Annotated in this window: 54 protein-coding genes and 1 pseudogene (1 of these 55 running past the window's edge); 46 read left to right on the top strand and 9 right to left on the bottom strand. The window is 38.9% G+C overall.

What is annotated here, in order from left to right; all coding sequences use genetic code 11:
* The 11 genes from GH808_RS02955 to GH808_RS02905 all read left to right on the top strand — a co-directional run.
* A protein-coding gene (locus GH808_RS02955; protein ID WP_186841324.1) for a methyltetrahydrofolate cobalamin methyltransferase crosses the window boundary here: on the top strand, positions 1-774 show its 3' portion. It extends 24 nt beyond the left edge of the window; only the last 774 of its 798 coding nucleotides appear in the window; the start codon falls outside the window, past its left edge; its stop codon occupies positions 772-774.
* Between the two features lie 110 nt (positions 775-884).
* The gene (locus tag GH808_RS02950) at positions 885-1,514 is read left to right on the top strand and encodes a corrinoid protein (RefSeq protein ID WP_186841323.1); all 630 of its coding nucleotides are present in this window, start codon (positions 885-887) and stop codon (positions 1,512-1,514) included.
* Positions 1,515-1,693: 179 nt separating this feature from the next.
* Positions 1,694-4,075 carry a methyl-accepting chemotaxis protein gene (locus GH808_RS02945; RefSeq protein ID WP_186841322.1) on the top strand — a complete coding sequence of 794 codons (2,382 nt, stop codon included), beginning with the start codon at positions 1,694-1,696 and terminating at the stop codon, positions 4,073-4,075.
* Positions 4,076-4,510: 435 nt separating this feature from the next.
* A complete protein-coding gene (locus GH808_RS15305; RefSeq protein WP_243166085.1) occupies positions 4,511-5,032 on the top strand; it encodes a DUF6431 domain-containing protein in 522 nt (173 codons plus the stop codon).
* Between the two features lie 63 nt (positions 5,033-5,095).
* Positions 5,096-6,343: an integrase core domain-containing protein gene (locus tag GH808_RS02935; protein WP_186841321.1), complete on the top strand. Its 1,248-nt coding sequence runs from the start codon at positions 5,096-5,098 to the stop codon at positions 6,341-6,343.
* Entirely contained in the window at positions 6,340-7,140 is an 801-nt protein-coding gene (locus tag GH808_RS02930; RefSeq protein ID WP_186841320.1) for an ExeA family protein, read from the top strand. Before GH808_RS02935 ends, GH808_RS02930 begins: the two co-directional genes overlap by 4 nt.
* Positions 7,141-7,150: 10 nt before the next feature.
* Positions 7,151-7,471, top strand: coding sequence for a DUF6618 family protein (locus GH808_RS02925; protein ID WP_186841319.1), 321 nt, complete (start codon positions 7,151-7,153; stop codon positions 7,469-7,471).
* 246 nt (positions 7,472-7,717) lie between these two features.
* A complete protein-coding gene (gene tnpA / locus GH808_RS02920; protein WP_186841318.1) occupies positions 7,718-8,032 on the top strand; it encodes an IS66 family insertion sequence element accessory protein TnpA in 315 nt (104 codons plus the stop codon).
* Positions 8,029-8,367, top strand: a complete 339-nt coding sequence (gene tnpB, locus GH808_RS02915) for an IS66 family insertion sequence element accessory protein TnpB (RefSeq protein ID WP_186841317.1) — start codon at positions 8,029-8,031, stop codon at positions 8,365-8,367. Before tnpA ends, tnpB begins: the two co-directional genes overlap by 4 nt.
* Before the next feature lie 117 nt (positions 8,368-8,484).
* Entirely contained in the window at positions 8,485-10,122 is a 1,638-nt protein-coding gene (gene tnpC, locus GH808_RS02910; protein ID WP_186841316.1) for an IS66 family transposase, read from the top strand.
* Positions 10,123-10,170: 48 nt separating this feature from the next.
* Positions 10,171-10,380: a hypothetical protein gene (locus GH808_RS02905; RefSeq protein WP_186841315.1), complete on the top strand. Its 210-nt coding sequence runs from the start codon at positions 10,171-10,173 to the stop codon at positions 10,378-10,380.
* A 288-nt stretch (positions 10,381-10,668) separates the two neighbouring features.
* Here the strand turns inward: GH808_RS02905 and GH808_RS02900 are convergent, their stop codons facing one another.
* Positions 10,669-12,156, bottom strand: coding sequence for a helix-turn-helix domain-containing protein (locus GH808_RS02900; RefSeq protein ID WP_186841314.1), 1,488 nt, complete (start codon positions 12,154-12,156; stop codon positions 10,669-10,671).
* Between the two features lie 292 nt (positions 12,157-12,448).
* On the opposite strand from GH808_RS02900, the gene GH808_RS02895 reads away from it, so the two are divergent.
* From GH808_RS02895 to GH808_RS02865, 7 genes are all read left to right on the top strand, one after another.
* Positions 12,449-13,888 carry an FAD-binding oxidoreductase gene (locus GH808_RS02895; protein ID WP_186841313.1) on the top strand — a complete coding sequence of 480 codons (1,440 nt, stop codon included), beginning with the start codon at positions 12,449-12,451 and terminating at the stop codon, positions 13,886-13,888.
* Positions 13,889-13,905: 17 nt separating this feature from the next.
* Positions 13,906-15,075: a (Fe-S)-binding protein gene (locus GH808_RS02890; protein WP_186841312.1), complete on the top strand. Its 1,170-nt coding sequence runs from the start codon at positions 13,906-13,908 to the stop codon at positions 15,073-15,075.
* Between the two features lie 18 nt (positions 15,076-15,093).
* Positions 15,094-15,501 carry a glycine cleavage system protein GcvH gene (gene gcvH, locus GH808_RS02885; protein WP_186841311.1) on the top strand — a complete coding sequence of 136 codons (408 nt, stop codon included), beginning with the start codon at positions 15,094-15,096 and terminating at the stop codon, positions 15,499-15,501.
* 207 nt (positions 15,502-15,708) lie between these two features.
* A complete protein-coding gene (locus GH808_RS02880) occupies positions 15,709-15,900 on the top strand; it encodes a hypothetical protein (protein WP_186841310.1) in 192 nt (63 codons plus the stop codon).
* Entirely contained in the window at positions 15,891-17,270 is a 1,380-nt protein-coding gene (gene lpdA, locus GH808_RS02875; protein WP_186841309.1) for a dihydrolipoyl dehydrogenase, read from the top strand. Before GH808_RS02880 ends, lpdA begins: the two co-directional genes overlap by 10 nt.
* Before the next feature lie 208 nt (positions 17,271-17,478).
* Entirely contained in the window at positions 17,479-19,698 is a 2,220-nt protein-coding gene (locus GH808_RS02870; protein WP_186841308.1) for a methyl-accepting chemotaxis protein, read from the top strand.
* 352 nt (positions 19,699-20,050) lie between these two features.
* Positions 20,051-21,169: an MFS transporter gene (locus GH808_RS02865; protein ID WP_243166084.1), complete on the top strand. Its 1,119-nt coding sequence runs from the start codon at positions 20,051-20,053 to the stop codon at positions 21,167-21,169.
* A gap of 469 nt (positions 21,170-21,638) precedes the next feature.
* Here GH808_RS02865 and GH808_RS02860 read toward each other — a convergent pair whose 3' ends face one another.
* Positions 21,639-22,313, bottom strand: a complete 675-nt coding sequence (locus GH808_RS02860) for a TetR/AcrR family transcriptional regulator (RefSeq protein WP_186841307.1) — start codon at positions 22,311-22,313, stop codon at positions 21,639-21,641.
* A 351-nt stretch (positions 22,314-22,664) separates the two neighbouring features.
* On the opposite strand from GH808_RS02860, the gene GH808_RS02855 reads away from it, so the two are divergent.
* The 9 genes and pseudogenes from GH808_RS02855 (at position 22,665) to GH808_RS02805 (ending at position 34,639) form a co-directional block, all read left to right on the top strand.
* Positions 22,665-23,723, top strand: a complete 1,059-nt coding sequence (locus tag GH808_RS02855) for a uroporphyrinogen decarboxylase family protein (protein ID WP_186841306.1) — start codon at positions 22,665-22,667, stop codon at positions 23,721-23,723.
* A gap of 180 nt (positions 23,724-23,903) precedes the next feature.
* Complete coding sequence (locus GH808_RS02850; RefSeq protein WP_186841305.1) at positions 23,904-24,947, top strand: uroporphyrinogen decarboxylase family protein; 1,044 nt, start codon at positions 23,904-23,906, stop codon at positions 24,945-24,947.
* Positions 24,948-25,025: 78 nt separating this feature from the next.
* Complete coding sequence (locus GH808_RS02845) at positions 25,026-25,823, top strand: methyltetrahydrofolate cobalamin methyltransferase (RefSeq protein WP_186841304.1); 798 nt, start codon at positions 25,026-25,028, stop codon at positions 25,821-25,823.
* Positions 25,824-26,025: 202 nt separating this feature from the next.
* The gene (locus GH808_RS02840; RefSeq protein WP_186841303.1) at positions 26,026-26,655 is read left to right on the top strand and encodes a corrinoid protein; all 630 of its coding nucleotides are present in this window, start codon (positions 26,026-26,028) and stop codon (positions 26,653-26,655) included.
* A 404-nt stretch (positions 26,656-27,059) separates the two neighbouring features.
* Positions 27,060-28,238 carry an MFS transporter gene (locus GH808_RS02835; protein WP_186841302.1) on the top strand — a complete coding sequence of 393 codons (1,179 nt, stop codon included), beginning with the start codon at positions 27,060-27,062 and terminating at the stop codon, positions 28,236-28,238.
* Positions 28,239-28,997: 759 nt separating this feature from the next.
* Positions 28,998-31,310: a methyl-accepting chemotaxis protein gene (locus GH808_RS02830; protein WP_186841301.1), complete on the top strand. Its 2,313-nt coding sequence runs from the start codon at positions 28,998-29,000 to the stop codon at positions 31,308-31,310.
* Positions 31,311-31,423: 113 nt separating this feature from the next.
* Positions 31,424-33,412, top strand: a complete 1,989-nt coding sequence (locus GH808_RS02825) for an HD domain-containing protein (RefSeq protein ID WP_186841300.1) — start codon at positions 31,424-31,426, stop codon at positions 33,410-33,412.
* 150 nt (positions 33,413-33,562) lie between these two features.
* Positions 33,563-34,533, top strand: a pseudogene (locus tag GH808_RS15745) (IS256 family transposase); the annotation flags it as partial.
* A complete protein-coding gene (locus GH808_RS02805; protein WP_186841296.1) occupies positions 34,436-34,639 on the top strand; it encodes a hypothetical protein in 204 nt (67 codons plus the stop codon). The pseudogene GH808_RS15745 and the gene GH808_RS02805, both read left to right, overlap by 98 nt.
* A gap of 24 nt (positions 34,640-34,663) precedes the next feature.
* Here the strand turns inward: GH808_RS02805 and GH808_RS02800 are convergent, their stop codons facing one another.
* The 3 genes from GH808_RS02800 to GH808_RS02790 are packed head-to-tail and all read right to left on the bottom strand — an operon-like array spanning position 34,664 to position 36,670.
* A complete protein-coding gene (locus GH808_RS02800; protein WP_186841295.1) occupies positions 34,664-35,338 on the bottom strand; it encodes a winged helix-turn-helix domain-containing protein in 675 nt (224 codons plus the stop codon).
* Positions 35,339-35,340: 2 nt separating this feature from the next.
* Positions 35,341-36,027, bottom strand: coding sequence for a GntR family transcriptional regulator (locus tag GH808_RS02795; RefSeq protein ID WP_186841294.1), 687 nt, complete (start codon positions 36,025-36,027; stop codon positions 35,341-35,343).
* Positions 36,017-36,670 (bottom strand): cobalamin B12-binding domain-containing protein, encoded by a 654-nt coding sequence (locus GH808_RS02790; protein ID WP_186841293.1) that lies wholly within the window; start codon positions 36,668-36,670, stop codon positions 36,017-36,019. The genes GH808_RS02795 and GH808_RS02790 overlap by 11 nt, the downstream gene beginning before the upstream one ends.
* A 195-nt stretch (positions 36,671-36,865) precedes the next feature.
* On the opposite strand from GH808_RS02790, the gene GH808_RS02785 reads away from it, so the two are divergent.
* From GH808_RS02785 to GH808_RS02700, 18 genes are all read left to right on the top strand, one after another.
* Positions 36,866-38,002, top strand: a complete 1,137-nt coding sequence (locus GH808_RS02785; RefSeq protein WP_186841292.1) for a uroporphyrinogen decarboxylase family protein — start codon at positions 36,866-36,868, stop codon at positions 38,000-38,002.
* 13 nt (positions 38,003-38,015) lie between these two features.
* Positions 38,016-38,168 (top strand): hypothetical protein, encoded by a 153-nt coding sequence (locus GH808_RS02780; protein WP_186841291.1) that lies wholly within the window; start codon positions 38,016-38,018, stop codon positions 38,166-38,168.
* A 90-nt stretch (positions 38,169-38,258) separates the two neighbouring features.
* Entirely contained in the window at positions 38,259-39,497 is a 1,239-nt protein-coding gene (locus GH808_RS02775; protein WP_186841290.1) for an MFS transporter, read from the top strand.
* A gap of 148 nt (positions 39,498-39,645) precedes the next feature.
* Positions 39,646-40,275 carry a cobalamin B12-binding domain-containing protein gene (locus GH808_RS02770; RefSeq protein WP_186841289.1) on the top strand — a complete coding sequence of 210 codons (630 nt, stop codon included), beginning with the start codon at positions 39,646-39,648 and terminating at the stop codon, positions 40,273-40,275.
* A 34-nt stretch (positions 40,276-40,309) separates the two neighbouring features.
* Complete coding sequence (locus tag GH808_RS02765) at positions 40,310-41,116, top strand: methyltetrahydrofolate cobalamin methyltransferase (RefSeq protein ID WP_186841288.1); 807 nt, start codon at positions 40,310-40,312, stop codon at positions 41,114-41,116.
* A gap of 724 nt (positions 41,117-41,840) precedes the next feature.
* Complete coding sequence (locus tag GH808_RS02760) at positions 41,841-42,194, top strand: hypothetical protein (protein WP_186841287.1); 354 nt, start codon at positions 41,841-41,843, stop codon at positions 42,192-42,194.
* A 143-nt stretch (positions 42,195-42,337) separates the two neighbouring features.
* A complete protein-coding gene (locus GH808_RS02755; RefSeq protein ID WP_186841286.1) occupies positions 42,338-42,907 on the top strand; it encodes a PD-(D/E)XK nuclease family protein in 570 nt (189 codons plus the stop codon).
* A 113-nt stretch (positions 42,908-43,020) separates the two neighbouring features.
* Positions 43,021-43,266 carry a hypothetical protein gene (locus GH808_RS02750; protein ID WP_186841285.1) on the top strand — a complete coding sequence of 82 codons (246 nt, stop codon included), beginning with the start codon at positions 43,021-43,023 and terminating at the stop codon, positions 43,264-43,266.
* Between the two features lie 240 nt (positions 43,267-43,506).
* Positions 43,507-43,638, top strand: a complete 132-nt coding sequence (locus GH808_RS15740) for an SHOCT domain-containing protein (RefSeq protein ID WP_186841284.1) — start codon at positions 43,507-43,509, stop codon at positions 43,636-43,638.
* Between the two features lie 626 nt (positions 43,639-44,264).
* Positions 44,265-44,798 carry a hypothetical protein gene (locus GH808_RS02740; RefSeq protein ID WP_186841283.1) on the top strand — a complete coding sequence of 178 codons (534 nt, stop codon included), beginning with the start codon at positions 44,265-44,267 and terminating at the stop codon, positions 44,796-44,798.
* Positions 44,799-45,094: 296 nt separating this feature from the next.
* A complete protein-coding gene (locus GH808_RS15610) occupies positions 45,095-45,211 on the top strand; it encodes an IS66 family transposase (RefSeq protein ID WP_186841282.1) in 117 nt (38 codons plus the stop codon).
* A gap of 830 nt (positions 45,212-46,041) precedes the next feature.
* Positions 46,042-46,638: a type IV toxin-antitoxin system AbiEi family antitoxin domain-containing protein gene (locus tag GH808_RS02725; protein ID WP_186841281.1), complete on the top strand. Its 597-nt coding sequence runs from the start codon at positions 46,042-46,044 to the stop codon at positions 46,636-46,638.
* Complete coding sequence (locus tag GH808_RS02720; protein ID WP_186841280.1) at positions 46,638-47,531, top strand: nucleotidyl transferase AbiEii/AbiGii toxin family protein; 894 nt, start codon at positions 46,638-46,640, stop codon at positions 47,529-47,531. Before GH808_RS02725 ends, GH808_RS02720 begins: the two co-directional genes overlap by 1 nt.
* A 26-nt stretch (positions 47,532-47,557) precedes the next feature.
* Positions 47,558-47,734: a Fic family protein gene (locus tag GH808_RS15735; RefSeq protein WP_420797517.1), complete on the top strand. Its 177-nt coding sequence runs from the start codon at positions 47,558-47,560 to the stop codon at positions 47,732-47,734.
* 176 nt (positions 47,735-47,910) lie between these two features.
* Complete coding sequence (locus tag GH808_RS02715) at positions 47,911-48,198, top strand: N-acetylmuramoyl-L-alanine amidase family protein (protein ID WP_186841279.1); 288 nt, start codon at positions 47,911-47,913, stop codon at positions 48,196-48,198.
* A gap of 455 nt (positions 48,199-48,653) precedes the next feature.
* Entirely contained in the window at positions 48,654-49,769 is a 1,116-nt protein-coding gene (locus GH808_RS02710) for an ATP-binding protein (protein ID WP_186841278.1), read from the top strand.
* Entirely contained in the window at positions 49,762-52,044 is a 2,283-nt protein-coding gene (locus tag GH808_RS02705; protein WP_186841277.1) for a S8 family peptidase, read from the top strand. Before GH808_RS02710 ends, GH808_RS02705 begins: the two co-directional genes overlap by 8 nt.
* A gap of 41 nt (positions 52,045-52,085) precedes the next feature.
* Positions 52,086-53,018 carry a bacteriophage abortive infection AbiH family protein gene (locus tag GH808_RS02700; RefSeq protein ID WP_186841276.1) on the top strand — a complete coding sequence of 311 codons (933 nt, stop codon included), beginning with the start codon at positions 52,086-52,088 and terminating at the stop codon, positions 53,016-53,018.
* A gap of 590 nt (positions 53,019-53,608) precedes the next feature.
* Here the strand turns inward: GH808_RS02700 and GH808_RS02695 are convergent.
* Both GH808_RS02695 and GH808_RS02690 read right to left on the bottom strand, forming a co-directional pair.
* Positions 53,609-54,994, bottom strand: coding sequence for a tyrosine-type recombinase/integrase (locus tag GH808_RS02695; RefSeq protein WP_186841275.1), 1,386 nt, complete (start codon positions 54,992-54,994; stop codon positions 53,609-53,611).
* A 29-nt stretch (positions 54,995-55,023) separates the two neighbouring features.
* Positions 55,024-55,851: a helix-turn-helix domain-containing protein gene (locus GH808_RS02690; protein ID WP_186841274.1), complete on the bottom strand. Its 828-nt coding sequence runs from the start codon at positions 55,849-55,851 to the stop codon at positions 55,024-55,026.
* A 756-nt stretch (positions 55,852-56,607) separates the two neighbouring features.
* On the opposite strand from GH808_RS02690, the gene GH808_RS15515 reads away from it, so the two are divergent.
* Entirely contained in the window at positions 56,608-56,730 is a 123-nt protein-coding gene (locus tag GH808_RS15515; protein WP_279289658.1) for a hypothetical protein, read from the top strand.
* Positions 56,731-56,873: 143 nt separating this feature from the next.
* On the opposite strand, the gene GH808_RS15730 is transcribed toward GH808_RS15515, so the two are convergent.
* Both GH808_RS15730 and GH808_RS02680 read right to left on the bottom strand, forming a co-directional pair.
* Positions 56,874-57,149, bottom strand: coding sequence for a Txe/YoeB family addiction module toxin (locus GH808_RS15730; protein WP_186841273.1), 276 nt, complete (start codon positions 57,147-57,149; stop codon positions 56,874-56,876).
* A complete protein-coding gene (locus GH808_RS02680) occupies positions 57,143-57,382 on the bottom strand; it encodes a type II toxin-antitoxin system Phd/YefM family antitoxin (RefSeq protein WP_186841272.1) in 240 nt (79 codons plus the stop codon). Before GH808_RS02680 ends, GH808_RS15730 begins: the two co-directional genes overlap by 7 nt.
* Between the last annotated feature and the right edge of the window lie 289 nt (positions 57,383-57,671).

Here is a 57,671-nt window from a genome sequence, read left to right as displayed (position 1 = left end):
AATGGAGCCATTCCTTCAACTGGAAAAGCCATTGCAGAAAAAGACGTTGAATTTATTCGGAATCTAGCCATCAAACAAACAGAAGCTGGAGCTGACTTTATCGATGTTTGTGCATCCGTTGATGATGACATTGAACTGGCAACCATGAAATGGCTGATTGACATTGTTCAGGAGGCTACGGAAGTCCCTATTGCGGTTGACAGTCCCAATATATATACCTGTTTGGAATCCATGAAGTTTTGCAATAAACCAGGTTTATTTAACTCAGTATCAATGGAAGGCAAAAAAATTGACGAAGCCTTTAAAGTGATTGCAGACACAAAATGGGAATGCGTTGCGCTGTTAAATAGTGACAAGGGGATTCCCAAAACTGCGAAAGACCGCCTGGAAGTTTTTGCAGATTTGATGAATAAATGTAAGGAATATAATATCGATCCGTCCAGAATGCACATTGATCCACTCATTGAAATGTTGTGCACCTCCGAGGATGGCATTAATATGGTCACGGAAGTCATTCGCGAAATTAAAAGAAGCTATCCAACCATCCATGTCACCGGTGCCGTGAGTAACATTTCCTTCAATCTGCCGGCCCGTCGGATTGCCAATCAGGCCTTTGCTGTGTTGGCCATGAATGCTGGAATGGACAGTTTCATCCTGGATCCGCTGAATAAGGATATGATGGGAATGCTTTTCGCAACGGAAGCGATGTCAGGTGAAGATGAATTCTGTATGGAATACATTGGCGCTTTCCGAGAAGGAAAATTTGTGAAATAAATGACCTCTGTTCGCATATATCACACAAATAAATCGAACAAGAGATGGACTGTTGACTACCGTTCTTCGGTCAAAAAAAAGAATTTAGAATAATTTACAAGGAGAAAAAAATGTCAAAAATTATAGAAGTAAAAGAAAAAGTAGAAGCTGGAAAAGCAAAGCTGGTACCGGGACTGGTACAGGAAGCTTTAAATGAAGGATGTTCAGCACCGGATATTCTTCAGGCGATGGTTGAAGCCATGGATGTAGTGGGCAACAAGTTTTCGAGCGGCGAAATATTTGTGCCTGAAATGCTGGTGTCGGCCCGAGCCATGTCAAAGGGTGTCGAAGTTCTAAAACCAATTTTAGCCTCGTCCGGCTCTGTTTCAAATGGTTTATGTATTATGGGAACAGTTGCTGGTGACCTGCACGATATTGGCAAGAATCTGGTAACCATCATGATCGAAAGTGCTGGATTTGATGTCATCGATCTGGGTGTTGATGTACCCATCACTAAATTTATTGAAACCATCAAAGAACATCCTGAGGTAAAAGTTCTGGCATTATCCGCCTTATTAACAACAACGATGCCATCACTTCGAGAAACAGTCAATGGCGTTCGAGAAAGCGGCTTAACTGGCTTTAAAATTCTTGTTGGTGGGGCGCCAATTACCCAGGCATTTGCTGATGAAATCGGTGCTGACGGTTATGCACCGGATGCTGGTAGCGCTGCTGTTAAAGCGAAAGAATTGATTGCATAAGAAAGAAATATAAGCATAAATTTAATAATAAAGACACTCTGATTATTTCAAAAGAGAGATTATTTTAACTACATCTGGCTATTATGATCGATCAACTGAACATTATGACAACACAGTATTTATTAAATGCTGTGTTGTCTTTTCGCGATTAAAGAGCATAATAGTTTTAAAAACAGAAAATGAAATTGACAGGTCATGATAAATACAATAGACGGGATCAGTTTCGAAAATTTTTGATAGGAATGGTTGATAATGTGAAAAAAAATATAAAAATTTTCTCAACGATGATGGTGACAATCTGCTTGCCAATTACTGTAATCTTCAGTATGTTCAGTGTTATCATGTTAACTCTGTCGAATGATAAAGGCAGCTTATTTTATGAAAATATATCCCTTCAGATCATCAGTGCTTTGCTAGGGTTGGCAGGAATCGTTTTCGTTTTTATCTTGACAGCACGTCGAATAAGTAAAAAAATAGAGATCATTGATGATCTGACAAGGGAAATGTTATTAAGAAATACAACGACATTTGCCTCTGACAGTAATATGCCTAAGCTTGATCAAATTATTGAGAATTGTACGAGACTAAAAGATCGTATCGACCTTTATCTTAATCAGGCGAGTTCATTAAGTGAAGGGCAAATTATATGTAATGAAAGTGATGAATTGAACCAGTTTGATCCGGAAAGTCCAATCATATCAATCGGTCTTTCACTTGCGTTGCTGCTCAACGAAATCAAACGAGTATCGGAAAGTATAGAAAAGGGGGATTATTCAGCAAAATGTTCAGAAGAACAACTGAGTCAAGATTTCAAAGAAATAATTATTAATATCAATCGTATTATTGATGCGCTCAAAGAAAAAATAGAATTTTATGAAGCAGTTTTTGATGTAATTCCATTCCCGATTCATGTGATGAATAATGACATGAAATGGTTATATATGAATAAAGGCCTTGAAGAAGCATTACATGAGGCTGGTTTCATCGCTGAGCGAGGGAAATACGTGGGGATGGATTGCTGCAACGCCAATAATCCGGTTTGTAATACTGATGAATGTGGAATACGCCAATCCGTTGAGAAAGGTATCAACGAAAGCACTTTTATGCTGGCGGGACAGTATGTAAAACTTCAAATATCTTATTTATTGGATAAATCTGGAAATCAAATCGGCTATGTCGAAGTATGTACCGATATTACTGACATTGTAAAGGTGAATGAGTACATCAGAGTAGAGGTTGATCGTTTTGAAAGAAACTTGCTACGTTTGGCGGAAGGTAACCTGGATTTTGATTTGAATATTGTTGAATCAGAAAAACATACGGAAAAAATTAATGGTCAATTTTTAAAGATCAAACAAAGCCTGATGCGAGTAAAAGAATCGATGGGCGGTCTTATTAGTGAAGTTTCAATGATAACATCATCGGCAATTGAAGGAAAACTGGAAGCTAGGGCAGATGAGACTAAATTCAATGGCGCATGGCAGGATTTGATTATCGGGATGAATAATATTCTCCGGGAAATCGAAATGCCGATCGTAGAAATTAAAAGAACAATAGATGAAATGTCACATGGGAATCTGAACGTCAGGGTTACCGGTATGTACAAAGGTGAGTTTGAACGCTTGAAAAATACTTTGAATTCGACATCCTGTTATTTGAACACCATCGTCAATGATATTTCAATGCGGCTCAAGCATTTAGCTGACGGAAATCTTGATATTGATCGAGCAGATGAATATCAGGGAGATTTTCTGGCAATATCTCATGCACTTAATACGATTGTTGAGTCCTTGAACAAGGTAATAATGGATATTCGAGATGGTGCAGAACAAGTCACTTCAGATTTGAGTCAGATATCAGACAGCACTCAATCCCAGGCACAAGGGGTCACCGAACAAGCAAGTTCAATCGAGGAGCTCACGGCATCCATTTCAGAAATTGCGGATCAAACCAAACAAACTGCATTAAATGCAAACAATGCTAAAGAGGTGACTAAAGTGGTGATGGATAATGCTGAAAAAGGAAATAGACAGATGATTCAAATGCAGAAATCGATGACCGCAATCAATCAGTCCTCTGCGGGCATCTCTAAAATAATAAAAGTTATTGATGACATCGCTTTTCAAACAAATATTTTAGCCTTAAATGCTGCAGTTGAAGCAGCTCGAGCAGGACAACATGGGAGAGGTTTTGCAGTTGTGGCTGAAGAAGTTCGAACACTGGCTGCCAGAAGCTCTGAAGCAGCTAAACAAACGACTGTTTTAATTGAAGGTTCCATTACAAAAGCACAAGAAGGAACGAAAATTGCTGATGATACTGCGGTAGCTTTAAATGATATTGTTGGTGGTATTGAGAAAGTCACTGTTTTGGTAAGTAATATAGCTAATGCAACTAATGAGCAGGCAACGGCTATTTCACAGTTCAATACGGGTATTGATCAGGTCGCTCAGGTTATTCAGCAGAATTCGGCAACAGCCGAGGAAAGTGCTGCAGCAATCCAGGAGTTATTTGGTCAGGCTGAACGTCTTAAGCAGAGTATTAGTCAGTTTGAATTAAGATAATAAATATTGAATTTATTAAAACAAAGCATGGATAACTAGAAACGGAAAAGATGACTATAGAAATGTATAAAAGTTCAGAAAGCTGGTGTTTATAGAAATGGTAATGGTTCAACTATATGTTACATCGATATCAAAGCTTTCTTTTGATAACTGGTTCAGACTGCCGTCTGAAGAGGTTGTCGTTCGAGGTGAGAATAACTTTAATGTTATTCAGCAAATTATTCGCTTTAAATTTCATCATTATCAGTCAAAATAAAAGAAGGTATCGGATAAAATATTCTGCAGCATAATGCGTCAGATTGTTTGATCCGGTACCTTCTTGTGTTATCATGAAAATATTACTATTGATTGAGTGGCAGAAACAACCCTAACAAAGTCAACTTTCTGCCACTCATGACATCACAGAGAGGTTGTAGCCTCGCTATAACAGTTTATATGATAACGATTTTTACGGATAATTGCAATCCCATTTCGCAAATTTTATATGATCATACGCTTAACGCTCTTCAGTTCCACCAGCTTACATGCAGCTGTGGCTGTTCAGGGGGTCTTTCTGTCCATGGCTACTACCGGCGCAACATCAAGGTTGGAGTTTGCCTGGTGCCACTGCGGATCTGTCGGGTGAAATGTGCCGTCTGCAAAAGAACCCATGCCCTGCTGCTGTCAGCGATTGTCCCTTATTCTCAGATTGGTCTTTCCGAGCAGATCCGAATCCTTTCCTGTTATGAATCTTCCGGTGACTTCGCTGCGATTATGAACGGACATCCCACGATTGATGAAAGCAATATCCGTCATGTGATTCGCCAGTATCGTTGCCACTGGCGCCAGCGGCGGCTTGCCATCGGGCTGACACTTTCGATGACCAGTCACTTCATCAGCCAGTGTTTTTCAGGCTTCAGCCGGCAGTTCATGCAGATTAAACCGACACCGAATGTTTTCTTTCCAAAACCCACATAAGCTGACACGATCCCTCCGACATTTTTTCATATAATGGATGAAAAAACGAAGGAGGATTCCACCATGAACCAGAATAAAGCTCAGGCAGTCGCGCTGATGCGCTATGCTGTCATCGCGCCCCTTATTTCAGGCCTTTCGGATGCTTATCCGTCCAACGAGGCTTTCTTTCGTGACGCTTCCCTTAAAGGGGTGCTGCTGGCCGACGGATCAACCCGGCACTTTGCACCACAAACGATCAAGTACTGGTACCGCAATTATCTGCATAAGGGCTTTGATGGCCTGCTCCCTTCGTCCCGGTCGGACAGCGGCCAGCCACGCAAGCTGGATGACGATCTTCAGGCCCAGATCCGGTATCTGAAAGTAAACTATCCGCGGATGTCGGCGGCGGCCATTTTCCGCCAGCTTCGCGAGAACGGCAGCGTTACAGCTGGTGAACTGTCTGAATCGACGGTCAACCGTTTTATCAAACAACTGGCGCTGGAGATGAAGACCACCACCAACCATGACATGCGACGCTATGAACGCCCGCATATCAATGAAGTCTGGTGCGGGGACAGCAGTGTCGGTCCCTATCTTAAAACGCCGGATGGAAAGAAGCATCGGGTTTTCATTGTCGCCCTGATTGATGACGCCAGCCGCCTGATTGTCGGGATTGATGTTTTTTTCAATGATAATTTCGTGAACCTGATGTCGGTCATGAAATCAGCGGTCGCCCGGTATGGTCGCCCACAAATCTACAACTTTGACAACGGCAGCTCCTTCAAGAACAAACAGATGGAGCTGTTGGCAGCCCGTACCGGTTCGGTCCTTCACTATAACCAACCTTATACGCCAATCCAGAAGGCCAAAATTGAACGGTGGTTTCGCACCATGAAAGATCAATGGCTGGCCAGTCTGGATATCCGCGATTTCACCTCGCTTTCGGGGCTGCGTGACCACCTGCGGGCTTATGTCCTGCGCTATAATCAGACCCCGCATTCATCGCTTAAAGGCCTGTCACCCCAGGACCGCTTCTTTTTGGAGCCCCAACACATGCGTCGTCTTTCTGATGAGGAAATCGAAAAGCATTTTCTTCTGGAGATTGAACGGCGGGTTTCCATCGATAGTGTCATCACCATCGATCAGGTGGAATACGAAGTGGACTGCCGTTTTGCCAGGCAGCGGGTATGTCTGCGTTATTCCCCGGACATGGAAAGAATCTTTATCGCTGAAGCGGATGGCACCCTGACGCCCATCCGTCTGCTCAACAAACACGAGAATGCCTTTGTCAAACGGGAAAAAATCCATTTATGTCGGGGTGATGCATCATGAACTATACCACGCGCTACGGGCTCGAATTCAACCCCTTTCTGAAGAATTCAAAAGAGATCCTGATCGATACCAGCGAATACCGGGAAACCTGTTTTCGTCTCGATTATCTGGTTAAAACCAAAGGCTTCGGTCTGCTCACCGGTAGCCCCGGACGGGGCAAGACCACGGCAATCCGTAACTGGGCCGCCGGTCTCAATCCTTCCTTATTCAAGGTCATCTACTCCAGTTTTTCCACCCTGACCCCCAATGACTTCTATCGCCATCTGGCGACCGAATTCGGGGCTCAGCCGTCTTATCGGAAACCCGATAATTTCCGGATTATTCAGGAGGAAATCTCCCGTCTTGCCCTTGAAAAGCGTAAAACGCCGGTCATCATCATTGATGAAGCCAACCATATCAACAGCGCCATCTTAAATGATCTGAAGATTCTTTTCAACTTCGAGATGGATTCAAGAGATCGGGCGGCCATCCTGCTTGCCGGTCTCCCTGCGCTTAACTCAACCCTGCGCCTGGGGATTCATGAACCACTCCGCCAGCGCCTTGTCATGAATTATGATCTGGGTAGCTTGACCGGTGAGGAAGGTCGAACCTATGTGATCGATAAACTAAAAGGTGCCGGCTGCCATCAGCCTGTTTTTGAAGAAAGTGCCCTTCAGGCCATTCTTAACGCAGCCGACGGAACCCCGCGGATGATCAACAAGTTTTGCAACGCCAGTCTGCTGATCGGCGAAAGCCATAAAGCGGCCACCATTGATGCCGATATCGTGATGCAGGCCATTAACGATACTGAGCTTTAGGGGGGCAGGCATGACTTTTGATTATTACTGCTCTGATGGGCAGTCCGACACTGCTTCCTGGCAGGGACAGGTTCGTCTGATCACAACCGTTAAACCCTATGAGCTGACCGTGACCGCCCGCAACAGCTCTTTTCATATCATTTGCGGTACCTATACCTACGGCAACTTTTTATGCATCCCGGATCTGGGGGTATCAACCCCACTTGCCGCTTTAAATGATAGCTTCTGGAATCTGGAACAGCTTACCATCAACAATCCGGATTTATCAGAAACCGATGCCATCAGCATCATCTGTGCTTTAAAAGCACTCAAATCCTATCTACCTATCTGATGAAAAGCAGGGAAACCTGCTTTTTTTAGATCTTTTAATTTGCTTCGTTAATATCGCTGTTTATTTAACCTGCCGAATCAGGTGTTAATAATGTGCCTTGTTAACCTCGTTTCCCGTTATTTTGGTTAAAATAAAATGCCGGATGGTGGTGCTTATAATGTTAATGTCAAATAGACTACACATATTTCACACTAAAGATTCATGCAATAATACCTTCATCAGATTAATAAATGGAGGTATTTTTTAATGTCCAAAGATGAACTGCACGCATTTCGACGCCAGCAGATTGAGGATTATCGCAATTCCAGCCAATCTGCAGAAACCTGGTGCTATGCGAATGCAATGAAGTTATCCACGCTACGTTACTGGCTGCGACGAATCAAAGACGCCGATCAGCCAGAGCCGGAACAGGCCTGGGCTACCATGAAACTGATTGATAAAGCAACGAGCGCTGATTCAACCCCAATAATTATCCGGGTTAATGCCTTTGAGATCAGTCTGTATCGGGGTTTTGAGCCAGCCGTTTTAGCCGCTGTGATCAAAACGCTTCAGGGGATATGATTGATACTGCGCTGATTGATGAGGTTTTTGTTGCCTGTTTTCCTTGTGATATGCGAAAATCGATCAATGGACTTTCTGCACTCGTGCAGCTGACTTTCGATATGGATCCCTTTGCCAATCATCTCTATGTCTTTTTTAATAGAAAGGGGGATAAGGCAAAAATCCTCCGCTGGTCAAACAATGGCTGGTGGCTTTACTATCGTAAGCTCAGCCGTGGCACATTTAAATGGGTATTTAATGAGACCCAGACGGTTAAAGGCATTTCCGAAAGGCAGCTGCGCTGGCTTCTGGATGGCCTTTCACTGGAAACAACCGCAGGCTCACCGGGCCGTTAGCAAGCGCTTGATAATATGATTTTTTCAATGTTTGAAACTTCTAAAAAACAGCACTGTTATGCGGTTTTGACGATTTTTAAACTGTTCTTTTTAGTGGTTTTGTGGTATAATAAACTCATGAAAAATCAATCGGAACCACCTAAAATTCACTCCTTAACGACACAATCGCTACCCTATGATGAGCTGCTCAAAACCTGTAAGGAACTGCAGGTTCAATTGATCCAGACGCAAACCCAGCTGACCTGGGCAATGGAACAGATCCGACTCCTGACCCACCAGAAATTCGGATCAGGCTCTGATAAAGTTGCTTATCCCGATGGCAGTGATCAGCTCTGCTTTTTCAACGAACCCGAAGCGACTGCAGATTTTTCTGTTGCTGAGCCGGATCTTGACGATGTTCTGACGGATGCTCGTAAACCCCGTAATAAAAAAAGCATGGGTAAACGGGAAAAGGATTTTTCCAATCTGCCGACCATTGTTTTTGAACATGAACTGCCAGAGTCGGAACGCATTTGTCCCAATTGCAGTCATCCCCTTCACGATATGAAAGTGGAAATCACCCGCCTGCTTAAATTTATTCCCGCCCGGTTTGAAGTGGAGGAACATCGTCGGCATGTCTATACCTGCCGCGAATGCGCCAAACATGACGATGGGATTGATTTAAGAATTCCCTTTATTCGTGCGGCTATGCCAAACACCCTTATTCCCGGCAGCTTTACAACGCCGGAGCTGGTCGCTGCCATTATCAATGCCAAGTACGTCTGTGCCATGCCGCTGGCCAGACAACAGCAGGAGTTTGAACGCTACAGTGTGGCACTCTCCCGGCAGACCATGTCAAACTGGTTGCTGCGCTGTGCCGAAGACTACTTTTTACTGCTCTATCAGCGGATGCGGGAAATCATGCTTACCCGGGATATTTTGCATGGCGATGAGACCACCGTTTCAGTTGCCAATGAAACCGATCGCCCGGCAACCAGCCAAAGTTATATGTGGGTCTACTGTACCGGAGTTCATGATGAAACTCCGATGGTCTACTATGACTATCATCCCACCCGAAGCAAGGAAGCGGCGCTCAGCTTTCTGGGAACCTATAAAGGTTTTCTTCATGCTGATGGTTATGAGGTTTATCATCGGCTGACTCCGGATATCACGGTGGTCGGCTGTCTGGCACATGTCAGGCGGGGCTTTTCCAACGCCATTAAATCCTTATCAAAAGAAGAACAGAAACGGACGGCTTCGTATGAAGGGGTTCAATTTTGTGATACCATTTTTCATATCGATAAGAAGCTTGCCGACTGTACCCCAGCCGAACGACAACAAAAGCGGCTGACCTTGCTGAAACCGGTGATGGCGGCGTTCCACGACTGGCTCGTCAGAATGAAGGCCAATGCCCTGCCAAAATCCTATCTGTCCGATGCCGTGAATTATACCCTGAATCAATGGACTTACCTGGAGAACATCCTTAAAGACGGTCGCCTGGAATTAACAAACAACCGTGCGGAACGCAGTATCCGCCCCTTTACAATCGGACGTAAAAACTGGGTCATGCATAATACCCCTGAAGGTGCAACAGCCAGTGCCATGATTTATAGTCTCACCGAGTCAGCTAAAAGCAATCAGCTTAAACCCTACAACTACCTGGTATACATTCTCAAAGAGATGGCCAACACTGATCTGGTGAACTACCCTGAATTAATTGATCAATTTCTTCCCTGCTCAAAAACACTTTCGCCGGATTGCTACAAAACCAGTTGATAAACATCAAACTACGAGTCCCGCTCCTCCAGGAGTTGGGCTTTTTTTATGGATACGTGCCTACAGTTTGACATTTACCTTGTCATGTTTATCTGGTACTCTGGCAACGTGGCAGCGGCTGATCGACTTGACATAAAAGTTGATATGTTGTATACATGGATCGGCAAAGCTAAAAGAGGCAAGGTTGGTTTTTGCGAAGAACCTGGGGATAGTACGACCAGTGATACAAATAAATTAAAAGACTTGAAAAAGAACTAAGGGAAGCCAGAGAAGAAATTGAGATTTTACAGGATACAGGATGCGCTTGTTTTTTTGTCAAGCGCCGAAAGAAATAGCAAAAAAATAACAGGTGACTTTCATTTCAAGCAGATGCAGCAAATGGCCCGTCGCCCAACTTTGTCAGGTAATTGAAGGGTTCTTCCTTAAATTTGAGTAAATAAATTGAAATCATTCATATGGTATTGATAGTTTCAGTGTTTTAAAAGAGGAGAATTATGTTTTGGCGCTGATGTGTACTAATGATTATACTCAAAAAATTGCAGGAAACTATCTGCGGATTTGCGGTGGAATATCAGCGTTTTTCATCATTCGGTATGAAAGCATAATATGTGCCCGGACTTCTTCGTTAGTTAAATCTACATCTACTAACTCATTAATACGGTGCAGCCGATAAAGCAATGTATTTCGATGAACAAAAAGTTTGTCTGCGGACAGAGAAAGACTGCGTTCGTTTGATAAATAGACGTACAGCGTCAGTAAGAGCTGCGCGTTTTTTTTACGATCATAGTTGGCAAGGGTAATAACAGCAGGGTGAAAAAGCTGTGAAATATTAACCATATCCTCCAGTTGATCAAATAAGTATTCCCAAATATGATCGATACACAAACTAATACGGCTATTTTGATCACAGTATCGAATTGAAGTTTCAGTTTGCTTGAATTGAACAGAAAGCATATCCCAACGGGAAAAAGGCATTGAAACACCGCAAATAAAGGAAAGTTCATTGACTAATTGTTCGATTTGCACCTTTACTTCGGCAAAGTCGGATTCGCAGATCAGCATGAGGGGTCGTTCGTTCCAGATAAACATTTGCCCCCGTACTAATGAAGTTTTAAGCTCTCCGCAAAGTACCTCTGCTGTAAGTGAGCCCTCGCTATTCCAAAAGCTCAAGAGCAGAAAATGATCGCATTTTTCCCAGCCCAGTGTAACCAGTACCCAGTTCAGCTTTTCTGGATCGACTGTTTTTTTGTCGAGCAGATCACAGAACAATTCAGAAAGTGAGGTTGCCTCTTGAGGCGGGTTTATGCTTTCCAAGGCAGAAAGAAGCGTAGTAGCCAGAACACAGGTTGTATCGGTGACTGGTGTTTTACATTGCATGATCTGCAGATATAAATGGTAATCCAGCGGGCTATCCACCTTGCCAATGATGCACTTGAAGTCATTATCGGGAAATTCAAATATGGCAGTGGTATTTTTATGGGTAACGGTATAATAATTGGGTGAATTGCGCAAGGTCTGAACTGAAGACAATGGGAGCCTTCGTTTTTTTACAATATGGCTCCAGGCAGAACGAAAATAATCGTTTGCATAAGCTTTTGTAAAGGCAAAAACTTCGCCATGCCAGTTTGCAATAAAGGCAGGATTTTTAAAATAAGGTTCGGTAAGATCAAGCAGTTCCTGCATGTCGGCACCCCTATAAACCGCATTCATGAGCTGATTTTCATAGTTGCGATAATAGTCAAAGGCAGCTATGGCCAGATTGAGAATTTTAGGAAGGCATAATTCGTCGAGAATCAGAAACATATCGTCGGCAACACACATCACCAGCTTATTTTCTTCCGGCAAGGGTTGAAACGCTGCACCCAGCGATCCGGCCAATTCGCCACAGCGGCCGATAGTAAGGTAATTTGGCAAACATGCACCATCGAACAATCGAACACCGGCAAGCGGCGTATATTTTTTACCAGATTCCCGCAGTACGGCACAGCTTTGCGAAATAAACCGTTCCTTGATCATATCAACTGAAATATCCATCGTGGTATCCTTTACATTACTTGTGCGATGCGCACAATTTATCGAGATGCGGAGTGCGAATTGTTATTCACTCCGTACATTGTTATCGTTTTAACACTATGTATAATATAACTAGATGCATAGCAAAGTCAACAGCAATGTACAAATGTTTGGGTAGTTTAAAGTTATGTGAATAGGCGAATCGGTCCAGAAAGCCAGTGGGCAGAGTGTACAAAATTTCTGAATGGCCTGTTTTAACATAGAAGTACAACCGACATTTTCCAAAGAGTTGGCAGAATAGAGAGGAGATCTAATGAAACAAGAAACGAAAAGTGGTCATGAATTGAAAAACGCAATTGCGGCGATTGTCGGACCAAAATATGTGATTGATGATTATTTTGCACTGATTCCATATGCAAGAGATATTAGCGCATTTCCTGGCGTAATGCCTGGTATCGTCGTACGGCCGAAGTCTTCTGAAGAATTGGCGGAGATTGTGAAGCTGGCGAATCGTACCGGCTATCCGATTACAGTAAAAGGCGGCGGTCAGGCAGGCGGCGGTGTCACCAAAGGCGAGGCAACCCGGAATATCATGGTTGATATGGGTCGCATGGATGAGATCGAGGTTGATATTGAAAATTCAAGGGTAGTTGCCGGGGCTGGATCCCGTTTAAGTACCATCGATGATGCGCTGAGACCCTATGGTCATTTTATCAATACCGTCATTGGGCCTTATTACACAGCAACGGCTGGTGGGCTTACAAGTGGCATCGCTGGCGCCGGATTTGGTAAAAATGTGTCAACTTTGGGATGTAATTGGACCTTTGTACTGGGCTTAAAAGTCGTCCTTCCGAATGGCGATATTATTACAACAGGCGCCGGTCCGGATTCAAATGTAAATCGCGAAGACATCTATTTCAGAGAAGTAACCGGTCCTGATCTGACCGATTTGTTTGTTGGAAGTGGCGGCGCATTTGGATTGATCACTGAGGTGGTATATCGAACCCTGCCGATACCGAAGCATATGAAGGCGATCAGCTATGTAACGCCTTCCATGGAGGTTACCTGGGCGATTCAACTGGAGCTGAGTGCCAAAGAGCGCGTCCCCTACACCAACACCATTATGTTTGAAATGACAAACTACATGGTTAAGGCAATCGCTGATGGAATTGAAGGCTATGGAGCTATTTTTTATGCAGTGGAAGGCGATGATGAAGCTGATATCGACAGCAGAATCAAAGAGATTTCAGCAGTCTGTGAAAAGCATGGGGCCATTCATGGAAATGAAAAAATGGATCATTTTGCGATGACCGGCACAACCGGAACATTGGAAATGGTTCGGGATGTTCCGTCGAATTCCTGTCCGTTTATGACCTGGGAATCAATGTTCCCCCGTTCAAAATCGCTTGAATTCACAAAGGGCTTACAGGATGCGTTCAAAAGTGTTGAAGGCCATCGGGAAAATGCCACGGCGGCAGGTCTTTACCTGGTACCGATGGGACATATCTTCTTGACTGGCATAACCATCAGAAGTGGGTTTTCCACACCTGAAGCGGAAGAACATTTGCGAAAGACATGGCGTGTAGGAGAGGAATATATGCGAAAGGTTGGAACCTGTTCGACCTATTCACAAGGAACAAACTCAAACTTTATTGCTGAATCCTGGTCACCAAACCACTCTAAGATGATGAATTCAATCAAAAAAGTACTTGATCCGAAAAATATCATGTGTCCAGGGCTTTGGAATTTCTAAAAGAGGAGATATAAATCATGTTGGATAAATATAAAAAAATGGCATTTGGATGCAGTCGCTGCGGCATGTGCATTGTCGGAGAAGCGGGTTACATCTGTCCGATTCAGCAACATACTGGTGGATTTGATCAGTACGCAGCGCGGGGACGTAATCAAATTGCAAAAGCAATCCTGAATGGCGAATTGGAATACAGCGAAGAACTGATGGAAAGCACTTTCACCTGTCTTGGCTGCAACAGTTGTCATGAACAGTGTACACGAATGGATCCCTTAACCGGAGAAAAAAATATTATTGATGAAACCAAACTCACGAATGCATTAAGAGTCGACCTGGTGAAAGCCGGTTTTGGCCCGCCAGAAGCGCTAAAAAGTGTCGATGCCGGGGTGCAATCAAAACATAATGTATTTGGTGAACCCGTCGAAAAACGCACCAAATGGGCCGAAGGACTTGACTTACCAAAGCAAGGGGACACGGTTTATTTTGCGGGTTGCTATGCTTCTTACCGAAACACGAAAATTCCTAAAGCGACCGTCGCGGTGCTCAAAGCTGGTGGGGTTGATGTGGCGTACCTCGGTGAAGATGAATGGTGTTGCGGGGTTCCCCAATTAGCAGATGGTAATATCGGGCTGGCCGAAGAATTAATTCAGCATAATGTGGAAGCACTCAAAGCTGCTGGTGTTAAAAAAGTTATCACATCCTGTGCCGGTTGTTTCCATGCATTAAAAACAGAATACCCAGAAATTATTGGCAAACTTCCCTTTGAAATCGTTCATAGCAGTGAAGTGATTGCGGAACTGATTGATAATGGGAAAATTAGTCTTGATACCGAAATTGAAAAGACCTTTACCTATCATGATCCCTGCCATCTTGGGCGTCATGAAAATGTTTATGAACAACCACGAAAAGTGCTGAACGCAGTTAAAGGGGCAACCTTTGTTGAAATGCCAAGAAACAAAGCAAACGCCTGGTGTTGTGGTGGCGGTTCGGTGGTTTCAACAGCGTTCCCGGAAATATCAAATGAGATTGCCGCCGGCCGTGTCGCCGAAGCGAAAGGGACATCTGCAGAAACGATTGTTTCGACTTGTCCTTCCTGTGAAAATGGCCTGAATGCAGCAGCAAGAAAATCAAAAATTGAAGTAATCGATCTGTCTGTTCTGGTGGCCAATGCCATGGGTATACAGATTTAAGAAAGAGGTGTTGAAAATATGGCTGAAGAATATGAAGTAAGAGGAATACCTTCCTATACGAAAGAAGATACCTGGGCAAAAGTTATCGGCGACGGGGCGGTGAAGGTTGGTATTACTGATTACGCGCAGAAGATGCTCAGTGAAATTACTTATGTGGATCTTCCGGAAGTTGGGAGTGCGGTTGTGCAATTGGAGTCTTTTGGATCGGCTGAATCGTCCAAATCGGTTGCCGACATCTATTCCCCAATCAGCGGCATCGTTGTAGCAGTAAATCAAGATCTTGCTGATGATCCTGAGATGATTAACCGGGATCCCTATGACGCCGGCTGGATTATTGAGATCACACCATCAAACCTGGACGAAGAGCTTAAGAATTTGCTCAGCGCTGATGAATATAAAGCGCTGATCAAAGAAAAAACGAGTTAATTGGCGGTCAATTAAAGTCGGGGAAATAATCCGGATCTTTGTGAAGGAGATCCGGATAAATAAGTAAGTTTGATGACTTAAACCAGAAATTTAAAGACGAGGTTCGATAAATTAGAGAACTCAGTCTTTTTCTGGTTTGAGTCATTGTGCTGTATATGCCGATGTCCGGTTTTAGTCAGAAACCATTTAACAAACCAGGGCAGGTAAATGACGGGCATCAAAGCAATTGAACTAAGAATAACAGACAAAGAAAGGCGAAAGAGAATAATGAAAAATTCATTACTCAAAAAATTAGAAATAGGCCGATTTGCTGCAACGGCAGCCAAAGGCGCAGAAGAAAACGCACCAAAAAGCATCGGTATGGCCAGAGTACAACGGTTGGTGACGATATGCGGATAACAGTTATTGGAGCAGGCCCAGGCGGATATGAAGCGGCCATTATGGCGGCAAAACTTGGTGCTGAAGTGACGATTATTGAAAAAAATTCGCCCGGTGGAACGTGTTTAAATCGCGGTTGTATCCCGACAAAAGCGCTTTTGGCTACTTCCGACGCATTGGAAACCATTCATAATGCCAAAGCCTTCGGCATTAATGTGGAAGGCACGGTAGCCCCGGATTTTAAAGCGGTGATGGAGCGTAAGGCCAAGGTGGTCAGTGGTCTGGTTAAGGGAATTGAATACCTTTTTAACGCAAATAATGTGACCATGATCAAGGGAACGGGTAAGCTGGTTGACAAAAATACCGTCACCGTAACAAAAGATGATGGATCAACGGAAACCATTGCAACGGATAAGATTATTCTGGCGACTGGATCCGTGCCAATAGTTCCCGCCATGTTCCAGTTTGATGGAAAAAAAGTCATCAGCAGTGATGAGGTTCTGGACCTTCAGGAATTGCCAAAATCCATGATCATCGTGGGTGGCGGGGTTATCGGCTGTGAAATTGGTCAGTTCCTCAGTCGCATGGGAACACAGATTACCATTGTCGAAATGGTTGATCAGATTCTTCCGTTAGAAGATGCTGAAACGGCCAAACAACTGGCGCGACAATTTAAAAAAGATAAGGTAAAAGTGATGACGGGTAGCGGCATTGCTGGGGTTGAAGTGACTGAAACGGGAGTCAAAGCAAATCTTGCCGATGGCAAATCGGTCGAAGCTGAGTTAATGCTGGTTGCCATTGGACGTCGCAGTTACCTTGATCAATTGAATGCACAGGGAGCAGGCGTCGAGCTTGACGAACGTGGACGGATTAAAGTTAACGATAAAATGGAAACAAATATCCCAGGCATTTATGCCATTGGTGACATCGTTGCGACACCATTGCTGGCACATGTTGCCGCTAAAGAAGGGATCGTCGCAGCTTACAATGCCGTAAAAGATGCCGGAAAAACAGTAGCATATCAAGCTGTACCCCGCTGTGTCTACACTGAACCGGAAGTGGCAGGGGTCGGTTTGACCGAACTGGAATGCGTAGCCCAGGGGATTGCCTATAAAGTCGGACAATTTGATTTCAGAGCCCTTGGCAAAGCGCAGGCAATGGGTAAAATTCAGGGGTTTGTTAAAATTATTGTTGATTCCAAAGATGTCATCATTGGTGCCGCGGTTGTCGGTGCTCATGCCACCGATCTCCTGGCAGAACTTTCGCTGGCAGTACACCTGGGATTGACGGCAGAACAGATTGGGGATTGCATTCATGCCCATCCAACGTTATCAGAAGCAATTATGGAAGCAGCCCATGATGTTCATGGGGTGTGTGTACACAAAGCCTGACCTTTAGTATTTAATTTTTTCTGGCGTTAAGTATTTTGTACCAGCGTTACACTCTCAATTAAATAATTATTTACTCAAACTTCGCACATTAAATAATGAATTAATTCACTGTGAAGAGCTTTTCTGTTTGAAAATATTGGCTCATACACGCAGTCGATGATTTATGTGCGAAGTTTGTGTGATAAATAAAAAGAAATAGGAATAGGATATGAATAATAATCAAAAAGCAAACATTTTTTCAGATAATATGACAGTTTCTCTTGATGATGTCAAGGTGAAAATCCGCTTGACCACTAAAATGGCAGTGTTTACAGTGACATTGCTTTCATTAGCGGTGATTCCACTAGGTATACTGGCTTACTTTGGAGCGCCCAAAAATATCATTCTTGTTCTTACGCTTGGTGTGCTCATACTTGGTTGTGTTGCAGCCTGTGTTGCAGCTAATAAAATTATTGGTCCCATGACCGCGTATAAGGACACCTTAGATCGATTGGCTAAGGGTGATGTATCGATGGAAATACCGGAAGTAAAAACCAAAGATGAATTTGGGCAGCTTGCTCAATCTTTTAAACGGATGGTCGATATCCGCAAAAGTCAGGCAGAAATTGTTCAGGAGTTAGCAAAAGGCAATCTGCAAGTGAAGATTATACCTCAGTCCAGCGAAGATGTTCTTTCTCATGCGCTGATCAGTCTGGTGAGCACCCTGAATCATGTTTCCGAGGAACTGACATATTTGGGAGAGGAAGCCACTGCTGGCAGGAAGGTTGATGTAATAACTGAGAGCGTCGGATATTCCGGATCGTACCAGCAATTTATGATCAGCATTAAAAAAGGTTATGAGAATCTTTCAACCATCGTAAGTCTCGCCGGCAGATATATTGCGCAAATCGGAGCAGGGGTGGTACCGGATAGAATTGAAGAAACATATCCCGGTAATTATCAGAAAATCATTAATTTTATGAATTCCGGAGTTGACGGATTAGGGGCTTTGGAAGAAGGAAATAAGGTTTTAAGACTGATGCGCGTCAATGATATCACCCAGAAAATTGAAGGCGATTATCCCGGTATTTACGGAGAAATTGCGACTTCGGTTAATAGGGTCAGAGAAACAATTATTAATGTAGTTGAAATTAATAAGGCAATTGCCGCTGGTAAATTTAAAAATGAGCTGGAAATGATGAAGCAACATGGTCAACTAAGCGAAAACGACGAATATCTTCCGAGTATGATTGCCCTGGCAGAAAACATCTCCATGCTGGTACAGGAGACCAGCCAATTAACTGATTCTGCCATTGCAGGTAACTTGGATAACCGTGGCGATACAAGTCGCTTCTCAGGAGAATATGCTCAGGTTATTGCAGGTTTTAATAATGCTTTGGATGCTCTCACAGCCCCAATGCAGGAAGCTTCTGTTGTTCTAAATGAATTATCTCAGGGAAATCTTCGTGCCGCCATGATCGGGAGTTACAAGGGGGAAAATGAACAAATCAAGAATGATATGAACAAAACTATCGAGTTTTTGAACGTTTATGTCAGTGAAATCTCGAAAACTCTGGCGGCGATCAGTCGAGGAAATCTTGATCAGGAAATCACCACCGAGTACTTGGGTGACTTTATGGAAATTAAAACTTCACTCAACGGCATTGCAAAAAGTTTGAGCGAAACCATGAAAGATATCAGCAATACTGCCGAACAGGTAGATTCCGGTGCGCAGCAGCTTTCGGCTGGGGGTCAGGCGGTGGCGCAGGGAACCACCGAACAGGCGAGTTCCATTCAGGAATTAAGTGCTTCGATCGAAGAAGTGGCCGATGAAACAAAACGAAATGCCAATAATGCCAATAATGCCAATGCTCTTACAGAAAAGGTTCGTGAGAATGCTCAGATAGGGAATGCACAAATGGCGAAAATGGTCCAGGCCATGACAGAAATTAATGATTCATCCAACAATATTTCCAAAATTATAAAGGTAATCGACGACATTGCCTTCCAAACAAATATTCTGGCATTGAACGCCGCCGTGGAAGCGGCCAGAGCCGGTCAGCATGGGAAGGGATTTGCTGTTGTTGCCGAAGAAGTAAGAACTCTGGCGGCTCGGAGTGCTGAAGCCGTTAAGGAAACTACCGCACTAATTGAAGGTTCCATCGAAAAAGTGGCAGATGGCACAGCGATTGCTGGTGATACAGCTGAAAGTCTAATGGTAATTTTAAGCGATATTGAAATGGTTGCTGGTCTGGTGGCAGAAATAGCCAGAGCATCCAATGATCAGGCCTCGGAAATTTCACAGATTACCATTGGTATAGAACAGGTTTCAAGCGTTGTTCAAACCAATTCGGCCACCGCAGAGGAAAGCGCGGCAGCCAGTCAAGAATTATCCAGCCAGGCACAAATGCTCAAGGATATGGTTGGTTTTTTTGAACTAAAAAAGTAAAGCAATAAATATCGAATTATTAAAAAAGACATGTTGCAGTTGCAAAGCAACATGTCTTTTTGCGTTGAACTTTTCTTTAAACAAATCAATTATCTGAACAGCTAGGTTAAAGACAGACTTCCGGAATGTTTTAAATCCGGAAGTCTGTTTGTGATTAAAAAAAACAGAAAAAAATTAATTTTATAGTATAGTAGATAATGAAAAATTAGCGGATTGACAATACATCATGTCTTGGTCAGGTTTGAAAATCGCTAATATTTTCAAAAATAATTTGTAAAATTTAAGGAGTGAAGGACATGTTAAATATCGTCCTGCTTGGTCTGGTGAGTTTTTTTCAGACCTCGGCTCAGAAATGGTTTACCCTTTGATCCCCTTGTATCTGACATCGGCATTTGGAGCGACGCCAGTACTTGTCGGGATCATCGAAGGGATTGCAGAAAGTATTGCCAGCTTATTAAAGGTCTACAGCGGTTATATCTCAGATAAGTACAAGCGGAAAAAAATTCTGGCTTTTGGTGGGTATTCCACCGGAATCATTTATAAAATAGCGCTGTTGATTGCCTCCTCCTGGACAGGGATCTTGTTTGCCAGAGTGATTGATCGGATTGGAAAAGGGATCAGGACAGCGCCCCGGGATGTTTTAGTCTGTGAAAGTGCGGATACAAACAAGATGGGGAAGGCTTTTGGTATACACAAAGCTCTGGACATGGCCGGATCAGCCCTAGGAATCTTAATCGCTTTTTTCCTCCTGTCACAGGCGGAAGGAAACCTTGACTATAAAACGCTGTTCACAATTTCTATCATTCCCGCAGCAATCGGGTTGGTGATCCTACTGTTTGTCAAAGAAAAAAAAGAACTACGAGAAGTCAAAGAGCGAGAACCCTTCTGGAGAAATGTGAAAAATTTGGATGTAAACTTAAAACTTTACCTGGCTGTGACGTTTATTTTCACACTAGGCAATTCGTCCAATGCTTTTTTAATTCTCAGAGGAAAGAGTCTAGGCCTAACTGACGCAAATGTGATTTTGCTCTACTTCATTTATAATGTATCAGCAGCTTTATTTTCCGTGCCTTTTGGTCATCTGTCGGACAAGTACGGCCGGAAAAAGATTCTTGTTTCTGGGTATATCACCTTTGCCTTGGTTTACGTCGGGTTTGCTTTTGTCTCAAATGCAGAGGTGCTGGTGATTCTGTTTATCATTTATGGTCTTTACACCGCCATGACAGCAGGCGTTGAACGGGCTTTAGTCTCAGAAATTTCACCAGTCAATCTAAAAGGGACAATGCTGGGACTTCAGGCCACCATTGTAGGGATTGCCCTGCTGCCAGCCAGTGTCATTGCCGGCCTGTTATGGAACGTTTTTGGACCTCAGGCACCATTTGTTTTTGGCGCCGGGCTGTCTCTGTTTGCCGCCGGTATGCTGATTTTTCTGATGAACCGAAATCCTAAAAAACTAATTAAAAATCAATGATGAAAGAATTAAGAAGTTGAAACGGGGGCTGTCATTTTCTGAAAGGTCTCTTACTGATGAGGCTTACTGAGCAGGCCATTTGTTTGTCGAGTTTTCTTAGCCACTTATCCATAAAGTCACCGTTCTAGCTGCCCATCGTCTATCAAAAAAGAATCAATCTTTTCCGGGCAAAGAAGCTGAGCTGCCATAACCGCCTGTTTCTTTGTCAAGGCGCAAAGTGGGGCAGCACAATCGCATAGCATCGCCATACATTCTTCTAGTGTCTTATATTCAATTTCCGTGGTGTCGAGTGCCAAGTTTAGGCTGTCCGTCATGAATGATATTAAAAACCGAGGCGTGGATGGATATTCTGATTACATCCGCTGACGGGCCTATTGGATTTCAGGAAACTATTGCTGGGGTTGAACCGTCTAATCAGAAATGTTAGCAAAAGAAAACTGTTTAGCCAACTGAAAATTACGATATCCAATTATTGAATACTAATCATGAATGGTTCAATGGTCAAAATTTTCATTTTTCTATAAAGAACATATGATTTCTCAAGAAGATCATCGACAGTAACCTCAGGAATGTGCATAAAAGAAAACATAAGTTTAATTTCAAAATTTAAACACCCATCTTTGGAAAGGTTATCAAAAAAATTCTCCAACCATTTTTTATGAACACCAAACGATATCGATGTAGTGGCGACTCCAAATAATTCAATATCAGTTTGACTAAGACCCAGGTTATATTCATCAGAGTGGAGTTTGAAAAAATAATTAAGTTTGTCTGCAAATGAATCTAAGAAAAGTCCATCAACACAAAGATCATAATAAAATCGTCGATAAGATTCATTGGTTTCAATTAAATCTAAAAAAATAATTCTTTCAATGATCGTTCCAATTCTAAGATTGTATTCTCCACAGGTATCTATTAAGTATTTCTTTGTTTTTTCTTTTATATCAATCAGAAAGTCAGAATAAATCTCAATGCCAATATTCTTTTTGGAATCGCAGTGTCGTGTAATCGTTCTTGGATTAACAGTTGCTTTTTTACAAATATCCTGATATGTCGTATCAGCATAACCTTTTTCGTAAAATAATGTTCTGCAGGTTTCCGTAATTGTTTTTTTAGTAAGGATACCATTTTTATATGTTGCCATAAATTCTCCTAAAATTCTATGTCTATTAAAGGCAGGGTAAATATTTAGATAGGTCAAAATAATCTAAATATATTGAAACAGTATACTATAACAGTACAAAAAGATCAAATTTGGTAATATAAGGTATTTACTAAAAAAAAGGCTTGACTTCTGCAAGGTTAAGAATATAATTAAAAAAGGTAGTGCACTTACATTTGGAAAAGATGCTAATTTAAGAGGAAAATGATTTTTGAATGAAAAATAAAATAATTTAGAAAAATTATTAACTAATATTAGACAATTATCATAAAATCTCATCGTTACAAAGTATTGATTTCCATTATGTGATGCAAGTTAAAAAGGAGGTTAAAAATGACAAAGTATCAATTTGATGAAAAAGAAGTAAGGGACATGGGCATGTATGCAGCGGTTCCTGGTATGTATGGTTTACCAAGTGGACCAGTGAGGAAATTTGACACGCCGATAACCCCAAAAGAAAATTTTCTACGTATCTATCGGGGAGAGAAATTAGTATGGCTGCCAAATATGGCAACAGATTGCAATATGTTGCAGCCAGAAGTAATGCCGGATGCTTATGCGAGAAACCATGGTGGCATTGATTGGTTTGGTATTGAGTGGGAATATGAGTCACTAACAAATGCTGCGATGGTTAAGCCAGGTACGCGAAGATTGTCAGATATTACAAAGTGGAGAGAAGAACTGATATGGCCAGTCTTGAATGCAATTGACTGGGAAAAGGATTATAAGGAAAATTATGAGCCAGTTATTGATTCTGATCGAGTTACAATGTTTGCAATTGTAAACGGTTTATTTGAGCGAACGGCGGACTTAACAAATTTCGCTGACACCTTTTGCTATCTGCTTGAAGAACCAGAAGAATTGACTGCTTTTTTTGATAAGCTCGTTGATTTTCATATTGATTTAATAAAAATCGCAAAGAAATACTACCACGCTGATATTATTACCTTTCACGACGATATGGGATCTCAAAAAAATTCTTTCATGTCACCTGAAACATTTAAAAACATGATGATGCCGCATTATAAGAAAATCACTTCAGCAGTACATGATCTTGGTATGTTTATTAACTACCATTCTTGTGGTAGCGTGGGAAATCTTTTACCCTATTTTATTGAAAGTGGCTTTGATTCTTGGGAAGGTCAGGATTCGGCCAATAACAAAGTTGAATTGATGAATCAATATGGCGATCAACTCATTCAGGCTGGAATGATATTTTTCCCTGAAGATGCCACAGATGAGCAGGTTGATGAAATGATTGATGAGGCTCTTGAAACGCTTGGAAAAAAAGAACGGTTTTTTCTTGCTTATTCGTCTGATATGAAGATTGAACGTAATTACCATTCGATGGGCAGACTTTATGAAAAAAGTCGAAAATTCTACAATCAATAGCGGGTAAAGTCGAATTTTATCTATTATTTGGCTGTTGAGAAAAAATTTACTACACAATAAAATTGAAATATTCAATTAAAGTAGAATAATAATCAAATTCTTAATAACCTTTGTTCCTATTGCGAAAGAGCGTAAGCAACGAGAACGTTGTTTACTGAAAAAAATAAGGAGTAATCAAAAATGATTAAATATCCATTTGATGAAAAAGAGATAAGAGATATTGGTATGTATGATGCAATTCCCGGTCCCAGTGGACCAGTACGAAAATTTGACACACCAGTTACACCAAAAGAAAATCTTATGAGCATATATCGGGGAGAAAAACCGCTGTGGGCACCAAATTTAACGGTAGACTGTAATATGGTTCAGCCGGATATTATGCTGGATGCTTATGCACGAAATCATGGCGGCTTTGACTTTTTTGGTATTGAGTGGGAATTTGAGCCTCTGACGAATGCAGCGATGGTTAAACCGGGAACCCGGAGACTTTCGGATATTACGAAATGGGAAGAAGAAATTATTTGGCCGGATCTGAAAGCAATTGATTGGGAAAAAGATTATAAAGATAATTTTGAATCTGTTTTAGACTCGGATAGGGCCACGATGTTTATGATCCTCAATGGTTTATTTGAAAGAACTGCAGATTTAACGAGTTTTGCGGATACTTTTTGTTATTTGCTTGAAGAACCGGAGGCATTAACGGATTTTTATAATAAACTTGTCGATTGGCATATTGAATTAATTACAATTGCAAAAAAATATTATCATGCGGATATCATTACGTTTCATGATGACATGGGGACTCAAATTGATTCCTTTATGTCTCCAAATACATTTAAAGAAATTATGATGCCGCAATACAAAAAAATTACCGCAGCTGTACATGAACTTGGAATGGTAATCAACTACCATTCCTGTGGTAGTGTAGGCAATCTGATCCCTTATTATATTGAATGCGGTTTTGATTCATGGGAAGGGCAAGATTCAGCAAACAACAAAAATGAACTAATGGAAAAATATGGCGATCAACTTATTCAAACTGCAATGCTTCTGTTTCCCGAAGAAGCCAATGATGAGCAAATTGACGAAATGATTGAGAACGCTTTGAATACAGTTGGAAGAACCGGACGTTTTATTGGATGGACAATTGATATGAAGCCTGAGCGAGTCAATCAGACAGTGACGAAATTTTACGAAAAAAGCCGCAAATTATATAATCAATGAAAATGAAAAGTTTAGAATTGAAGATTTTTAATATGGAAATCACATATTACACAATCCAATTTGGAAGGAAAGTTTAAGATGATAATTATTGGAGAAAAAATTAACGGTGCAATTCCCTCAACGGCGAAGGCCATTGCAGAAAAGGATGCAGAATTTATCCGAAACCTGGCAATTAAGCAGGCTGAAGCCGGTGCGAATTTCATCGACGTCTGTGCCTCGGTAGATGATGACATCGAACTGGAAACCATGAAATGGCTGATTGATATTGTCCAGGATGCTACCGATGTGCCCATTGCGGTGGACAGTCCCAATGTGTATACCTGTATTGAATCGATGAAATACTGCAACAAACCGGGACTGTTTAATTCGGTATCACTGGAAGTGGATAAGGTCGATGTCGCTTTCAAAGTAATGGCCGATACCAAATGGGAATGTGTTGCTCTGCTAAATAGTGACAAGGGCATCCCCAAAACCGCCAAAGATCGTCTGGATGTGTTCACTGATTTAATGGCAAAATGCAAAGAATATAAGATCGACCCCTCCCGGATGCATATTGATCCCTTGATTGAAATGCTCTGTACCTCCGAAGACGGCATCAGTATGGTTACCGAAGTGATCCGGGAAATCAAAAGCCAATATCCAACCATTCATGTCACCGGGGCCGTCAGCAACATTTCTTTCAATCTGCCAGCCCGACGGATTGCCAATCAGGCCTTTGCTGTTTTAGCGATGAGTGCCGGGATGGACAGCTTTATTCTGGATCCCCTGAACAAAGACATGATGGGGATGCTGTTTGCCACCGAAGCGATGATAGGTGAGGATGAATACTGCATGGAATATATCGGTGCTTTCCGGGAAGGTGTTTTTGTAAAATAAGAGTGTCAAATTTCGGAAGCGTCAAAGTGACGAGCAGATTTGCTGGGGAGATTCGAGATCTCTTAAGAGGCTCAGAACCTTGACTAAACGATACAGAAACGATTATTCACTGCAATAACCATTCAACAAAAGAAGTTTAAACAATACTCGAAACACACACAGGTTACGGGTAAATTAAAGATAAATCTAAGGAGAAATTAAGATGTCAAAAATTGAAGATGTAAAAGTATTGGTCGAAACTGGTAAATCAAAGAAAGTAGCCGCTGCTGTTCAGGAAGCTCTGGATGCTGGCGATAAAGCGCAGGATATTCTGGATGCGATGATCGCTTCCATGGGCGTTGTAGGTGATAAGTTTTCTACTGGCGAAATCTTTGTTCCGGAAATGCTGATTGCTGCAAAAGCAATGTCTAAAGGGGTGGAAGTGCTAAAACCTGTTATGGCAGGCGATATCTCAACATCACTGGGAACCTGTATCATGGGAACCGTTGCAGGAGACTTGCATGATATTGGTAAAAACCTGGTTATCATGATGCTTGAAAGCTCAGGATTTGACATGGTAGATCTGGGTGTGGATGTACCAGCAGAAAAATTTGTAGAAGCCGTTAAAGAAAATGACAATGTTGTACTGGTCGCTTGTTCAGGTCTATTAACCACAACCATGCCAGCATTAAAAGAAGCAGTTCAGACAATCAAAGCAGCTTATCCAGAAATGAAAGTAATCGTTGGTGGCGCACCTGTCACTCAAGAGTATGCTGATGAAATTGGTGCGGATGGTTATGCACCGGATGCCGGAAGTGCAGCAACAAAAGCAAAAGAAATGATTAGTGCTTAAGTAAGAATATTATTTCAGATAGTACTTAAAAACTTATGTAATTTCAATATATTATTCGCACTTAACAATTAATACTGAAATAGCAAGCTTTACCAGACTTGCAATGACTGAAATAATTCACTTTTAAGTTTATTACACTGCTCATGTGCAGCTGCAAGCAAGATAGATGCTTGCCGCAGAACCTATCTACCTGGGTTTGTATTTAATACATGTCCCAGGTGGTAGGTGTAATAAGATACATGATACATTGCATCTTAAAAAGAAAAAAGAAAACCGTTATGACAAACTAAAAAGCCCGATGCTCTAAGAAAAGCAAGAAAATTATTTCTTTGTGTAAACTTACTTATTTCGAAAGGAATATGGCGTTTAATAAAAGCCTAAATTAAAGAAACAGGAGAAACAACATGAATGGAAAAAATAAATATTTGTCGTTTGCTGCTATCTATGCAGTGTTCTTTTTAACTAGCGGTCTCGGTATTGTAAATCCCGCAATCCAGTCAATAGCTGAAGCTTTTCCAGATCTTCCATTAACAACAATTATGATGATTTCCACACTTCCATCTTTATTTTTAATACCAGCAACAATTATTACTGGTGCTCTAGCGGGAGATAAAGTTAAGTTCAAAACACTGGCAGTAATTGGAATCATTGTTTTTATCATTGCAGGTGTTGCACCGGCATTTTTGAACAATTTTTCTGGTATCTTGGTATCGAGAGCGTTTATTGGAATTGGCGTTGGTATAGCATTTACAATATCCAGTTCAATTGTTTTAAGACTCTTTGAAGGCCCTCAACAAGGAAATATTTTAGGAGTGGGGAATGTTATCTCCAGTTTAGCCAATGTTCTTTTTGCGTTAGTTGCAGGGGTACTTGTTTCAATAAGTTGGAATTCCATATTTTATATTCATTTGGTTGGTGTTGTTGCGTTAATACTTGTTATATTAGGCCTTCCAGAGCCAGAAAAAATCACTAAAACCAGTTCTGAAAGCGGTCCGAAAGGGAAAATTTCAATCGGAGTATATATACTTGCATCATTAGCTGGAATTAGTATGCTATTAGTTTACCCATTAATGACTGGTATTTCAACGATTGTCGTAACAAAAGAATTTGGTACTGCAGCAGCGGCTGGGTTAGCGTTGTCATTTCTTACAGTAGGCGGGATGATTGGTAATTCATTTTTCGGAAAATTACATCAGAAACTAAAAAAGTTTACTTTAACTTTTGATTTTATTGTAGTAATTATTGGACTGGCTGTTGTATATTATGCTTTTAATATTATCGTAATATATATCGGAATGGTCATCATCGGGATTGGATTCATGTTAGTCGTGCCAACTTTGATGATGGATATCGGAAGTATTGTTTCACCCGAAAGAATTCCATTAGCCTCCAGTTTTGTGATTGCGTTTATGAATATAGGGGCTTTTTTATCACCTTATTATATTAATCTAATTGGATCAATAACAGGAGTTGTCGATGTCAATTTTGTTATTTTTGCGAGTTTGGTCTTATTTATTGTAATGGCTGTCGTATATACAATAATCCAAATGTTCCAGAAAAAGTCAATTAAATCGTACGAATGAAGAATGATTAAATCACTCTAAAATGATGATTAATTTTTAATTTAATTTGCTCCAGTAGAGTTTACCTCTGCTCAGGTAAAATGCTATATTCTAATGTTTCGAACAGGAGCAGGGCTCCTGTTCGAAACAAAATCTGATTGTCGCAAATGTCGGAGGCTCATCTGATAATAATCTGGAATCGCCACTTCGAGACATTGTGGTGAGATCGACAGATGAAAGTCACATGTTGGTTCTCAGCTATTGCAGAGTTGCAACCTGCACTTATTTCCGGGCCATGTACGCTATGCAGAAATCCTGTATCAATGATTTATATCGCTCAATCTAAGACAATCAATTAAACAACAACAAAAAAACTCGTGTAAATTAGCTGATTCAGATTGAAAGTGACAAGAGAGTTTGTCTGCTCTCCCTTTTTAATGAAAAACAAATGCAAAAGTAATCGGTTTTCAATAGCTTTGTATTAATAGAAAAAAATAGTCTCTATTAGGGACGTCTGCAAATTCAATTAGATTGTGATGATTATTTGCGAATTTCGATATATTATTGATGACTTTTTCGGAAGCATAAGCAAAACTTATGAACAATATTGCCTTTTGAATTTTATTTTCAAAAAAGAACGATATTTTGGTTTAAATTGTATTAAAATAATTGCTCAAAAAACGTTTGAAGTGAATACGTTTTCGAACTACAGCAATTTCTGCTCAATCAATTGAAATGTTAGAATTTCCTTTACAAAACTATTATACGAGGTAAAAAATCATGAAAAAAAATATACGAAAACAATTATTACAATTATGTATCCCGATTTTAACGATCTATTTATTGATTGGCTGTGTGGCTTTAGCTATTTTTAATCAAAATGGTCCATCTGAATTCTTCATACACTATTATTCGACAATCATACTGGCAATTTTGGGTGTTGGTTTTTGTTTGAATTTGGGCTCGCTGCTTAGTTTATCATCTAAACATAATGAGCGATCATCAACATTGGCTGATGTCCTGGAACGACTTTCAGTTGGAGAGATAGACATTGATTTGATAGCGATTGATGATGCTACAGATAAACTGGGCCAGGCTGTTTTGGCAATGACAAATAAAATGAGAGTATACGTGGATGCTGCTGACCGATTAGCAAAAGGTGAATTTTCTTCTGAAATGCAGCTAATATTGGATAATGACTTACTGGGAAGAAATCTCATCTCAATTGGGGAATCGCTCTCCATGTTGGAAGAGAATGTTAGAAAATTGTCGGCCAGCATGAACCCTAACGAAGCAAGTCCAGCGGGTTCCAATCTTACAGGCATTTATTCTGATTTGGTTGATACTATTAATAAAACAGTCATTAAATTATCTGATAAAATCGCATTGTATGAGAATGCCATGGATGCCATTCCCTTCCCCATGCATATTCTGGATTCAAATGCCCATGCTTTGTTTTACAACAAAACCCTGGAGAACTTACTGCAGGCGGCAGGACTTATTGAAAACCGGGAAACCGCCAATGGCATAAAAGTCTGCAGTTATGGCGTGGAAAATTGCAATTCAAAAGAATGCTCGGAGAATTGCAGTATTTATCGGCTGATTACGAAAGACCTTACAACCTTTAATTTTGAGTTCATGGGGACTCACAATCAGAAGAATTCCCGTTTTATAAAAAATAATCAAGACGAAAAGATCGGTTTCATTGAAATAACCATCGATCTAACGTCATTGGTGAGTTTAAATCAATACACGAGCGCAGAGGTAGCACGTCTTCAAAAAAATTTACTGCTGCTGGCGGATGGAAATCTCGAATTTGATATGAATCTAGAAACAGGAAATCAGTATACAACCGAAATTCATGAGCATTTCAAAGATATTAACGATAGTCTTGGTATTGTGAAAATATCAATCGGCAATTTGATCTCAGACACAGGAACCTTATCCAGTGCCATCATTACGGGTGATCTGGCAGTGCGCGCAGATGAATCAAAATTTAGCGGCTCCTGGAAAGCGATTATTTCAGGGATGAATAATATTTTGAAAGAAGTCGAAAAACCTCTACATGAAGTTTCGGCTGTAATGGATGCAATTTCTGCAGGAAATTTAAAAACCAGCATCACTGGTCAGTATGAAGGTGCTTTTGACCAACTGAAGCAATCTGTTAATACGACCGTCAATCAATTGAATCATGTTATTGATGAAATAGCGACAGTGACAGGAGCGCTTGGAAATGGCAATTTAAACATTGAAGATGTTTCGGAATTTAGTGGTGATTTTGTTGGAATCTCACAGTCTCTGAACATTATCATTAAAATATTAAATACATTGTTAAGTGAAATTTATACGGCGGCATTGCAGGTCAATTCAGGTGCTGGACAGGTCGCAGCCGGCAGTCAGTCTTTAGCCCAAGGAGCAACCGAACAGGCCAGTACCATTGAAGAACTCACCGCATCGATTACGGAAATTGCCAATCAGACAAAAGAAAACGCAAAAAGTGCCAATCAGACTCGCGAATTAACCGCCTTAGTGCGTAAAAATGCCGATATTGGCAATCTTCAAATGGCAGAAATGCAGAATTCCATGGTCGAGATCAATCAATCTTCAAGAGATATTTCAAAAATCATCAAGGTTATTGATGAAATTGCCTTTCAAACAAACATTTTGTCTTTAAATGCAGCAGTTGAGGCGGCCCGAGCGGGCGTCCATGGCAAGGGTTTTGCTGTCGTGGCTGAAGAGGTGCGAACCCTGGCAGCTCGGAGTGCCGAAGCGGCAAAGGAAACAGCGTATTTGATTGAAGGCTCCATCAGCAAAGTTCAACATGGCACCAGAATGGCTAATGAAACAGCAATGGCTTTGCAGGATATCGTAACGGGTATTTCACAAATAACAGACTTCGTTGGCAATATCTCATCGGCTTCAAGTGATCAGGCAACAGGTATCGCCCAGATCAGTATGGGAATTGAGCAGGTGGCGCAGGTCGTTCAGCAAAACTCAGCAACGTCTGAGGAGAGTGCGGCTGCCAGTGAAGAGCTCTTCAGTCAAGCGGAACTTTTAAAAGAAACCATTAGTCAATTTACGTTAAGAAAATAAAATAATAACTGCTGACACAGAGTATTGATCAATTTGCGTTAAGACAATAAATAATTATTGAAAAAGCTCCATTGGTTTATCATCATTCTGTCAAATAACAAGAAATAATTTTAATGAATGCGGTAACAGGAAGAGTCAATTGCTCAAAAGTGAAGCCTTCAAGAGGTGAAAATTTGCAAAAGATACAAGTAAAAATATTAGTGATTGATGAGGACCAGGAAAATGCAATGGAAATAGAAGCTACTATATTAAGCGTTTTTCCTGAATGTCTTGTATTTATAGCTTCAGATGGAAAAACAGGAAGTCAAGTTGCAAAAATGGAAAAACCGGATATGATTCTTTGGGATATTATTAAGCCGGAACTTTATGGCTTTGAAATGTGCCGCCAATTGAAAGCCGATGAGAATCTTGTGGATATTCCGTTGGTCTTTATTTCTTCATATCGACTGAATGAAGAACAACAAGTTCTTGCTTTGGAATGTGGCGGGACAGGGTTTATTATGAAACCCATCGATGAATATGTATTGGGTTCTCAAATTCGAGCAATGAAAAAGATAAAAAATGACAATGTAAAAAAACGTAATGAACTTGAGCGTTTGGATACCCTTATCAAAAAACAGGATCAAGTCTTAAAATTAGCTCAGGAACAATCGATTCAATTATTCAGATCACTTGAAAAAGAATATAGGGTCAGAAAAAAATCACAAAAAGCTTTGCTTGAAGCCCAACGACTGGCAAGTTTAGGAAATTATGAGTTCAGTCAGTCTTTTGAAGAAGTCTCCTGTTCAAACGAGGTGTTAAAAATTTTGGGAGTTGAGACAATACAGGAAGTGAGTTGCATAGAAAATCTGACTAGTCTCATTCATCCAGAGGATCGGACCAAGGTTTTGGAAAATATTAAAAAAACAAAAAATACAGAGTCTATTGTTGATCTTGATTTCAGAATACTAAAGCCAGATGGTGAGGAACGGATTGTTAATGCAAGAATATGCCCCCGATTTGATCAGACTAAAGGATATGTTGTCAATTTTGGAACGATTCAGGATATTACCAAAATCAAAAGAAAGGAGGAAGAAATTCGATATATCAGTTATCATGACTACCTGACGGGATTGTATAATCGACGCTATTTTGAAGATATGCTGAAAAACCTTGATCAGGAAAAAAACTATCCTTTGACACTGATCATGGCAGACGTCAATGGATTGAAAATAATTAATGATTCTTTTGGTCATGCAGTAGGGGATGAACTGTTGAAAAAGATATCAGACATTTTTAAGAACAATTGCAGGGAAGATGATGTGGTAGCCAGATTGGGAGGAGATGAATTTATTTTTATTCTGCCTCGGACGGATAAAGAAACAGCAGCATTATTGATAAAAAGAATGGAAACACTAGCTGCTAATGAAAAAATCAGAGGAATTAATCTTTCAATTGCTTTTGGAAGTTATACAAAAAAGACAAAAGATGAATCTAATCAGAGAATCATTGAAAAGGCCGAAGATGAAATGTATCGCAACAAACTCTACGAAAGAGCCAGCACACGCAATATAACGGTTGAGTTGATCATGAACATCCTTTATGAAAAAAGCAGTCGGGAAATGATCCATTCGATGCGTGTTGCACTCATCTGCGAAAAAATTGGACTTTATTTCAGGATGAATAAAGAAGAAATAAATATGATCCGTACAGCAGGTCTGATTCATGATATTGGGAAAATAGGGATCGATGAAAATATCTTGAACAAGCCGGAAAAATTGAATGATGATGAATGGGATAAAATCAGAAAACATCCTGAGATTGGTTATCGAATTCTCAACTCTGTCAGTGATTTTTCAGAAATGGCGGATTGTATTCAGGAACATCATGAGCGATGGGACGGCAAGGGTTATCCGAAAGGTCTGAAAGGCGAAGAAATATCATTGCAAGGACGAATCGTTGCTATAGCAGACTGTTTTGATGCCATGACGAGTGATCGTCCTTATCGGAAGGGGATCAGTATGGAAGAAGCGATTACAGAGTTAAAAAAGAACTCAGGAACACAATTTGATCCAATAGTGACGCGGGTTTTTGTCGAAAAAGTAATGAGGACGGAGTTTTAATTTAAATTATTTAACATGGAGATCAGTATTAAACCTGAATTATTTACAAACCTGGATAGTTCGTGAAAATGAAAAATACAAAGAGACCGTTTCAAAAATTGTGTAAACCTCCAAACTGATGTAGAATAAAATCAGTTTGGAGGTATTTTTATGGGAAGAAGAGATGAAAGTCCAGAGAAAAAACGAAGGAGGGCTTTGATCGGAGAATTCTTGAAGGAAAACCCGATCAAAGATGGTAATGACATTAACGATCTCGTCAAAGAATTAATTGCCCAAGTTGTTGAGAACAGCCTGGAAGGTGAACCGGATGATGGACTGGGCTACACGAAATATGATTATCGAAACAAGGAGACCGACAACAGCCGAAATGGATATTTGAAAAACTGTACATTCGAGCTTTGGTGATATGGCAATTGATGTTCCTCGAGACAGAAAAAGCGAGTTCGAGCCGCAATAGATCCGGAAGAATCAGAATACCTTGTCCCAGGATATTGAGGCGAAAATAATATCCATGTATGCCAAAGGCATGCCCACCGGAGATATTGAAGATCATGTTAAAGATCTTTATGGACTGGATATATCAGACTCCACGATCAGCCGGTTTACAGACAAAGTTCTGCCACTTGTCAAAGAATGGCGATCACGCCCGTTGGAAGAAATCTATGCCTATTTTTTTAGATGCAATCCATTTTCATGTGAGAAGTGAAGGACGGTTTATAAAAAAAGCCGTTTATATCGCTATTGGCATTAACATGCATGGAAGGATTCCGGGATGTCCTGGGGATGTGGGTTGGCGAAAATGAAAGCGCCAAGTTCTGGTTGTTAGTCATGAACGATCTAAAAAACCGGGGCGTGGAAGATGTTCTGATCGCCGGCATTGACGGCCTTACCGGATTTCCCGAGGCGATCGCCGCTGTTTATCCGAAACCAGAGCTTCAGAAATGCGTGATTCATCAGATAAGAAATAACGTACCAGATTTGTCTCCAACAAAGATCTTAAACCGCTTATGGCCGATTTGAAACGTGTCTATACGGCTCCAGCTGAAGAAACAGCGCCGTGCGAACTGGATTGCCCTGCTGCACGCCAGCGTCATCGCCGGCCTGTTATGGAACTTTTTTGGACCTCAGGCACCGTTTATTTTTGGTGCCGGGCTGTCCCTGTTTGCTGCCGGGATGCTGATTTTTCTGATGAACCGAAATCCTAAACAAAAATACGAGCAATTATAAGCTAAACTGGCTAGAATAGGATAACTATGTAGAGAAATTAAGGTGGAGATAATGAGGGTTGAAATAGGTCTTAAATTGTGCTACTTCTGTTAGTGTTTTGCGATGCGTAAATAGGATTTCAATAAAAAAAACAGCACTTTGCGGTGCAACATCAATTTTTTCAGCAACTTTTTCTGGACAGAAGTCGGCAACCAAAGTGATCTGTTTTTGAAGTTCCAACGGTTTATTGAAAAGTAATAAAATATCCAAATCTGTTTTTGTCAGCAATTGATTTTTATTTAATTGAAAGTCATTGGCATTTTCAAAAAAATACTGTTTGGTGGCATAGCATATGTTTTTTTTATCAATATCAAAAGTTTTATTGATGACCAAAGATTGTCGTTTGGATCCAACCGGTGTGATCGAAAAGTCAAAATCATTGAGACCGGCAAACATACTGGAAAGAAGCTCATCCTCACGGTAATGTAAACTGAAATGATCAAGTGCCGGTCTGGTGATGTAATTTCCTTTTCGCGGAATCGTCAAGATATAGCCCTCGTGAGCAAGAATCATCATGCTTTTCTCAATGGTTGATTTACTGGCGTTGTAAATATCCATTAGTTCGTTTTCTGAGGGTAAGCGACTGCCAGGTTTCAGCTCGCCTGAGATTATTTTATCTGAAATGTCTTTGACGATTTGTTTGTATAGCTTAGTATCCATAATTACTGACCTCGAATTTTGAAGGCGTTCCCTTTAAAATAGCTCTTTCCATAGCGTATGATTTGACTGACCTCATTTCGGGCTGTCGCTTCGATTTGAATAATCGGAAAGCCAATTTCAACTTCTAAAATTGAAGAAATGTGCTCATCAGAAGACAGGACAGCCAAGGTTACATGCTTTTTAATTTTTTCACCAGTAGCAGCATTTTCGTCAATATTGATGTAATGAAACTCTTTTTCCAGTACCGGTTCTTTAGGATTGTAATGGAGATAAGTTATATCATATCCGACGATCTCACCATTATTGAAGATGCGTTGTTTAACTTCAATGATCTTTTTTTGAGTGAAATTCTGCATGCGAATACGAAGATCGTCGCTCATATCAATAATATCTACAGACAGCAATTTATGTTCAAAATCCTGATCATCATGTGTTTTGAAATTGATGTCAAAATGAGTGAAGTCTGGTTTGCTGACAAAGTGACCTTTTCCCTGAACGCTGTGAATATAGGTTTCATTGATCAGTACCGCCAGAGCCTTCCTCACCGTCATCCGGCTGATTCCATAGCTTTGACTCATGTAATTCTCGGAAGGAAGGGGATCACCTGGCCTTAAAATGCCATCTCCGATGTCTTTTTTGATAGCATTAACAATAATCTGATATTTTGAGAGGGGTGTTTTATTGGCCATTTTTTTCGCGCATCCATTCGTTACATTTTGTAATCCCGGTTTCCGCAGATTTTGTTGCAAAATCAGCTCCGATATAGTTTAAAAGATCATCAGAGAGGGAAAGTCCTCCGATGATTATTTTAAAATCATTTCTGATAAAATTTTTCTTGAACAGGTTGACTGTTTCCGTCATGGATTTAATGGCATTTGAAATGATACCACTCATGGCTAAAATATCCGGCTTTGTTGTTAGCGCCTCTTCAAAGAATCGATCCGGTTTGACGTCAACCCCCAGATCAATTACCTCATAACCTTCAGTTAACGCCAGGTTGGTAAAAATAGACTTTCCAATATCATGGATATCATTTTCGACAGTACCAATTAGAATTCTGCCAGTTCGCTCAGTTGCTGTTAATGACGAACCCGTCTGTTTCAAATCATCAAAGAAATTTAAGACGCTTTTAAAAACGCAGCCGGCCATAATCAGGTCCGCAATATAATAGTCAAGGCTTTCGTAGAGAATCCCGATTTCATTCATCCCCAGGATGACATAACGGATAATTTCTTTACGTGTTAAACCATCGGCTACAGCCTGGGACACTAAATTTAAGACCAAATCCTCATCCAAATTGCGGACTGCTTCAACAATTTCATCTTTTATCACAGAAGTTCCCCTTTATAATGATTTGCTTTGAACTATACTATATCAAGCATTCAATAAAAAATCAAATCCTGTGATGGATTTGTTAAAAAATAATATTTTACAAAAATAGTTGACAAATGTGCTAAATAGAATTAACATGTACATGTACAGGGTAGTCGCGATGCCAGATTTTATTTTATTAATTGGAGGTACAAAATGAGTGATCAAAATATTTATGAAGATCGCATTAAATTATTCAAAGATACCATTGAATTAAAGAAAACCGAAAGGGTTCCCAATCTGTCAAATTTCTTTACCTGGAAAATACTGGATTCACCTTACAAACTGAGTGAAGCGATGAATGATTACGATAAAATGGAAAGAGTTGTATGTGATTTTCATGAACGGTATCACTTTGATGCTTATATGGATTTGGGCACACGAAATCCCATTCGTGTCACTGATGCACTAGGTGGAGGTGATCACGAGGTCAACGACAAAACGGAATCAATTAATTATTATGATCACGTATTGATGAAATCAGATGAATATCAGGAATTATTAGATAATGAAGTGAAATTTTTATGGACAAAAGTATTTGCCAGAAAGTTTCCAGATACAACACCTGAAAAACTCATAAATGCTGTTCAGGAATTGATGGCTTATGGTCAATTCAATGATAAGATGACGAATAAATTTGTTCAGGAATATCATTGTCCATCTGTTTTTAATATGAATGCAGTTTTAATGCATCCGTTTGAGTATTTACATAATAATTATCGAGGGATAAAAGAAGTATCAATTGATTTAAGAAAACGACGAACGGAATTGAAAGACGTCATTGAAAAAAAATTCGAAACCCAAATGCTGCCGGCTTTGGATGCAGCTTTAGATCTGGATACAAGTGCCTATGTGTGTGATACTTACTTTCCAATGCTGGCTCATGCCATCCTTAGTCCTAAACAGTTTGAGGATATTTATTGGCCCCAATTAAAACAAATTATTGACAAGGTCGTGGAAAAAGATAAGACCATTTACATTTTTTGTGAAAGTACCATGCTCCGCTTTAAAGATTTTTTTCAGGATATTCCCAAAGGACATGTTATTCTTCATTTAGAACAAGATGACATCTTTGAAATTCATAAAGAACTGCCTAACATCTGTCTTGCTGGGGGAATGACAACCGATTTGCTCGGTAATGGAACGCCCCGTCAATGTATCGATTACTCAAAAAAATTAATTGATGAACTGGGAAACGGATTTATTTTTAGTCAAAACAAAATGGTTTCATTTAGAAATGATTGTGCCCGGGAAAATCTACTGGCGGTAAATGAATTTATTAGAAATTATTAAGAAGGAGGACAAAATGATGTTCGAAGAAAAAGATTCAGCAATAGATAACCCGTTTTTAACTTATCCGGAGGGATGGAATCAGGCGGTTGAAAGTTTGGTGTTTCTGCCGGAAGAAATGCGGGAAGGCTTCTTGATTCAATTTATAACAACTGTTACCAGTATGTAAACGATATTTAGATACTGAATGAGTAATTTAACAATTAAGCTGTAGAACTCTCTGCAGCTTATCATATTCTGATTGAAGAAGGTGTTATTGTTGAAAAAAAGTACTAATTCATCAATGAAACGATGGATGATCTGTGGTGGGTGTTTTTTAATTTGTTTTATGGGATATGGATTAGCCTATTCATCAATCAGTCTATATTCGGTGAGCATCTGCGAGGCGTTTGGTTTCAGTCGCGGGCAGTTTTCTGTTGTCATGAGTCTGCTAAGCTTATCCATGAGTATTGGGGCCTTTTCTTACGGTAAATTATCCCAAAAATTGAGTCTGAAGTTCTTAATGATATCCGGCGTAATTATGATTGCTGCAGGGGTACTGTTTATGAGCTTTTCAACGACTCTTCCGATGTTTTATTTCGCTGGTATTCTGATTGGTCTGGGGCTCTCTGTCGCTACGGTTATTCCGGCAAGTATCCTTATGCTGAACTGGTTTGGCGATAAAAGGGGTGGTGCGCTTGGAATTATTCTTGCATCAACCGGAATCGGAGCGATGGTTTTTAGCCCATTAGTCATTTATTTTATTGACTTAAAATCATTCGAATACACGCTGGCATTTTCAGGAATAATTCTGGCCGTTTTACTGGTGCCCGTTGTTGTTTTTGTAATTAAGGAAAAACCAGCTACTCAAAATAAAGAAGAAAGCCAAGCTGAAACAACTTATGAAGAACAGAGACAAGGTCAAAAAAGTGGACTGTCACTTAAAGAAGCCAGAAAAACATTCGCATTTTATTTTTGTACGATAACTGTTGTGATGTATTCGATTGTGTTTGTCGGGGTAACCTATTTTATTCCTTCTTATCTATTGGATATTGGTTTAATGCCAATGGTGGTGGGTGTTATGATCTCACTATTGAGCGGAGCTAATGCCATCGGAAAAATAATAATGGGGAAAATAAATGATGTTTTTAACGTCAGTATTTGCGTAACTTATGGGACCGTTTTATTTATCATTGCCATGGTGATTGCATTATTGATTCAATCACCAGTCATGGCAGGGGTTTTTGCCATTATTTATGGATTGTCCGTGTCAACAGCCTCATTTCCACTAACCATCATCGTTTCAGACTTTTTCGGGGAAAGGGCTTATGGGGAAATTCTGTCATTTATTCAAGGTATCGCTGGTCTTGTTGCAGCACTTGCCATTCCTATTGCAGGATTAATATATGATACAACGGGTAGTTATAATCTGATTTTTATGATATATATTGGACTCAGTATCATACCATTTGCCACTTATTTTATGGCGTTAAAGAAAAAGCCGGTAATTGAATTTTAAATGAAAAATGGACGCGAGAATGCGCCTGATCTTTTTGAATAGAAGATGCGGTATAAAGAAAATTTAATTTTTGATGATGAGGATGCCGATTTAAACTACGGAAATTCTCATAAAAAAAGATGAACGACAAATTAAAGAGGAGAAAAATATGTTAGACTTAAAAATTTTAACACAAGCTTTGGGAGATCTTGAAGAAGATCTGGTTATGGAAATGCTGAAGGAATTTACGGATACAAGTCCTTCAGAAGCAGAAGCGCTGGAAGCAGTTGCGGCTTGCCAGGCAGGGATGACAATTGTCGGAGAGCTTTTTGAACAAGGCGAATACTTCGTTGGTGATCTGATTTTTGCTGGGGAACTATTAACCGAGGCCATCAATGCTTTAAAACCAGCTTTAGGCGGCGGTGCTTCAGTTGTAATTGGAACGATTCTCCTAGGCACCGTCCATGGTGATTTGCATGATATCGGTAAAAATATTTTCAAAAGCATGTCGGAGGCAGCGGGATTCGAAGTGATTGACTTGGGGATTGACGTGGAAGTGGATACCTTTGTTAAAAAAGCTCAGGAGATCAAACCTCAGATAATCGGCATGAGCGGTGTTTTAACCCTGGCTATTAATTCTATGAAAGATACCGTAGAAGCCCTCAAAGCTGCTAACGTGAGCGCAAAAGTTATCATCGGTGGAAACCCTGTAACCAAAGAATCCTCCGTATTTGTCGGTGCTGATGCTTTTACTACTAATGCCGCTGAAGGTGTTAAAATCTGTCAGGGACTGGTCTAAATTTCAGGAATCAAAACACTACTAAGGAGCGATTATGATTATTATAGGAGAGAAAATTAATGGTACCATCCCAGTGGTCAAGGAAGCCATTGAAAAACGAGACGCCGACTTTATTGCTGATCGGGCGGTCAAACAGACAGAAGCTGGCGCAAGCTTTATTGATGTATGCGCCAGCACCGCCCCGGAATATGAAATTGAAACCTTGAAATGGCTGATGGAAGTTGTTCAGGACGCCACCGATACCCCACTGTGTATCGACAGTCCCAACCCCCGGGTCATTGAGGCAGTTTTTAAATATGCCAACAAACCCGGGATGCTTAATTCCATTTCCGAAGAAGGGGACAAGTGCGAGGTGCTACTCCCGCTGATGGCAGGCAATACCTGGGAAGTGGTGGGACTGACCTGCGACAATAACGGGATTCCCTGTGATTTGGATACCAAAGTGGCGATCACCAGAAGTATGGTGGAAAAAGCGGCTAAATATGATATCACCCCGGATCGGATTCACATTGATCCCTGTGTCATGGCGTTGTCCACTGAAAACAATTCGATGTTAAATTTTGCGGCGGAAATTAAAGCCATCAAGGCACTGTATCCAGCTATCCATGTGACCGGTGCGATCAGCAATATTTCCTTTGGCTTACCGGTACGACCGCTACTGAATAAAACCGCCATGGCCTTTGCCATTGAAGCCGGCATGGACTCTGCAGTGATGGATCCGCTTAATCGGGATCTAATGGGTACGATTTTTGCTACTTATGCATTAATGGGACAGGATAAACACTGCCGGAAATACAGCAAGGCGTTTCGGGCAGGGCAGATTGGACCGCTGTCGAAATAAAAATGACGAAAATGATAAGTAAATTTTTGTGCGTTCGTATTTGATTTTTATTATAAAAAAAGGGATGGGGGTGTCGTAAAATAACATTTTGTTAGTCAGTGATACCCCCTTTATTAATGATCACAAAAGAAACCGAAGCTATTCTGGTCAATTTTCAGAAGAGCTTTGGTTTCTTTTTTGGTACACTTTAATAAACCATGGGTTTATCGAAACGATTAAGGCTGTTGTTTTCGGGACATGCGGATGATGTCCGAATTGATTCTATATCTTTCTTTCAGCAACGCAAGCCAAAGGACCCCGTATTTTGTATTAACTTCGTCGACTAATTTATTCCTATCTAAATCAGAAATTATACCAAGTATTTACAATATTAATATCGAAGATGAGACCGGTAAACTATTGGTTCAAGACGTATTCTCATATTTAATTTGAATAAGGAAATTAGCCTCGAATAATTTATAAGGTTGACTATATTCATAAGACTGAAAGTATTGGAGTTTTGAGCTATAAATAGTAGACAGATGCTAGTATTCTAATTGTATAAATAATTTGGTGCTTTATTGTTGTCCAGATTAATGAAAATTCGAAATGAAAAAGTTGTACTGAAGATTAAAAGACATAAATTCATACATTGCTAGCTATCATTTAGAGGCTAACAACATTCAATATTGGCAGCATTTAAATGATAGAAAGAATTATGTTTAAATTTTAAAAGATGGGAAATGTGGAACAGCTATTGGAAGTGGTCAGGGCTGAGCTCTATTCGACTTTCTCAGATATTGTCGCAAGGTTACAAAGTCTCACCGAGAATGCCTTGGATCGAGAAATGTCGATCACCGATCTGATTGAAGAAGATGGTGAGTACAATGCCGTTCGAATCATGAACCTCCACAAAGCCAAGGGGCTTGAAGCTAATGTGATTCTTCTGGCGGATCCTTCAACTGGTGTGTCCGGCTTCAACGACACGATGCTCTTTATCGAGGACGATGGGATTAAAAAGGAATTTATCATCCAGAAAGATAAATATGGTAGTTACATTGGAAAGCCGGATGGTTGGAATAAAGCCAAAGCCATATAGGACGCCTTAAAAAGGGAAGAACATCTCTGGTTACTTTATGTGGCATCCACCCGGGCAAAGAAGCGCTCATTGTTGCATCTGGGGATCGCATCGATAGCCGGGGGAAAGTTGTAAGGAATACGGCCTGGAAAGAGTTGGAACCCATGATTGCATGTCCCCAGGAAACAAAGCAGATCTGTGACGGAATGCTGGATTATCCCGGGGTTGCTGAGAATATTATCAATCATGAAAAAGATCAACTAAAGCATTGGGGGATTGTGGATGCCCATAGCGAATTTATCAAGCATCAATCGGCTTTTGAATCCTGCTGTTTAGAGGCTCAAAAACCAGTGGCCGGGCACATAAATCCCAGTAAGTTCTTAAATCATCTGGCTTCCAGTTGTGCGGATGCTGTTTATACTGAACTGCCGTTCCAGTTGCAGGTGAAATCAGAAAAGGCATCGGAGTTGGTTGATCTTCTGAATTTAGAAGAAGTGGAAAAAACAAAACCACTTTATATGCGTGGGATCATCGATCTGGTGATTGTTAAAGACAATGACTATACCATTATCGATTATAAAACCAATGCCAGAGGAGAGATAGAAGATCTGGTTAAATTTAAAAAGAATTTAGAGGCTATCTACAAACCTCAGCTTGATTTATATGAGCCGGCACTAAAGGAAATGGTTGGGGAGGCAGAGGTGGAAGCGAGGATTTATAGTTTGTACAATTAGTTTGAAAAATGAAACTATAGATATGAGAAACTAATTTAGAAGACCCATTATTTACAGAATATATGTGGAACTTGTATTGGAATGGGTCTTGAAAAAAAGAGGGAGAAAAGATTATGGAAAACTATTCTTTACAATCAAACGAGGTAGTGCTTTACAAAGGCAACGCAAGTATTGATGAAAGAAAACCAAATACCGAAGGATTTCTAACAAGTATTACTCATAGAGAAGTTATACTGACAAATATAAACATTGTTCTTATACTAAAATCAAAGAAAATGTTTTCGAAAGAGGAGGTTGACATAAAAATATTTCCAGTGGGTGATATAAAAATTTTTAATGACATTCCTCAACTCAAGTAAAGTGATTATAAAGTAGAAATAACATTAGATTTTCTATCGAAATCTGAAGCTCGAAAGTTTGTGGGGGCTGTCTATGAATTTGTGACGGGAAAGTCGACGTCTGAAAGAGGTGCATCAAAAGTAAAAGGTATTATAAATGTCGTAAATGATGCTTTGGGTATTGATGCCTTGACAGAAGGTGTAAGTGTCACAAAAGGTCTATTAGGAAAAAAAAACAAGTGAAGAGAAAACACGAAGAGTGTGAGAAAAATTGAAAGGTCTATTGATGATCAAATTGAATCTTTAAAAAAATTAAAAGAGTTATTGGATTGCGGTATTCTCACTCAAGAAGAATTTGATATAAAGAAGAAACGAATAATGGGAATTAGTTAAATTTACATTATAACAGCATCAGGTGGTGCTTTTGGGATATGTTGAATTCAAGGCGCTGGATACATCAGAACGGTTAAGCGCTTGTTAATAGTATGCTTGGCTTGTATGAACTGACACAGAAGGAAATGGTTGGGGAGGTAGAGGTGGAAGAAAAATGTATGGCTTGAATAATTAAGTGGTGATTTTGGATTTTATGGTGAAAACAAGTGAAAACCAACTGTGAAACACCCAACTTTATTAGTAATGAAATATTTTGAAGCCATTTGATAGTGGCTTTTTTGTTTGCAAAAATTTAAAAATGAAAGGATGTTTATGGAATGAAGAGAGAATCTGGTAATCATCATCGTAGTATCAGAATGTTAGTTTCGGGAGTTCTTACGTAGGTAGACTTCATGGAGATATAAAATATCAAAGGAGAAAATACTATTAGACGGTCGCTTTTGAAAAAAGTCTTAATAAATTCTTGAATAAAAATTAAAAAAAAGAATGAGCAAATAAAAATAACTTTTTGTTTAATAGATCTGGTAACATTTATAATAACAGTATCGTTTTTATTTATTTAAAAGTAAATGAGAATAGTTTTTACTCAAGGCGAAATTAAATTTAAAAACAGAAAGCAGGAAAAAATGAGTAACGATTATTCTATGTATGATGCGGTGGTATATTATGATGATGAGTATAAGAGTCTTTTATTAAGTGATGCTGATATAGACAAAGGAATTAGAGAATTATGTGATGCGATTAATAGCTGTGATTTTTTTGTCACGATGAATTCATGTCAAGGGTTTTTAGTTGAAAATGAAAAATCGGATCATTGTCCGCGTGCGTATGTTAATTTTTTTGTCTTATATGATTTTTATAATGTAGCGGAGTCATTATTCATATTGTTAGTTGAAAAATTTCGATCTTTCATTATATGCAGTATGGAATACCAAGCAGATTTCGATATTATCGATGACCCAAAAGGCGAAATGGCAGTAGATAACGGACAGGTGATTCTTAGATATCATATCGAATTTGTCGAACTTATAGATAATCTTCATCTTTCGACTTATCGGGAGGTTGTCGATTGCGTTAATGAATTCGCTTATAATGAAAACGAAGAGTATAGATTATATGAACTTAAACGTAATGAGGCAATAAAGAAGTCCAATTTATAATGACTAGATTGTTGTTAATGTGATTTAAAGCTATTGACTTGAATAATGGTGCTAGATAAAAATTCTTTGAGTAGATATACAACCCGAGACCAAGTTGGTGAATATATTGACATTTTTTATGTGGGATGAAAAAATCAATACTAATGTCGATTTTAATCGTAAAAACGAAACGTTTTTAAAATTATGCAGACCTCCAAACTGATGTTGAATAAAATCAGTTTGGAGGTTTTTTTATCAGTGTAACCGGGAGGAAGGCAGGAAAGCCAACAGCGAAACCTACACGTGGGCGATCCGTAGTGCGGCATGCGAGAATATCCAAGCTGTTTTCTAAGCGCAAAGGGGCGATCGCCAGGCAGCTGCTTTCCGGGTTCAAGGGCTATTTAACGACCGATGCTTATTCCGCTTATAAATAGTTGAGAATATCCGACGCAACTTATGTTGGTCGCATTTTCCGAGAATAATCCCTAGAAGCCGCATAAGCGCAAAAGATTCTATTGTTTTTCTCAGATAATCGCATCAGGCATTCGACTACAAATTCAAAAAATTAGGCATATTATATTTCTTGACCGCTTCTTCTTTTTCACTAAACTTCTGTGGAAACAATTTATGGCTCCATTCCTTAAAGTATTTATCCACAGTGTTCTGAGATAATTCAGCATGAATCTGTGTCGTTTAAGCGACGTATGACCTACAAAATTTTGATAACAACACTCGGTACACCAGCCTCTAACATATGACTGGCAGTTGAATGCCTCATGGAATGAGGCGGATAGCTATCTTCATCGAACAAGGATGGGTTTTCTTTTTTAGCAACGTGCATATATTTTTTAAAGATCTCTCCGATACATGAAACCCTCATCTGCTCATGGGTTTGACTCGATTCGTCTGTGTGTATTTCCTAGAACCTGATTTCAAGAAACCAGCCGTTGGTTCTGCATTCCGATAATGGTAGCCCGATGAAAGGAGCCTCCTTGATGGAAACACTTCATAAACTGGGCATCATATTATCCCAAAGCGGTCATTTTACAACTATTTTTGTCTTACTATTGTCGTGATTTTTATTTGTTGGATTTTGTTCCCAACTATTTGTAGACATTATATTGGAATGGGAAAGAACTTTTTAAACGTGAAAAAGATTGTTATGAATTAGAAAAGCGGTATTTTTAACTTGAGAGATTAAGAGCTAAGCTGTATAATAAAGTAAATATATCCGCTCGGAAATTTAAAAGAGGTGATATTAACGGTGGACTGCGAGAAATACAAAAGAGTATTTGATGAAAATAATGGTATTATAAAATTATCCGATTTTACCAAGGCGGGGTATCACAACACAGTTATTGATCGATTGATTAGAGAAGGAAAAGTAATCAAGATACGTCCTGGATTCTACGAATGGCAATATGAGGACGTCATATCCGAGGCTATCATTATCAATAAACTCTATCCTGACGCAATTATCTGTATGGATTCAGCACTTTATCTTTATGATTATACAGAGAGAACGCCCCGTGCTTGGCATTTGGCAGTGAATAAAAACAGTTCTAAGTCGAGATTTAAAATCGATTATCCTAAACTAAAAATCTATTATATTGTTGAAAAATATTTTAAAATAGGTATATCTGAAATTGAATTTGAAGGTCAGATGCTTAGAATCTATAATCGGGAAAAAACAATATGTGATATTATTCGATATGAGAAAAAAATGGATAAAGAAGTATTTAATAAAGCGATTCGAAGCTATGCAACAGATTCGGATAAAAATGTGGCCAGACTGGTTGAATACGCAAAACTGATGAATGTTGAGAAAAAAACTAAAATGATCATAGGGATGTGGATGTGATGGTAAAGGTGCAGGGACTGCTTCAGAAATTAAAAGAGAAATCCAGAAAAGAGGGCATATCTTATCAATTTATGCTCCAGTTGGTTTGTCAGGAGGAGTTCTTAAGGCGATTGGCAAATTCAAAGTATCGAGAAAATCTAATTCTTAAAGGTGGTTTATTTATTTTTGTATATACCGAGTTTAGCAGTAGGCCAACAATGGACATTGATTTTTTAATGAAAAATTTGTCAAATAATCAAACGGACATGTTAAACGTCATTAATGACATAATAAATATTGAAACTGATTATCCTTTTATTGAGTTCCAGATAAAGACGATTATGAATATAACTGAACAAAAAGACTACCACGGTATCAGAATCAAAATGATGGGTGCAATATCAAATACTAAAACACCATTTGATATTGACATTGGCATTGGCGATGTCATTGTGCCGCATGCGGAAAGTAGAAAAATTGGTGTCCAGGTCGGTGGGTTTGAATCACCAAATATTTTGACTTATTCTCTGGAATCAACTGTTTCTGAGAAATGGGATGCCATTATAAGTCGCATGGAAACCACCAGTAGAATGAAAGATTACTATGATATTTATTACTTGGCAGGTCATTACGATTTTGATGGAAAAATATTGAAGGATGCGCTATTGAATACATTAAGCAATCGAAAAACGTTTTTTGATGAAAATACGATTATAAAAGTCTCAGATATGTATAATGACACTGATATGCAAAAAAGATGGGAGTCATTTTCTAATAATTCATTGGAAATAGACTTGGAGTTTAAAACTGTAGTTGATATAGTTGTACAATTCATAGGGAAGCCGATGGATGCGATTATTAATAAAATAGATTTTTCAGAAGATTGGTATTCACATGAGAAAATGTATAAATAAGTGATAGCGACTAAGTTAGAAAATTAATGAACTGTCTGAGAAAAGATACATTATCATCGACAGAATTGATGCAACACTTTGGATTATCCTACCGGACGACATTCCGGGCAAATTATTTAAATTCTGTCTTGGAGACGGCCTTAATTGAACTGACAATTCCAGAAAAACCAAACAGCAGCAAATTGAAAACTCGGACGCCATAATTCTGGGGCATTAATTTAGCAACTTTTTTGAAGTGTCTGCTTCTGTAGTAGGGTTTAACATATAGATCTGAGATGATTAAATTCAACTACTTCTGGCGTCTATTTCTATGGAAAAACTATTATACTATGAATTTTATTAAAAAGGTCGTTTCTAAAGGTAATCGTTATGAGTCCGGATGACTATTCAAAAATTAATGAAAGCGGAACCAAAACCAAAACCAGCAGCGCCGGCTACACCTGAAGCTCCAGTTGGGAATTTATCTTGGAAAATAACATGTATTAATCCAGGTCATGGCGGATTTGATCCTGTGGCTAGTGTTATATATACGCGAACTACTGATGAACATGTTTACCAGTCAGATCGTCCTGTGATTGCCAACAGTGTGGGGGGAGATATTTTTGTTTCAATTCACCACAATAGATCAAGTGATTCGAGTTCTTCCGGAACTTGTGAGATCTGCTAACCAGGAAGTGAAAGCTGGATCCGTTTGGCCACGCTTTGCCTGAATGGATTGTATAACCGATTAGGTTTACAACAGCAGGGGACTGATCCAGCGGGATGATTCAGACGTGACTTACACGGATGTGCCGGCGGTTTATTACCGAGGTTAGTTTTGCCAGTTTCTCCGCTGATTGTGCGCTGTTTAATAATGGCGGTGTAGAACTGGAAGCGCTGGGGATCCTTGAGGGAATTCTTGCCTATTTTCGATAGAGTAATTCATTGCCACCATCGGGTGGTCTTTTTTTTATTTAGCAAAGTTAAGTGTTTTTAAACCGATAATGAAAATTTATAAATGAACGGCGCAATAAGCTGTTCCACAATTAGATGAATGATTAATTCGGAACAAAATAATTGACAAATGGCTTTATTAGTTATATTATAATTGCACCATAAATAATAAATAAAGGGAGTGGAGCGATGGATGCATTTGATTTAATTCCCAAGCTTGTGCGTTCAAGCTTGGAATGTGATAGAAAAACAATTGAAGCGACAGCATTGATGATTGCTAAAAAAATAAAAAAAGAACGTCCGGAAATTGCAATTGAGATTACAAAAGCTTTATCATATTCTGGCTATAGGGGATCAATGGCTAGATCTATCGATTTACAGCCATTGCCAGTTGACAAAGAGAGTCGATATTCGCTAGTTAAAGTTGAAGAGCCAATTGAAAGCATGGAACCTATACTAAATGAATATACTCGAAGACAACTAGATGATTTTATAAGTGAGCGGAAAATTCTTGATAAATTTTTAGAAGAAGATATAATTCCGCCAAATAGCATTCTTCTAGATGGTCTTCCTGGGGTAGGCAAGACGTATATCGCAAAATGGATGTCGTATCAACTGAATTTACCACTAGTCACATTAGATCTTGCTTCATCAATTTCAAGTTATCTCGGAAGGTCAGGTCAAAATATTCGAAGTATATTTGAATACGCAACCTCACAAAATGCGATTCTGTTCTTGGATGAATTAGATGCTATTGCAAAACGAAGGGACGATGCTGGAGATTTAGGTGAATTGAAACGCCTAGTAAATGTGTTGCTAAAAGAATTAGAGGCATGTCCTAGCTCATGTGTAATAATTGGAGCTACAAATCATCCAGAACTTTTGGACAAAGCTATTTGGCGGCGTTTCGATAGAAGTTTAACTATTTCAATGCCAGGAGAGGAAGAACGAAAAAAACTTCTTGTTAGACATTTGGGTAAATTTGTTAAAGAAATCAACAAAGAAACATTAGAGTATTTAGCTCAGAATACAAAAGAAATAAACTCGGCAGATATATGCAAACTAAGTGAACATATAAAAAGACAAATTCTTTTGAATTCAAATACCCCAAAAACATTTATTGCTCTTTCAGAATTGTTCAAAATAGTTCAATTAGGTACTCGAGAAGATAAAGTGAAATTGTGTAGAAGATTAAAAAAAGATTTTACGCAATTATCTCTACGAGAAATATCACAAATAACACAAATACCACTTACTTCAGTTTCGAGGTATTTAACAACGAATAAGGAGGAAAATAATGGCTAAAGAAAAACATCCGATATTAGCACATGGAGAACTTTACGTGGAACCAATTGTAAAAAAGAAAGCCGGCGGTCCTAAAAAGATACCTCACGAATACCAAGACGCCAAACTCCGTATTTTAGATGAAATCGATAAAATACATGATAAAATTATTAGTAATGCAGAAGTTTTTATGAAAGAAAAAATTATATGCGTTAGAATGGAACCAAAGTTTGAAGCGAAATCTTATGTTCCGACAGCTCTGATTCAATCAAATGATAGTATGAAAATTGTGGGAGGAAGAAAATATAACTATTTTGATGGACAAGGTGAACAAATATCTGCAAAATTATATTTTATTAAAACTAATGATATGGGGATTCGAAACTTGCGAAGTACCCTTGAGAGTGGAAGCAGGGATAATATCGAAACGTGGCGCAATCAAATTGGATCTATTCATTCACTTGACTTGCTTGAGCCAGACGAAAAAGTTATGGGATTTGAAGAAAAATGGGATCACGGTTCAGTTGAAATAGTGTTGCATCCACTTGGTGCTGAAAGTGATGATTTGCTAAAGTTATTCTATGAAACTAGTAACATCGCTATTGAACGTACAAAAGTAAGAAGATATGAGGATGGACTAATATTCATTAGTGCAAATTGCAGCAAAAATGAAATTGAAAAAATTAAAAAAATAAACCCCCTTCGAGCAATCCATCCATTAGGCAGAGTAGATATTGCACCAATACGAGAAGCTACATCTGAAAACGCACCACAGATTAAACCATCTCAACATAAGTCAAATATTAGTGTTGGTGTTTTTGATGGAGGAGCAGATGTGTCAGTTCCATTATTAAATGGTTATGTTAATGCTAACGATTGTGTAGAAACTCACCCTGATTTGGATTATATTTCCCATGGAACAGGCGTATGTGGCGTAGTTTTGCACGGAAACCTTGCAGGAAAAAGCAAAAATGATCTTTTAGAAGTACCTTGTTTATCGATTGAAAGTTATCGAGTGTTACCATTGAAAAATGAAAGTGATTTCGAACTTTATGAAGCGATAGATGCAATTGAACAAGTGGTTAAAACAAGAAATGATTTAAAACTGTTCAATCTTTCATTTGGCCCTATTGGAGCTATTGTTGATGACAGTATTAGCAGATTTACATATGTATTAGATCGTCTTACATATGATGTTCCTGAAGGAGAGACCAACCCATTGTTTTGTGTTGCGGTAGGAAATGATGGTGATTTGGGCTTTCCATTTAATAGAATTCAATCACCATCAGATATGGTAAATGGTTTAGGTGTGGGAGCATATACAATTGATCTTGATGGAGAAAAACAAAAGGCCTCTTATAGTTGTATTGGCGGAGGAAGAGAAGGGGCAAAAATAAAACCAGATTTTCTTGAATTCGGTGGAAGTATTGATCGTCCCTTTGTTTTAGTTGGGACTAAGCCAAATACTTTAGCAGCTTCTGCAGGAACTAGTTTTGCATCACCATTAGTGGTTAATAAAATTGGAACACTAATGGCTCATAGTGAAAATATAGAACCGCATCTCGGAAGAACATTGTTGATACACAATGCTGAACGTGCTTGTCATTTAACACAAGAGGATCAAGGGTATGGGTTTTGTCCAGATAATGTGCATGAAATATTGACATGTGAAGATAAAAAAGTAACTATTTTATATTCAGGAACATTAGAACCTAAACAAACGGTACAGCTCCCTGTTTTTGCACCACACATCAATAGAGTTGCTGGAAATGTGACAATATCTTGGACAATTACTACAATTGTTGATCCTTTTGTAAATGACCCTGATGCTTATACCAATAATTGCATCGAGGATGTTTTTATACCACATGAGATGACGTTTAACTTTTCTAAATATGGACATCCTACAAAAAAACTAAACTTGTTAAAAAAAGATAGTATTATACAAGCGAGCGAATTACTTGATAATGGTTATAAAAAATCAAATTTTCCAGTCAGTCATCCAAGTAAAAAGTATTGGGAAGAAACTGATTTAAGGGCTACTGATTTGAAATGGGACACTGTAATCAGTAAGTATCAAAGAATGCGAGGAGCATCTTTACTTAATCCTGCTATTACATTACATGCAATTGGAAGAAATGATTTTGACGCACGAGAGTTAAAGTATTTTGTAGCAGTTTCGATTGAAGCCCCTAATTTTGAAGGAAGTTTATATGACACAATTTTACAAAACTATCAAAATTTAGCACCTATTGAAATAAGAAATATAAATCGAATTATGGTCAATGCAAATTAGAATAAATAGTTTCTAGAGAGTTGGTTTGGAAGAGGGAGAAAATGAATTTATTAATTATTGGAAATGGTTTTGATTTAGCTCACGGTCTACCAACATCATATGAAGATTTTCATAAATATCTAAGAAATAAGTATCCGTATACAAATTGTGATGAATTTATAATTCCATGTAGTTCTATGAATGGAAAAGGAGAAGAAATATATTATGATGATAATGAGATTATCTCATTTATTTTGTTTTTAATATCAAATGCGGAAGGGATGGGAGAAGAATGGAATGATTTTGAAAATTCTTTAGGTTTGTTAGACTTTAATGAATGCTTTGAAGATGTTCCAGAATTTTATAATAAGGCTGGTGATCTGGAAGATTGGCAAAATGCAAATAATATCGAACTGGCTGCCATAAATTTGGTGCCATGTATTAGTAAAATTGATAATTACTTTTCAGAGTGGATACGAACAATTATAATTGGTCAAAATATTTTGAGAAAACCTGAATTATTAAACTTAATTGACAAAAACAATGACGTGTTTTTGACATTTAATTATACAAACACGCTAGAATTAGTTTATGAAGCTAAAAATGTGTATCATATTCATGGAGAACAAAATGGTGAAATAATATTTGGGCATGGTAATAATTTAGATTACATTGAGGAAGAAAAAACCTATATAGGTTCGGAAGATAGTTTGCAAAAAATGCATGATTCTTTAAAAAAGGATACAAAGGGATCTATTGAAAAGAATCATGAATTCTTTAGTAAACTTACATCATCGATAACAAAAATATACTCATATGGCTTTTCTTTCTCCCCAGTTGATGAAATATATATCAAGGAGATATGTTCCAAACTTCCAACTGAAAGTATCACATGGTATTTGAATAATTATGATGAAATAGAAAAAATTAATGAGTATAAGAAAACAATTTGCAGCTGTGGTTTTAATGGAAGTTTTGAGTTGTATTCGATTTAAAAACTCTAAGCCATGAAAGATAATTTAAGTGTGAAAATAATTTTTGTTGAATATGAGAACTATCGATTAATAGTGTCAACTTTATGGAGTCGTTTGCTTTTTCTAGCTTAACGGCAATTTCCGGAATAAAAATATTTTTAGAACCAATGGTTGATGCAACACTGACAGAAGAACCATTAAAAAAGCATTGGAATAGCAAAATGGAAGTGTGGGAAATGGCATTGTAATTATTTCTAATGATACTTTGACTTAATCAATTACAGGTGTTTTCTGGCGTCCATTTGGCGTCCGTTTCTATGAAAAAGCATATTAAGTTATGAATTCTATTGAAAAGCATGAAAAGAACAATCACTTAGACGGCATAATAAAGCCGTTTAAGTGATTGCGTGAAAGTTATTAAAAGTTGACCATATAATTCGTAATCAGTAGGTCGGGAGTTCGATTCTCCCCGCTAGCTCCAGTAAAAATCACATAAGAGAGCCGTTTTGGTTCTCTTTTTTTTATGTCTGAAGATGTGGAGAGGGCAAAAAAACCACGAGTTGGGGATTATTTGGGGATTGTTTGTATAAAAAAAAGCTCCATAACCACAGTTATAGAGTTTTATGAGAGTGCTTAATTAAAATGTTTTCCATGGCATCACTTGCTTTTGCGTCAGCAGAATTAATTGCATGAGCATAAATATCACCAGTTGTTGATACATTAGAATGACCTAACCGGGTAGATACTGTTTTGAGGTCCACACCACTAGCTATCAATATTGTGGCATTTGTATGCCTTAACGAGTGAAGATGTACGGGCTTTAAGTTATGTTTTTCAGTAAATTTTTTTAGATATTTGCCGGTAGTGTCAAGATTCATTGGTTCGCCGTTCCACTTGGTAAAAATATAATCAGCATTGATCCACCGATCGCCAACCTTGAAGCGTTCTTCCAATTGCCAAACCCTATAAGATTTAAACAATTCAAAGATGAAATCTGGTAGTTTAATACTTCTCATAGAACCGTACGTTTTAGTATTGCCTTCAAAAGTTTTTTCACCGGGTATATACTTTAAAGAACGTTTAACGGTGATTATACTGCTTTCAAAGTCGACATCATCCCATTTCAAACCGCCAATTTCTCCACGTCTTAAACCACTGAATATAAGCAAATTAATAGCAAGTTTATATTTTATGGGTTCATTGTCTAATAGTATTAAAAGTTCTAGGGCTTCTTTATCATCCATGAATTGAGGCTCTTTTTTTTCGAGTCGTGGCAGTTCTACACGTTTCTCAATAACATTAAAGGGAATCACGCCCCACCTAACAGCCGTATTCATAATATTATTCAATAGCCGGTGGTAATGCAAAACCGTATCATTGGTGACAAGTTTTTGTTCACTTGCAGAAGCGAATAATATATCAAAATCCAGTTCCAAGGCTTTTGTTATCTTTTGGGCAATGTCAAGAGTTGTATTACCACCTTTTTTTAATCGCCTCAGAGTGTCATCACTTATTCCGGCTTTTGATGAAATATCCTTTTGTTTCATGGTGGATGTTAATTTTAAGTAGTGATCCGTAACCTTGAACTTTTTCCCACCTTTTACGCAGATACTATTTTTAATTTTTGCATAGAAATCTTGAACATGTTTAGGGGTAATCTTTCCAATTTTAATATGCCCCAGTTCTTCAACAATTTTTATTGAAAGTGCCTGATAACCGTTAATGGTTACCGGGGAAAGGTTTTTACTATTTACATAATCTTTAAACCAGATCTCAATGAAATCAATCAATTTTACATTGCTATCCAGAACGTAACCCAGGGTACATTTTTCTTCAAACTCAACTGCTATTTTATTGAGTTCTTTATCTAATTGTTTTTGGGTTATTCCTTCAGGAGGATTATAAGTTAAATAACGCTTTATTTGCTTTCCGAAAGTGTCATATCCACAAGAAACAACAATTCTATATGCGGTTCCTCTTTTTTCAATATTAGCCATGGTTACCTCCTTATGAGAGATCTTTTTATTTAATCTTGGGACTCACTTGATTCAAGAAATTGATTCAGATATATTTCGCTTTGTATAGCATCAGCTTCCATATAGTCTTCTTCTGTTTCGCAATTAAAAAACATGATGTTCTTTTGAATATCATCAATGAGTAAGAGCTCTTCATAATTTTCATGTATTGCATCGCTTAGAACGTCTTTAATTTCCTCTGCAATTTTATATAAATCGTATTTAATATCAAATTTATCCAGCCTTCCTATATTTGCCGTCCATTTCCTTTTTTCTAATTTAAGAGATTTAAAAAACTCAATACTATTATCTAAATCCAAGGTTTTTACCCCATATATAGAAAGTTCTTCTTCATTAATACATAAATTATTTTCTTTAACATATTTTTTAAAAAAGTTTTCCTCAAATTCATGTTCTGAAACAGCGTCAATCATGTATTGGCGAATTGAAATAAACAATCCAGTAAAACGTTTTGCAGAAACAAAATAATTAAAATAATTGATGCCCCAATTAAGCTCTCTTTCTTTTATTTTTTTAATTGTATGAATTGCTCCGTCACTAAGACCTAGTTTATTACTAATTGCAATATCGTCAATTTCAGTGCTTTCAGAATTTGTTTTACCTAATAAATAATCAGCTGATACCTTGAAGTACTCTTTTATTTTATAAAACTTTTCTATATTAGGCTGAACCGAACCGTCTGCATATTGCGAAATTGCTTGTCTTGATATTCCAACTTTTTCAGCAAGTTCTTTTTGAGTAGTGTGGTGTTCTTCCATTAGTTTCCTTAATCTTGTTGCAAAAGTTCCATCGTGACCGATAATAATAACTTCACTCATTTTCAACCCCCCCCTGAATGTTTGTTTTACTTGCACTTGAATTGCAGTGCACTTTTTACTTGCTATACGCAGCATTCATCAACAAAATCATTGACAAAGAATTGGCCAGTTACGAGAAAAAACTCAAAATTGACAAATCGAAAGTGATTGAAGTGAAAGACAAAGATAAATATTTTAAATTATTAAAATAAAGCTGGCATTAAAATGAAAATCTGATTGCTTCCGCAATCCGGGTGGAAATCTGTACAAAGTAGTGCGATACACACGATGTACGATTCGCCAAGAATCATTGAGCATTTCCTATCTCCTTTTTTAAAATTAATGGCTTACGCCAGTTGTCAACTCTGATCCGCAGAGTTGACAATTTTTTTTCAAAACAATTCAGATTGCCTCCGCAATTCGGGAATGAAATTGAACATCATTTGGTTTATGAAAGATTGGATGTTCTGGGGCTCACATTGGGCGGGCGACCACCTGTGAGGTGGGTTATTAAAAAGAGACAACCTGTCAGCTAAACGACTGATCGTGATTGTCTCTTTTTTTATAGCAAGAGTGCTTAACTTGTCGATAAATATTAGTAGAACATGTTTTCACAAACAAACCGCTATATAAAGCCATTTGCTAACTTGCTGGTAACTTGCTTTAGGGTTAACAGCAAGAGTACAACACGTAGCAGCTAAAAACGATCAAGAATGTTGAAAATTTAAGATTTACACGTTATTGTATTACAAAGTGAGATTCAAAAGGAGGGTTGACATGGCAACAAAAAGTGTATTGAAAAGTGTTGATGTCAAAGACAGAAGGCTATGTCGTCAATTTGTCAATGCTTTGGAGAATGCGAAAGGCCGAAAGGCAAACGGAGCATTAACGTCAAAATGAGCAAGCCTGTGAGAGAAGTTCATGGGCAAGACATTAAGGCTTTGTTTAATTAAATATTTAATCAGAACAGAATTCTTAACGAAACAAAAAAGAGCAACCAGTCAGCTAAAAGCCGATCACGGTTGCTCTTTTTTATACTATGCTCAGAATGAATAGTGCGTCCACATACTAACAATAATCACAATTTTGTCATCTTTCTGGATTTTATAAACCAGCCGATGCTGACGATTAATACGACGCGAATAAAACATTTTGAAATTTCCACTAAGTTTTTCATAGGGTGGTGGATTTTTGAACGGGTCTGTTTTTAAAACTTCAATCAGTTTGTCAACATTTTTTTTGAGAGCAGGAATAGCTTTGATTTTTTCCTTGTCTTTCAGAGCTGATTTCAAAATAATGATTTGATAATTGTCTACCATTCAAAATTCACACAATCGTCAACCGTTGCATCAATCCCCTCATCAAGTCGATCTTTCATGCCGGGTATTGATGTCAGATAAAGTGTTTCAACAAGACTGTTATATTCGGCTTCGCTGATAATGACGGCATTACCTTTTTTTGTATTCACATTAATTACATCATTAAAATCAATGGCTGAATTTAAATATTCAAACAGATTCTTTCTTAAATTAGTAGCATTAGTATTTGTCATATTGGCACCTCCCGTATATGTACATTATAGCGTACATATACAATGAAGTCAAATAGATTGTTTGCTAATTACCATGTGCTGGTTTTTCAGCGCCATCTATTTGCACCACATTTCGCTTTTTAGCCGTATTCTCAACAAAAACGTACGCAAAGACCAATACAAGATTAGGGTGTCAAAAGTATTTTCACCCCATTAATAATTCTCTCCAACTGAGGGTTGACTTCTGGTAAAATAGATACAGAATCAAAAGCAGTGGAGGCTACAAAACGATGTCATTTAAGACCAACAA

It is taken from the genome of Acetobacterium fimetarium (genome assembly GCF_014284475.1).
In the GTDB taxonomy this organism is placed as follows: domain Bacteria; phylum Bacillota; class Clostridia; order Eubacteriales; family Eubacteriaceae; genus Acetobacterium; species Acetobacterium fimetarium.
This window is presented reverse-complemented; position numbering and strand designations above follow the sequence as displayed.

Bases quoted from the DNA above. Each gene is read 5' to 3' on its own strand.
- GH808_RS02950 (WP_186841323.1), top strand. From the start codon at position 885: ATGTCAAAAATTATAGAAGTAAAAGAAAAAGTAGAAGCTGGAAAAGCA.
- GH808_RS02945 (WP_186841322.1), top strand. From the start codon at position 1,694: ATGAAATTGACAGGTCATGATAAATACAATAGACGGGATCAGTTTCGA.
- GH808_RS15305 (WP_243166085.1), top strand. From the start codon at position 4,511: ATGATAACGATTTTTACGGATAATTGCAATCCCATTTCGCAAATTTTA.
- GH808_RS02935 (WP_186841321.1), top strand. From the start codon at position 5,096: ATGAACCAGAATAAAGCTCAGGCAGTCGCGCTGATGCGCTATGCTGTC.
- GH808_RS02930 (WP_186841320.1), top strand. From the start codon at position 6,340: ATGAACTATACCACGCGCTACGGGCTCGAATTCAACCCCTTTCTGAAG.
- GH808_RS02925 (WP_186841319.1), top strand. From the start codon at position 7,151: ATGACTTTTGATTATTACTGCTCTGATGGGCAGTCCGACACTGCTTCC.
- tnpA (WP_186841318.1), top strand. From the start codon at position 7,718: ATGTCCAAAGATGAACTGCACGCATTTCGACGCCAGCAGATTGAGGAT.
- tnpB (WP_186841317.1), top strand. From the start codon at position 8,029: ATGATTGATACTGCGCTGATTGATGAGGTTTTTGTTGCCTGTTTTCCT.
- tnpC (WP_186841316.1), top strand. From the start codon at position 8,485: ATGAAAAATCAATCGGAACCACCTAAAATTCACTCCTTAACGACACAA.
- GH808_RS02905 (WP_186841315.1), top strand. From the start codon at position 10,171: ATGGATACGTGCCTACAGTTTGACATTTACCTTGTCATGTTTATCTGG.
- GH808_RS02900 (WP_186841314.1), bottom strand. From the start codon at position 12,156: ATGGATATTTCAGTTGATATGATCAAGGAACGGTTTATTTCGCAAAGC.
- GH808_RS02895 (WP_186841313.1), top strand. From the start codon at position 12,449: ATGAAACAAGAAACGAAAAGTGGTCATGAATTGAAAAACGCAATTGCG.
- GH808_RS02890 (WP_186841312.1), top strand. From the start codon at position 13,906: ATGTTGGATAAATATAAAAAAATGGCATTTGGATGCAGTCGCTGCGGC.
- gcvH (WP_186841311.1), top strand. From the start codon at position 15,094: ATGGCTGAAGAATATGAAGTAAGAGGAATACCTTCCTATACGAAAGAA.
- GH808_RS02880 (WP_186841310.1), top strand. From the start codon at position 15,709: ATGACGGGCATCAAAGCAATTGAACTAAGAATAACAGACAAAGAAAGG.
- lpdA (WP_186841309.1), top strand. From the start codon at position 15,891: ATGCGGATAACAGTTATTGGAGCAGGCCCAGGCGGATATGAAGCGGCC.
- GH808_RS02870 (WP_186841308.1), top strand. From the start codon at position 17,479: ATGAATAATAATCAAAAAGCAAACATTTTTTCAGATAATATGACAGTT.
- GH808_RS02865 (WP_243166084.1), top strand. From the start codon at position 20,051: ATGGTTTACCCTTTGATCCCCTTGTATCTGACATCGGCATTTGGAGCG.
- GH808_RS02860 (WP_186841307.1), bottom strand. From the start codon at position 22,313: ATGGCAACATATAAAAATGGTATCCTTACTAAAAAAACAATTACGGAA.
- GH808_RS02855 (WP_186841306.1), top strand. From the start codon at position 22,665: ATGACAAAGTATCAATTTGATGAAAAAGAAGTAAGGGACATGGGCATG.
- GH808_RS02850 (WP_186841305.1), top strand. From the start codon at position 23,904: ATGATTAAATATCCATTTGATGAAAAAGAGATAAGAGATATTGGTATG.
- GH808_RS02845 (WP_186841304.1), top strand. From the start codon at position 25,026: ATGATAATTATTGGAGAAAAAATTAACGGTGCAATTCCCTCAACGGCG.
- GH808_RS02840 (WP_186841303.1), top strand. From the start codon at position 26,026: ATGTCAAAAATTGAAGATGTAAAAGTATTGGTCGAAACTGGTAAATCA.
- GH808_RS02835 (WP_186841302.1), top strand. From the start codon at position 27,060: ATGAATGGAAAAAATAAATATTTGTCGTTTGCTGCTATCTATGCAGTG.
- GH808_RS02830 (WP_186841301.1), top strand. From the start codon at position 28,998: ATGAAAAAAAATATACGAAAACAATTATTACAATTATGTATCCCGATT.
- GH808_RS02825 (WP_186841300.1), top strand. From the start codon at position 31,424: ATGAATGCGGTAACAGGAAGAGTCAATTGCTCAAAAGTGAAGCCTTCA.
- GH808_RS02800 (WP_186841295.1), bottom strand. From the start codon at position 35,338: ATGGATACTAAGCTATACAAACAAATCGTCAAAGACATTTCAGATAAA.
- GH808_RS02795 (WP_186841294.1), bottom strand. From the start codon at position 36,027: ATGGCCAATAAAACACCCCTCTCAAAATATCAGATTATTGTTAATGCT.
- GH808_RS02785 (WP_186841292.1), top strand. From the start codon at position 36,866: ATGAGTGATCAAAATATTTATGAAGATCGCATTAAATTATTCAAAGAT.
- GH808_RS02780 (WP_186841291.1), top strand. From the start codon at position 38,016: ATGATGTTCGAAGAAAAAGATTCAGCAATAGATAACCCGTTTTTAACT.
- GH808_RS02770 (WP_186841289.1), top strand. From the start codon at position 39,646: ATGTTAGACTTAAAAATTTTAACACAAGCTTTGGGAGATCTTGAAGAA.
- GH808_RS02765 (WP_186841288.1), top strand. From the start codon at position 40,310: ATGATTATTATAGGAGAGAAAATTAATGGTACCATCCCAGTGGTCAAG.
- GH808_RS02755 (WP_186841286.1), top strand. From the start codon at position 42,338: ATGATTGCATGTCCCCAGGAAACAAAGCAGATCTGTGACGGAATGCTG.
- GH808_RS02750 (WP_186841285.1), top strand. From the start codon at position 43,021: ATGGAAAACTATTCTTTACAATCAAACGAGGTAGTGCTTTACAAAGGC.
- GH808_RS02740 (WP_186841283.1), top strand. From the start codon at position 44,265: ATGAGTAACGATTATTCTATGTATGATGCGGTGGTATATTATGATGAT.
- GH808_RS02720 (WP_186841280.1), top strand. From the start codon at position 46,638: ATGGTAAAGGTGCAGGGACTGCTTCAGAAATTAAAAGAGAAATCCAGA.
- GH808_RS15735 (WP_420797517.1), top strand. From the start codon at position 47,558: ATGAACTGTCTGAGAAAAGATACATTATCATCGACAGAATTGATGCAA.
- GH808_RS02715 (WP_186841279.1), top strand. From the start codon at position 47,911: ATGACTATTCAAAAATTAATGAAAGCGGAACCAAAACCAAAACCAGCA.
- GH808_RS02710 (WP_186841278.1), top strand. From the start codon at position 48,654: ATGGATGCATTTGATTTAATTCCCAAGCTTGTGCGTTCAAGCTTGGAA.
- GH808_RS02705 (WP_186841277.1), top strand. From the start codon at position 49,762: ATGGCTAAAGAAAAACATCCGATATTAGCACATGGAGAACTTTACGTG.
- GH808_RS02700 (WP_186841276.1), top strand. From the start codon at position 52,086: ATGAATTTATTAATTATTGGAAATGGTTTTGATTTAGCTCACGGTCTA.
- GH808_RS02695 (WP_186841275.1), bottom strand. From the start codon at position 54,994: ATGGCTAATATTGAAAAAAGAGGAACCGCATATAGAATTGTTGTTTCT.
- GH808_RS02690 (WP_186841274.1), bottom strand. From the start codon at position 55,851: ATGAGTGAAGTTATTATTATCGGTCACGATGGAACTTTTGCAACAAGA.
- GH808_RS15515 (WP_279289658.1), top strand. From the start codon at position 56,608: ATGGCAACAAAAAGTGTATTGAAAAGTGTTGATGTCAAAGACAGAAGG.
- GH808_RS15730 (WP_186841273.1), bottom strand. From the start codon at position 57,149: ATGGTAGACAATTATCAAATCATTATTTTGAAATCAGCTCTGAAAGAC.
- GH808_RS02680 (WP_186841272.1), bottom strand. From the start codon at position 57,382: ATGACAAATACTAATGCTACTAATTTAAGAAAGAATCTGTTTGAATAT.